We start from the raw sequence: 57,671 nt of genomic DNA on the forward strand, positions 1-57,671 counted from the left end.
AGCAGTTTTGAACGAGATGTTTATCGTTCAGGCAAAACAACAAAACAGCGGTCATACTTGACGTATGGCCGCTGTTTTTTGTGAAGCATGGGCGGGAAACAGCCGTTCAAAACCCGACTTATCCCTAATTTGCGCGCCCTTTCGGCGGGGCTGTCCTTTATTTTGTACCCCGGCGGCAAAATGAACATAAACGGGCGCAAAATATTGAATCAATTTTACATATCGGTTAGTTGACAAGTACGCGGTCGTAATGTATAATAATATCATAATGACGGGATGTTTTTCCGAAGGGGTGGTGTCGTTGAGAACTGTTCCGGTCTGCGTGTCAAAAGTATTCTGCGGAGCGGGCACGACTGCACCCGTAACGCCCGGGCACAAGTCCCTCCTTAAAGGGCAGGGGTGCCCCCATAATCAAACAGGTCTGTAAAGGCGAGCACGGATAAGTGCACGCCTTTTTATATTTCATTTTTGAGCTGAAAGCGAGGAACAGATATGTTGAAGGTCGGTATCATCATGGGCAGCGCCGGAGACCTCGAGAAGGTCGCGCCGGCGGCGAAAACGCTGAAGGAGTTCGGCGTCCCGTACGAAGCGAAGGTGCTCTCCGCGCACCGCACTCCCGACGAAGCCGCCGCGTTCGCGGCCTCCGCGCGCGAAAACGGCTTCGGGGCGCTCATCTGCGCCGCGGGCAAAGCCGCTCATCTCGCCGGCGCCGTCGCCGCGAGAACGACGCTTCCGGTCATCGGCATACCGGTCAAGACGTCCGCGCTCGAGGGTATGGACGCGCTGCTTTCCACCGTGCAGATGCCGGCTGGAATGCCAGTCGCCACCGTCGCCATCGACGGCGCGGTCAACGCCGCGCTGCTCGCCGTCCAGATCCTCGCCGTCACCGACGCAGGCCTCGCCGCAAAGCTCGAGGCGAAGCGCGCCGCCGACCGCGAAAAGATCCTCGCGGCCGAACTCGATATATAAAAGAATGATATAAAGGAGAAACAACTATGAAAAAGCTTCAGCAGCTCTATGAAGGCAAGGCCAAAAAGGTCTTCACCACCGAGAACCCCGACCTGCTCATCGTCAGCTACAAGGACGACGCCACCGCCTTCAACGGCGAGAAAAAGGGCACCATCGTCGGCAAGGGCGTGGTCAACAACCGCGTTACCAACCGCCTGATGAAATACCTTGAGGCCAACGGCATCCCCACTCACTTCGTGGAGGAGCTGAACGACCGCGAAACTCTCGTCAAGCGCGTTAAGATCGTTCCGCTCGAGGTCATCGTGCGCAACATCGCCGCCGGCTCGCTCGCGAAGCGCCTCGGGCTCGAGGAGGGAACTCCGATGAAGCGCACCGTGCTCGAATACTGCTACAAGGACGACGCGCTCGGCGACCCGATGGTAAACGAGTATCACATTCTCGCGATGGAATACGCCACCGAGGAGGAGCTGAAGCTCATCGCCGGCTACTCGCTGCGCATCAACGAGCTGCTCGGCAGCTTCTTCGAGAAGCTCGGCGTGCGGCTGATAGACTTCAAGCTCGAATACGGCCGCACCTCCGACGGTAGCATCGTGCTCGCGGACGAGATCTCGCCCGACACCTGCCGCTTCTGGGATATCGCCACCGGCATGAAGCTCGATAAAGACCGTTTCCGCAGAGATCTCGGCGGCGTCGAGGACGCTTATAACGAGATACTGAAGCGCGTTTTCTCGGAGTAATTATCCGTCTGTTCAGGTCAAAAAGTGAGGTTACCTATGTTTGACAAAATCCATGAAGAATGCGGAGTATTCGGCGTCTACGCCGACAAAAAGACCGACGTCGCGGGGCTTTGCTACTACGGCCTTTTCGCTCTGCAGCACAGAGGGCAGGAGAGCTGCGGCATCTACGTCAACGACGACGGCGTGATAAACGGCTACAAGGCCGCCGGCATCGTCAACGACGTCTTCACGCGTCCGGTGCTCGAATCGCTCGGGCAGGGGAGCATGGCGCTCGCCCACGTCCGCTACGGCACTGCCGGCAGCAGCGGCAGCAAGAACGCCCAGCCCGTGCAGATAAACCACATCAAGGGCAGCATGGCGCTCGCCTATAACGGCAACATCGCCAACGCGATGAGCCTGCGCGAGAAGCTCGAAAGCACCGGTTCCATCTTCCACACCACCGGCGACGCCGAGGTCATCGCCTACGTCGTCACCCGCGAGAGGATGAACGCGCCCTCCATCGAAGCGGCAGTCTCCGCCACGATGAAGCAGCTTGTCGGCGCGTATTCCATAGTGCTCATGTCCCCGCGCAAGCTCGTCGCCGCGCGCGATCCTATGGGCTTCCATCCGCTCTGCATCGGTCAGAAGGACGGAATGTACGTCGTCGCCTCCGAGACCTGCGCGCTCGACTCCGTCGGCGCGAAGTTCCTCCGCGACGTCGAGCCGGGCGAGATCGTGATAATCGATGAAGACGGCGTCCGCTCCGACAAGAGCAACTGCATAGAAGGCAAAAAATCGCTCTGCGTTTTCGAGTTCGTATACTTCGCGCGTCCCGACTCGGTCGTCGACGGCAGCTCGGTGCATATCGCGCGCCGCCGCGCGGGCGCTATGCTCGCCCTGCGCCATCCCGTCAACGCCGACGTCGTCATCGGCACGCCGGACAGCGGCATAGACGCCGCGATTGGCTACGCGAACGAATCCGGTATTCCCTACGCCGTCGGGCTCATCAAGAACAAGTACATCGGCAGGACGTTTATAGACATCGGCCAGGACTACCGTATGGACCGCGTCAAGATCAAGCTTAACGCCGTCTCCGCGGTCGTGAAGGACAAGCGCGTCATCCTCGTCGACGACAGCATCGTGCGCGGCACCACCAGCGCCCGCATCGTCAAGATGCTGAAGGACGCGGGCGCGAAAGAGGTGCATCTGCGCATCTCCTCGCCGCCGTTCCTCTATCCCTGCTACTTCGGCACGGATATCGACTCGCAGGACGTGCTGATCGCCTGCAAGCATCCGGTCGAGGAGATCGCGAAGATCGTCGGCGCCGACTCGCTCGGCTACCTCGCGATAGAGGATATGCCCAAGCTCGCGTATAACACCAAGCTCGAGATATGCGACGCCTGCTTCACCGGCGAATACCCGATAGACGTCCCGAAGGAGCAGAAGAGCTTCCGTTTCGAGAAAAAGATTTCGGAGTGATAATATGGAAAAGAGCTACAGCGAGAGCTATAAAAACGCGGGAGTCGACATAACCGCGGGCTACGAGGCCGTCCGGCTTATGAAGGACAGCATCGCGCGCACGGTAACTCCGGGCGTGCTTTCCGGACTCGGCGGCTTCGGCGGCCTGTTTCAGCCCGACCTTTCGGGTATTAAGCGCCCCGTGCTCGTTTCCGGCACCGACGGAGTAGGCACGAAGCTGAAGCTGGCGTTCCTGCTGGATAAGCACGACACCGTCGGCATCGACTGCGTCGCGATGTGCGTCAACGACGTCATCTGCTGCGGGGCGAAGCCGCTGTTCTTCCTCGACTATATCGCGCTCGGCAAAAACGTGCCGCAGCGCGTCGCGGATATCGTCGCCGGCGTCGCGGAGGGCTGCGTGCAGTCCGGCGCCGCGCTCATCGGAGGCGAGACCGCCGAAATGCCCGGCTTTTACCCCGAGGACGAATACGACCTCGCGGGCTTCTGCGTCGGAGTCGCGGACGCGGATAGGATAATCGACAAAGAGCGCGTCGAAACCGGCGACGTTATCATCGCGCTGCCGTCTTCGGGCGTCCACTCGAACGGCTTTTCGCTCGTTCGCAAGGTCTTCGACGTCGAGCGCGCCGACCTCCGCGCCTACGCCGACCGCCTCGGCAAGCCGCTCGGCGAATGCCTGCTGACGCCTACGAAGATATACGTCAAGCCGATGCTTGCGCTGTTCGGCTCCGTCGACGTAAAGGGGGTTTCCCACATCACCGGCGGAGGCTTCTACGAGAATATCCCGCGCGCGCTGCCTGAGGGCAAATGCGCGAGGATAGACCGCGCTTCGCTGCGCGTTCCGCCCATATTCGGCCTCATCGCCGAGAAGGGCGGTATCCCCGAGCGCGATATGTTCAACACCTACAATATGGGCGTCGGCATGAGCGTCATCGTTCCCGCCGCCCAGGCGGACGAGGCGCTGCGCGTGCTGAAAAACGCGGGCGAGGACGCGTACGTCATCGGCGAGGTCGCCGAGGGCGACGGCGTCGTTATCGAATAAGGAGAAACTGCTATGATTGACGGAAGAGTCGCGGTGCTCGTCTCCGGAGGCGGCACGAACCTGCAGGCGCTGATAGACGCGCAGAAAAAGGGGATAATCAGGAGCGGCCGCATCGTGCTCGTCGTTTCCAGCAACCCCGACGCATACGCGCTTACGCGCGCGAAGAAGGCGGATATCCCGACCTTCGTCGCGGAGAAGGGCGCAAATTTCGAGAAGAGCATCATCGCCGCGATAGAGGAGGCGAAGGCGGATTTCATCGTCCTCGCCGGTTTCATGAAGATACTCAGCGCGGATTTCGTCCGGCGCTATGAGAGAAGGATAATCAACGTCCATCCGGCGCTCATCCCCTCCTTCTGCGGCGAGGGATTTTACGGCCTTAAGGTGCATCAGGCGGCGCTGGACTACGGCGTGAAGGTCACCGGCGCGACGGTGCATTTCGTCAACGAGATACCCGACGGCGGCGAAATAATCGCGCAGAAGGCGGTCGCGATCCGCGAGGACGATACCGCCGAAACTTTGCAAAAACGTGTTATGCGGCTTGCGGAGCACAAGATACTTCCGCTCGCGCTTGAAAAATGCCTGAGTGAAGCCCGTCGCTGACGGGGGAGAAAGGAGCAAAACAATGGTTGAACTGAAAGAGTATTTATCGTCAAACGTCTATCCCGGCAGAGGGATAATCATCGGCAGAACTTCCGACGGCAGCGCCGCTGTCGCGTACTTCATCATGGGGCGCAGCGTCAACAGCCGCAACCGCGTCTTCGTCGCGGACGGCGACGGCATACGCACCGAGGCGAAGGATCCCTCCAAGCTTGTCGATCCGTCGCTCATCATATACTCGCCGGTCAGAGTCATCGGCGACAAGCTGATAGTTACGAACGGCGACCAGACCGATACGATCTATGATTTCATAGCGGACGGCAAGACATTCGAGCAGGCGCTCGACACCCGCTGCTACGAGCCGGACGAGCCGAATTTCACCCCGCGCATCAGCGGCATGCTCGACGAAAGCGACGGCTCCTATAAGCTCAGCATCCTGCGCTGCAAAAAGGGTGAATGCGAGCGCGTTTACCGCGATTACGCGCCCGTTCCGGGCGCCGGACACATAATCCACACCTACGATTCGGACGGCTCGCCGATCCCCTCCTTCTCGGGAGATCCCGTCGAGGTTCGTATCCCCGACAGCATCGAGGAGTTCACCTCGATCCTCTGGGAGAATCTCAACGAAGACAACAAGGTCTCGCTTTTCGTCAGATACGTCAGTTCCAAAAACGGCATCGGCGAAACGAAGATCATCAACAAGTATTGATAAACGGAGGAAGCGAAAATGAAAGAGTTCACCCTGAAATACGGCTGCAATCCCAACCAGTCGCCCGCGCGTATATTCGTCGAGAACGGCGAGCTGCCCGTTGAAGTCCTCAACGGCAGACCCGGCTATATCAATTTCCTCGACGCGTTCAACTCCTGGCAGCTCGTCAAGGAGCTGAAGGCGGCGCTCGGGCTTCCCGCCGCGGCGTCCTTCAAGCACGTCAGCCCCGCCGGAGCGGCGGTCGGACTTCCGCTTTCCGACGTGCTGCGTCAGATATACTTCACCGGCGACGGCGGGCTTTCGCCGCTTGCCTGCGCCTACGCCAGAGCGCGCGGCGCGGACAGAATGTCCTCCTTCGGCGACTGGATCGCGCTTTCCGACGTCTGCGACCTTTCCACCGCGAAGCTTATTCAGCACGAAGTATCCGACGGCGTGATCGCCCCCGGCTACGACGACGACGCGCTCGAGGTGCTGAAATCCAAGCGCAAGGGCAACTACAATATCGTGAAGATCGACCCCGAATACGTTCCTCCGAAAACGGAGGTCAAGCAGGTCTTCGGCGTTTCCTTCGAGCAGGGGAGAAACGACCTCGAGATAAGCGAAAAGCTGCTCGAAAACGTAGTCACCGCCAACAAAGAGTTCCCCGAGAGCGCGAAGCGCGACCTAATCCTCGCGCTCATCACGCTGAAATATACCCAGTCAAACTCCGTCTGCTACGCGAAGGACGGTCAGGCGATCGGCGTAGGCGCCGGTCAGCAGTCGCGCATCCACTGCACCCGTCTCGCCGGCACGAAGGCGGATAACTGGCATCTGCGCCAGCATCCGAAGGTGCTCGCTCTGCCGTTCCGCGAGGATATAGCCCGCCCGAACAGGGACAACGCCATCGACGTTTACATCTCCGAGTTTTACGAAGACGTCATCGGCGACGGGGTCTGGCAGGAGTGCTTCACCCGCAAGCCCGAGCCGCTTACCCCCGCGGAGAAGCGCGAGTTTCTCGACGGCGTGAAGGGCGTTTCGCTCGGCAGCGACGCGTTCTTCCCCTTCGGCGACAACATCGAGCGCGCCGTCAAGAGCGGCGTGCAGTACATCTCCGAGCCCGGCGGCTCGATCCGCGACGAACAGGTCATCGAGACCTGCGACCGCTTCGGCGTGACGATGGCGTTCAGCGGCGTCCGCCTGTTCCACCACTGATAAACCAACCAAAGGAGAGCCTGCGATGAAGGTGCTCGTTGTCGGAAGCGGCGGCAGAGAACACGCCGTGATAAAGAAGCTGCGCGAAAGCGCGCTTGTCGATAAGATATACGCGCTGCCCGGAAACGGCGGCATCGCGCAGGACGCCGAATGCGTCCCGATAGGCGCGATGGAGCTGGAGAAGATCCGCGACTTCGCGGTCGAAAAGGGGATAGGCCTCGCCGTCGTGACGCCGGACGACCCGCTTGTCGCCGGCGCCGTCGACCTGCTCGAGGCCGCGGGAGTGCCCGCCTTCGGGCCCTGCAAAGCCGCCGCCGCGATAGAGGGCAGCAAGGCGTTCGCCAAGGAGCTGATGAAGAAATACGGCATCCCGACGGCGCGCTACGAGGTGTTCACCGATTGCGAAAAGGCGCTCGAATACGCCGCCTCCGCGCCAATGCCCTTCGTCGTCAAGGCGGACGGGCTCGCGCTCGGCAAGGGCGTCGTGATCCCCGCGACGAGGGAAGAGGCGCTCGCCGCCGTCCGCTCGATGATGTCGGGCGAGGCGTTCGGCGACAGCGGCAGAACGGTCGTCATCGAGGAGTTCCTCGAGGGGCCGGAGGTCTCCGTTCTCGCCTTCACCGACGGCAAAACGATCGTGCCGATGGTGTCCTCGATGGATCACAAACGCGCCCTCGACGGCGACAAGGGCCTGAACACCGGCGGTATGGGCACGGTCGCGCCCAACCCCTACTACACCGACGCCGTCGCGAAGGAGTGCATGGAACGCATATTCCTGCCCACCGTCGCGGCGATGAACGCCGAAGGCCGCCCATTCAAGGGCTGCCTCTATTTCGGGCTCATGATAACCGAAAACGGCCCGAAGGTCATCGAATACAACTGCCGCTTCGGCGATCCCGAAACGCAGGTCGTGCTCCCGCTGCTGGAGGGCGACCTTGCGCGGATAATGCTCGCCGTCCGTAACGGCACGCTCGCGGATGAAAGAGTATCCTTTTCGGATAAGCGCGCCGCCTGCGTGATCCTCGCCTCCGGCGGCTACCCGAAGGCGTACAAAAAGGGCTGCCCGATCACGATAGGCGACGTCGGCGATGCCGTCGTCTACCACGCCGGCACGAAGCTGACGGAGGACGGACTCGTTACCTCCGGCGGCAGAGTCATGGGCGTGACTGCCGTCGGCGAAACGCTGCGGCAGGCGCTCGACAGGGCTTACGCCGCCGCGGATAATATCAGCTTTGAAAATATGTATAAGCGGAGCGACATAGGCGCGAGAGCGCTTAAGGCCGCCGAATAACGGGAGAAGATTATGGTATTTCGTGTTTTCACCGAGAGAAAGCGCGGCTTCGCCGCGGAGGCGGCGCGGACGCTTTCGGATATAAGAGAACTGCTCGGCGTGACCTCCGTCACGGGTGTGCGCCTGCTCAACCGCTACGACGCGGAGGGTATGAGCGAAGCGGATTTCCGCGCCTGCCTGACGACCGTCTTTTCCGAGCCGCAGATGGACGATATCCTGTTCGAAGTGCCGCAGGGGAACTACACGGCGTTCGCCGTCGAATACCTGCCGGGGCAGTTCGATCAGCGCGCCGATTCCTGCGCGCAGTGCATCCAGCTCGCCTGCGGAGGCGAGCGCCCGGCCGTGCGAAGCGGCAAGGTCTACCTGCTCGAAGGCGACGTCACCCCCGCTCAGCTCGAAGCGGTGAAAAAGTACATCATCAATCCCGTCGAGAGCCGCGAGGCGTCCTTCGACAAGCCGGAAACGCTGCGTATGGACGCCGACGCGCCCGCGGACGTCGCGGTTCTGGACGGCTTCACGCGGCTTGACGACGCGGGGCTCGACAAGGTCATCGCGGACTACCGCCTCGCGATGGATCACGCGGATATCGCCTTCTGCCGCGACTACTTCCGCGGAGAAGGGCGCGATCCGTCGCTTACCGAGCTGCGTATGCTCGATACCTACTGGTCCGACCACTGCCGCCACACCACCTTCGGCACGGTTATCGAGAGCGTCGAGCTTGCCGATCCCGCCGTCGCGGCGGCTTACGCGCGCTTTGAGGATATGCGCCGCGAGCTCGGCAGGACGAAGCCCGTCACGCTTATGGAACTCGCGACTATCGGCGCGAAATATCTGAAAGCGAAGGGACTGCTGACCGACCTCGACGAATCCGAGGAGATCAACGCCTGCACAGTGAAGATAAAAGCCGTCGTCGACGGCGAGGCGCAGGACTGGCTGCTGCTCTTCAAAAACGAAACGCACAACCACCCGACCGAGATCGAGCCCTTCGGCGGAGCCGCCACCTGCATCGGCGGCGCGATTCGCGATCCGCTCTCCGGCAGGGCTTACGTATACCAGGCGATGCGCGTGACCGGCGCGTCCGACCCGACCGTTCCGATATCGGAAACGCTATCCGGCAAGCTGCCGCAGCGCAAGATAGTTACCGAAGCGGCGGCGGGATATTCATCTTACGGCAACCAGATCGGGCTCGCGACCGGGCTCGTTGACGAAATATACCATCCCGGCTACGCCGCGAAGCGCATGGAGATCGGCGCGGTCGTCGGCGCGGCTCCCGCGCGCAACGTGCGGCGCGAAGTTCCCGCCCCGGGCGACGTCGTGATCCTGCTCGGCGGCAGAACCGGACGCGACGGCTGCGGCGGCGCGACCGGATCGTCTAAATCCCACTCCGTCGCCTCGCTCGAGCAGTGCGGCGCGGAGGTGCAGAAGGGCAACGCGCCCGAGGAGCGCAAGCTCCAGCGCCTCTTCCGAAACAGCGAGGCCGCGCGGCTGATAAAGCGCTGCAACGACTTCGGCGCTGGCGGCGTATCCGTCGCCATCGGCGAGCTCGCTGACGGCATGGAGATCAACCTCGACCTCGTTCCGAAGAAGTACGACGGGCTCGACGGCACCGAGCTCGCGATAAGCGAATCGCAGGAGCGTATGGCGGTCGTGCTCGCGGCCGCGGACAAGGCGCGCTTCCTCGAGCTCGCCGCGGGCGAGAACCTCGAGGCCGTGCAGGTCGCGGAGATAACCGCCGAACCCCGCCTCGTCATGAAATGGCGCGGCAAAACCATAGTCGATATCTCGCGCGAGTTCCTCAATTCCAGCGGCGCGCCGAAATACACCTCCGTCAGGGTGGACGCTCCCGCGCCCGAAGCGGAAGCGCCCGTCGAAGGCGGCTTTGCGGAGCGCGTCAAGGCGCTCGCCTCGGACCTCAACGTCTGCTCCAAGCGCGGACTTTCCGAGCGCTTCGACTCGACCATAGGCGCGGCGACGCTGCTTTCGCCCTTCGGCGGAAAGCGCAGACGCACTCCCGCGCAGGCGATGGCGGCGCTGCTTCCCGCGGACGGCGAGACCGACGCCTGCTCGATAATGGCGTACGGCTTCGAGCCGTACCGCACCGAACGCGATCCCTACGCCGGCTCGTATACCGCCGTCGCGCAGTCTGTGGCGAAGGTCATCGCCGCGGGCGGCAAACGCGCGAATACGCATCTTACTTTCCAGGAATACTTTCAGCGGCTCGGCTCGGCGCCGGAAAACTGGGGCAAGCCGTTCGCCGCGCTGCTCGGCGCGCTCGACGCGCAGATAGACCTCTCCCTCGCCGCGATCGGCGGCAAGGACTCGATGAGCGGCAGCTTTGAGAAGTTCCATGTTCCGCCTACGCTCGTTTCTTTCGCCGTCGCGTCCGGCGTTCAGTCCGACGTCATCGCGCCGGAGTTCAAACGCGCCGGAGCGCGCGTCTTCCTGCTCCGTCCGGACGAAGAGGGCGGCAGACCAACCGCCGCGGGACTGACCACCGCGTTCGATTATGCGGAAAAACTCATCGCGGATAAGAAGGCGGTTTCCGCCTACGTCGTCGGCGGCAAGGGCGCCGCCGAGGGCGTGATGAAGTGCTGCTTCGGCAACGGGCTCGGCTTCGCCTTCGCGGACGGCGCGGATCCCTTCGCGCCGCACGCCTGCTCCTTCATTCTTGAGGCCGCCGACGGCTTCGAGCCGCGGGCCGCAGAGGGCTTTGAAATCTCGCTGCTCGGCGTTGTTACAGGCGAATACACGATCGCGTTCGGAAACGAAAAGGCCGATTTAAGCGAAATCGAAGCGCTCTACGAGGGCCGCCTCGAATCCGTCTTCCACAGCTTTGCCGCGCCGGCGGAAAAACCGCCCGTGCTCGCGTATGAAGGCAAAAGCGCCGCCGCTCCGGCGGTGCTGACCGCGAAGCCGCGCGTTTTCATACCCGTCTTCCCGGGCACGAACTGCGAATACGACACCGCCCGCGCCTTTGAGAAGGCCGGCGCGGAGCCGGACGTCTTCGTTCTCCGCAACCTCACCGCCGCGGATATCGCCGCCTCCGCTTCGGAAGCGGCGCGCCGCATAGCGCGGTCGCAGATCATATTCATCCCCGGCGGATTTTCCGGCGGCGACGAGCCGGACGGAAGCGGCAAGTTCATCACCGCGTTCTTCCGCAGTCCCGCCGTCAGCGAAGCGACGGGCGAGCTGCTCGACGTCCGCAAAGGACTTATGGGCGGCATCTGCAACGGCTTCCAGGCGCTCGTAAAGCTCGGGCTGCTGCCTTACGGCCGCATCAGAGAAGCGACCTCCGACTCCCCGACGCTGACCTACAACGTCATCGGCAGACACCAGTCGCGTATGGTGCTGACCCGCGTCGCGTCCGCGCTCTCGCCCTGGCTTTCCGCCTGCGAGGTCGGCGACGTCCATCTCGTTCCCGTATCCCACGGCGAAGGCCGCTTCGTCGCGCCGGAGCCGCTGCTGCGCGAGCTCGCGGATAACGGGCAGATCGCGACTCAGTACTGCGACGCGGATGGAACGCCCTCCGGCGATATCGAATACAACCCCAACGGTTCCTACTGGGCGGTGGAGGGCATAACCTCCGCCGACGGCCGCATCTTCGGCAAGATGGGGCACAGCGAACGCGTTTACGGCAAGCTTTACAAAAACATACCCCACACGCGCGAGAACGGAATGTTCGCCTCGGCGGTGAGGTATTTCAAGGGTTGATATGGACGTAAAGGTGATACGCAGCGACCGCCGCACCGCGTCGGTCGAAATATCGCGGGACCTGACCGTCACCGTCCGCGTGCCGCGGCGCTTTTCGGACGAGCGGGTGCAGGCGTTCGTCGAACGCAACTCCGGCTGGATAGAGAAGCACCTCAAGGCGCAGCGCGAGCGCAACGCGTGGCTCCGCTTTCCCGTCGACGCCGATCCCGCGTTACTTCGCGCGGAGGCGGAAAAAGAACTGCCGCCGCTGCTTGAGAAGTATATCGCGCTTACCGGTCTGAAGCCGAAGGCGGTGAAGGTAAACTCGGCGAAAAAGCGGCTCGGAAGCTGTTCGCCGGACGGCACGATACACTTTTCATACACGCTGATGCTTTACCCGCCCGAAGCGGTCGAATACGTCGTGCTGCACGAGCTGGCGCACCTGAAGGAACGCAACCATCAGCGCGGCTTTTACGCGCTGATAGAACGCTATATGCCGGACTGGCGCTCCCGCAGGGCGCTGCTGAAATAGAGCCGCGGCAAACGGCGGCATAACAAAAGGTCTCATCTGCCGGATGAGACCTTTGCTTTTTACTGATCACTATTACTTATATCTTGCCCAGATCTTGTCTGTTACGTACTGCTTGCCGAAGAGGGCGTCGTACTGGAACATATGCTGACGCTCCAGTTCGGCATTTTCCTCTTCGGTGACGGAGCCGCTTTCCGCGATGCTTCCGTCGCCGCGCAGGTAGTAGTCGCCTCCGGTGCCCTTGACGTATCCGCTCTGCTGCAGCAGATATTTGAAATACATCGGCTGCGGCAGGGAATAGGTCTGCGTCATATAAGGGATGAGATAGTAGGTGCTCAGCGCCGTGTCGGGGCTTGCGGAAACGTCCGTGTAGTTGTCCCAGATGACGAAAGGCGGGGTGTGCAGGTCGTAGAAGCCCTCGGGAGTATCAGTGCTGTTCTTCGTGTAGCCGGAGGCGAAATACGATGCCTCCTTGTTGCCGAAGGAGCCGAGGTGGTCGCCGAAAAACATAACTATCGTCGGTTCGCCGCAGGTCGAGAAGTAGTCGGTCAGTTGCCTGAGCATATCGTCGGCAAAGCAGATGCTCGTCGCGTAGCTGCGTATCGCGCCGAAAACGCCTTTTCTGAGGTCCATACTGCCGTCGGTCGCGTTTATCATCGTGCCTTCGTCATAGTCGTTGCCGCTGTAACTGCCGTGGTTCTGCATCGTTACGGTGAAGTTGAAGAACGGCTTGCCGGTGGCGCGATTCTCTTCATACTGCTTTATGATCATATCCGCGGTCGATTCGTCGCTGACGTAGGTGCGCATCCGGAGCGGAAGCGCAAAATCGGGTTCGGAGACGAACTTCTCGAAACCGATGAGCGGATAGACGTTGTCGCGGTTCCAGAAGTGCGGGCCGTACGAGTGGATCGCCGTCGTAGAGTAGCCAAGCTCGTCGCGCAGGAAGCTGACGTAACTCGGCGTCGTTTTTTTGACGTGCTGCTGGTAGGGGGTGGAACTTGCCGGCAGGTAGCGCAGGCTGTAACCCGTCAGCAGCTCGAATTCCACGTTCGCCGTGCCGCCGCCGAACTGCGGTGTGAAGTGGGCGCCGCCGGTCTTCGTCTGCGCGATCTCGTGCAGCGTCGGAGTCGTGGAGCGCTCGAAGTTGATGTATGAGAACTTATCCGCGTCGGTGAAGGATTCGTTCATTACTATTATAATATTGGGCTTCTCGACCGCGCCGGCATCTTCGCCGTCGTCCGTGTAAGCGGCGTTCAGTTCGGTGAGCACCTCGCCGTAGGTCGCTTCGGCCGATTCCTTGCCGTAGCCGGAGGGCTTTTCGGGCAGGACGTAGGGTATGTTAGCCAGGAAGTTTACCAAAAACCCGTTGTTGTTGCGGGTGTTGAGCTGCTTCCACTGGTAGGCGGTCAGCCCCGTGGCGTTAAGAAAAGAGGGGTTTAAGAAAGTCGCGAAGAAGCCGCCGACGAATACGGCGAGCGTTACCGCGGCTATTATCGCGCCGTTGCGGAGGCGTATGACGAGTCCGTTTTTCTTTATCACGAGCTTGTCGAAGAAGAAAAGCCCCAGAGTGATCGCCGCAATCATCACGACCGCCGTTATGAGCCCGAGAGTGATCTCGAATTCGAGCATACCCGTTGTCTCCGCGGCTTCGGTCAGTATCGTGAAGTCGCAGGGGAGTATCGTTTCGCCGCGGATGCTCACCTTCAGATAATCGAAGTAATTGAAGGCGCAGAACAACACGGAAAACGGCAGGAACGCGATCCACGTTTTCCTCACCAAAAAGAACAGCACGAGCATCGGCATATAAACGAAGAGGGTATTCATAACGAACGCCCAGCCGCTCGGCATAAGGAACGCGCGAAGGAAGGTGCCTTCGCTGACGATGCACATCAGCACGGTCAGCAGATTCGCGGCGATGAGAAGCACCGCGACCGGTGCCGCGTATTTTTCAAATGTCTCTTTTTTGAACTTTTGCAGGATGCGCATTGGAAAAGCTCCTTTTGGTCTGAAAACAGAGTGATTTGCGCCGGAAATGGCGCTTGCCGTGCTTGAAAAAGGCGGGAACGGCAGGCTGATGGATTTTTAGCGGTCGGGAAAAACTGAACGCCTCTGAAGCAGCGTTTTTTCTTAATATTCGACCGGTATCAAGCAATATGAATAGTATTCATATGAGTTCGATTCATATAATAGCGAGGCGTGATGGGTGTTGATGGTTGACAAACCCGTATTATACAGGGGCGGTAAAGGGTAAACGTGTTGTTTTCGCGCGCGGGATCGCCGAACGCTCCGAAAAACGGCAGGAAAAAGGAGAGAGCGGCGGCAATGGAAGCTCGCGTTTTTCGGTCATTCCGATGCTATTTTACGGAAAAGCTCCGAGATGTGTTCGTACTTTTCGAGGTATTCGGGATTTTCCTCCGCGTCGTCCGGCGCGGTGCGCATATACATGCGCAGGTCGGAGTGTTCGGGAGTGGGCGGTTCCATATCGCCGCAGAGTTTCTTATACTCCGAGCGCACCTTTTGCGCGAAGGGGCTGCCGGAGAGCTTGAAATAGGTGTTTTCGGCGTATCCGCCGGGGAGGAGACCGCTCACGTCGGCAACGCCGCCGGCGTTGGAGAGCAGAGTGTACTTGCCCTCGTCGGTGATGAAAAGCAGCACCTCGCCGGTCATTATCTCAGCCTGGAAGCGCTGGTTGTAGGAATAGTTGAGCTGTGCGTTGCCGGCGTCTGTGGAAAGCCCCATGACCTGCACGTTGACCTTACCGTCGCCGTTCCAGTCGTCGATATATTCCTTAAAAACGTTCTCGTAGGCGTAAATCTCGGCGTCGTAGATGAAGAAATCGCCGGAGAGTATGACCGTCAGGTCGTAGTTTGTTTTGGACAGGCAGCTGACAAGTCCGATCGTCAGCAGCGCGGCGGCGATGATCAGAGTTATGAATACGTATTTGTAGTAATATCCGTATTGTTTGAACCAGTTGACGAGCTTTTTCATCGGATCCCTTTCGTACGGAGTGTTTCGCAGAAACGGTGAACCGCGGCCCGCGCTCGGCGGACCGCGGTGTCAGAGCTTAGTCCTGCTGGAGCTCGAACTCCTCCTTGCCGGCTCCGCAGAGCGGGCAGGTCCAGTCGTCGGGAAGGTCCGCGAACTTGACGCCCTCGGCTTCCTCGTCGTAAACGTAACCGCATAAGACGCATACGTATTTCATGATAATTACCTCCTTCTGCTGTATGGGCGTTTCCGCCGACGATGGGATTATTATAAATCATTCGACCAAAAAACGCAATACCTGAATCAAAAAAGCCGCTGCGAGAGCGGCTTTTTTACCGGTTAAAGTTAATAATATCAGTTGTTGCCGGACGCCAGCATCGAGGCGTAGTAGGAGTTGTAATAGGCTATCTGCTGAGAGACGTTGGAGGCGACGTTGTTGTCCTCGTAAATGTCGGAGGGGCTGTAGCGGCGAACTGCGGAGCTGCTTCTGTTGACGGTCGCTTCCTCGATCCACTTGTTCTCGACTTCTTCATACTTTTCGTGCTCATACTCGTGAACGAAATCGGCGAGGGTATCTTCCATATATTCGGGTTTCTCGTACTTGTCGTAAGCCTTGATTATGTGCCAGCCGTAGGTGGATTCGCAGGAGCTGATTTCGCCGACGGCGAGATCCCACGCGGCTTCCTCGAACTCGCTGACCATATCGCCCTTCTTGAAGATATAGCCCTTGTCCTTGTCCATTCCGTCTTCGCTGTATTCCTCAATGAGCGCCTCGAAGTCTTCGCCGGCCTGAGCTCTGGCGAGCACGTCCTTGTAGGTGGCTTCGATCTCGGCCTTCTTCTCGTCGGCGGACTTGGTGACGTTGCCGTCTTCGTCCTTATCGTCGGTCAGGCCCTGAGTCTTGAAGAGGATGTGCTTGACGCGGCGGTAGTTCTCGTCATATTCGGCCTTCTTGGCGTCTTCGCTGATGGCGTTGTCGCTGTCCTCGCCGTAAAGCAGCTCGGTGAGATGCTCCTGGATGAGTCCGGCCTTGACGATGCGCTCGTAGGTGTCAAGAGAAACGCCCATCTTGTTGAGGCTGCTCTCGAGCTCGGCCTTGCCGCCGTTCTGAGCGTAGTTGGATTCCAGAGAAGCCTTGTCTTCATCGGTCAGCTCGATCTTGTATTCGGCCGCCTTCTTTTCCATAATGATGACCCACGCGCAGTTCTCATACGCCTTGTCGATGACGTAATCCTTCGCGGTCTTGTTCTCGACGATCGCGTCCCAGAGGGTAGCGGGCTTATTGTCTTCGCTCGACTCGCTCGATGAATCGGTGGAGGAGGACTCGGTGGAAGCCTCTTCGGAAGAAGCGGGCTCGGAGGAGTCGGGAGCGGAGGACTCAGGCAGGGACGACTCCGCGGAGGATTCATCGCTGCTGTCGGAATACTCGCTGGAGAGCTGTCCGTACTGATACTGCTGCTCGAGGGAGAAGATAGCGGAATGCAGGAAGTAGATGTACATTCCGGCGGGGATATCCTCGCCGTCGACGGTGCCGGCGGTTCGGGTAGCGAGTCCGCAGCCGCTGAAGGCGACCGCCATGCCGCTGAGCAGGCAGGCGATAACGATGAGGGATACGAGTTTCTTTACGGTTTTCATTTAGTCTGACAGTCCTTTCTTATTCGGAAGGCTCTCCGGAGCGGTCGTTTTTAAGCTCTTCGGGTACATATTGAGCCATTCTGTATTTATCTAACACTTCTTCAATTATACTCAAAGTTTGCCGCTTGTCAACATTTTTTATATAAAGATAAGGTTTTGCCCCGATTTTTACCGAAGCGTCTCTGCCGATAATGAGCGCGGCGCGGCCGAGGACAGATTCGTCCGGATCGGTCGGGATGACGCATAGACCGCCGCCGCGGAAGGAGATCTCATCGAGCTCCAGACGGTTGCCTTCGGAGCGGAGGAGCGCGATCTTTATCAGGTCTGAAACGCAGGAGGGCGGTTCGCCGAAGCGGTCGGAAAGCTCGGCGGCGACGGAGTCCGCGTCCTCGCGTGATGCGACGGCGGCGATTGCGCGGTAAAGCTCGATGCGCGTCAGCTCGGAGGCGACGTAGCTCTCGGGGATGTAGGCGGAGACGGGCAGGTTGACGAAGCAGTCGGCGTCGCGTGTTTCGGGAGCCTCGCCCTTCGCGGCGCGTACGGCCTCGGCGAGCATCTTCATATACAGGTCGTATCCGACCGCGTCCATATGGCCGCTCTGCTGGGAGCCGATGAGGTTGCCCGCGCCGCGTATTTCGAGGTCGCGCATCGCGATCCTTATGCCGCTGCCGAACTCGGTGAACTCGCGCAGCGCGGCGAGGCGCTTTTCGGAGACCTCGCTGAGCGCCTTATCCTTGCGGAAGGTGAAATAGGCGTAGGCGCGGCGTGAGCTCCTGCCGACTCTGCCGCGCAGCTGATGGAGCTGCGAAAGCCCCATAAGGTCGGCGTTCTCGACGATGAGCGTGTTGACGTTCGGCACGTCGATACCGGTCTCTATGATGGTGGTGCAGACGAGTATCTGTATGTCTCCGGCGACGACCGCGGACCATATGTCCGACAGCTCGTCCTCGTCCATCCGGCCGTGCGCGACGGCGACGGCGGCGTTCGGGAAGCGTTCGGCTATTCGTGCGGCGACGCGCTCGATGCCTTCGACGCGGTTGTAGAGGTAATAGACCTGCCCGCCGCGGGAAAGCTCGCGCTCGATCGCGCCGAATATGAGCTTCGGCGAGTACTCCGCGACGAAGGTCAGCACCGGCTGGCGGTCGACGGGAGGCTCCTCGAGCATCGACAGGTCGCGGATGCCGGATAGCGCCATATTCAGCGTGCGCGGTATCGGAGTTGCGGAGAGCATCAGCGTGTCGACTCCCTTGCAGAGCTGGCGGAGCTTCTCCTTGCTCGCGACGCCGAAACGCTGTTCCTCGTCGATGACGAGCAGACCGAGATTCTTAAAGCGAATGTCTTTTGAAAGTATGCGGTGGGTGCCGACGATGAGGTCGCATCTGCCGTCGGCGAGGCGTTTGAGTATTTCGTTCTGCTCCTTCTTCGTCTTGAAGCGGGAGAGGAACTCGATCTCGACCGGCATCCGCTCGAAGCGGCGCACGGCGGTGTTGTAATGCTGGAGCGCGAGCAGCGTGGTAGGCACGAGTATCGCCGCCTGCATACCGTCAGAGATGCACTTGAAGCATGCGCGGAGCGCGACCTCCGTCTTGCCGTAGCCGACGTCGCCGCAGAGTATGCGGTCCATCGGGACGGCGCTTTCCATATCCGCCTTGACCTCCTCGGCGCAGCGGAGCTGGTCGTCCGTTTCTTCAAACGGGAACGCGGCCTCGAATTCGCGCTGCCACTCTCCGTCCGGGGAGAAGGCGTGGCCGGGGCGGCTGGTGCGCTCGGCGTAGAGCTTGATAAGCTCTTTTGCGAGGTCCTTCGCGGCGGCCTTCGCGCGCTTCGTGGCGTTTTTCCACGCGGCGCCGCCCATTTTGGAAAGCTGCACCGCGCCCTCGGCGTGCCCGCCGATGTATTTTGAGACGAGGTCGAGCTGGTTGACCGGCACGAAGAGCGAGTCCGTTCCGGCGTACTTTATCTTGATATATTCCTTCGTAACGCCCTCGAACGTCAACTGCTCGACGCCTTCGTAGCGCCCGATTCCGTAGTAGGAATGGACGACGAGGTCGCCTTCGCGCAGGTCGGCGAGAGAGTTGACGGGGCTGCCTTTTTTGTGGAGCTTCGCGCGTTTTTTGCGGGCGTAGGGGAGTTCGCCGCAGGTGACTATCGCGGCGTTCGCGCTTTCGTATTCGACGCCGGATGAGAAGAAGCCGTCGGTGACGGTTATCACACCTGCGTCGACTGAGTCCGGCTCGTGCAGAAAGCGGGCGTTGAAACCGTTTTCGCGCAGATATCCGGCGACGTATTCGGCGTTCTTTTCGCTGCCGGCGAAGAGAAGCACGCGGCTGCCCTTGCGTTTGTAGGACGCCATCAGCTCGTCGAGCTGAGCAAGGCCGCCCTGCCACGCGCCCGTTGCGCGGACGGGCACGCGCTCCTCGAAGTCGCGTTTGAATTCGCCGGAGGTGCGGCGCAGGTCCTCGAGCAGGAAGGAGGCCTTGCCGTTATAAACGGATACGAACTCCGCGTATTTCAGCCGCAGTCCGTTCTCGCCGCCTCCGAGCGAGCCGCTCTCGATGAGCGCGGTCTGCTCCTCGCGCCAGGCGGTCGCGGATTCGCGCGCGCGTTCGGCGCAGGCGTGCGGCTCGGCGATGAAGACGAGCGCGTCTTCGCAGTAATCCGCGAGCGTAGCGGCTTCCGGCATTATGAGCTTCTGGTATTTGTCCGCCGACGGCAGCCGCCCGAACGCGCGGAGACGTTCGAGGTCGGAGGCGGCGGAGGCGTCCTTTTTCGCGAGCGCGGCAAGGGCGGCTTCGAAGGCGTCCGCGTCGTCCGGCGCGCATTCGGCGCAGGGAGTTATCGCGCATTCGATCAGCTTCTCTCCGCGCCGCTGGGTGTAGACGTCGAAGCGGTTGACGCTCTCGAGCGTGTCGTCGAAAAAGTCGAGGCGCAGGGGACTGTCGGACGGCGGGTAGAAATCGATGATGTCGCCGCGCAGCGCGAACTGCCCGACGCCCTCGACGGTGTCGACGCGGGTGTAGCCGCCGCCGGAGAGCGCTGAAACGACGGAGTCCGGCGGATAATTACCGCCGGCTTTCAGCGTCATGATGCGCCCCGCGAGCGTTTCGGGCGGCAGGGTGGTGTCCATACACGCGGCGGCGGGCGCGACGACCGCGGCCGCTCTGCCTTCGAGCAGCGCGGAAAGCGCCGCGAGGCGCGCGTGCGCGCTGTCGCGGCTGAAGCCCTCGACGCTGTCGAAAACGAAGTCGCGCTGCGGGAAAACGCACACTCCGCCGCCGAAGAGCGTTTCGAGGTCGTGTTTCATCGAAACGGCGTCTTTCTCATCGGGAACGACCACGACGGCGGGCTTTCCGGCGTCCGCGGACAGCGCGAAAATAAGCTGCGCTTTTGCCGCCGCGGAAAGTCCGCATAGGTAGGCGCAGCTCTCTTTCTTTATTGCTTTTTCGAGTCGCGGGCGGCATTCGAGTTCGCTCACGAGCTTTCTCAAAGCGTCAATCATTTGATACCCATTTTCTTTTTAAGTCTGATATCGGTCCCGCAGAAAAAGACCGGAGTGTAGTCGCCGGTCAGGCGGGAATATATCGCGTCGCCGTAGCGCTCGTTCAGCTCCGTGAGCGAAAGGTTGGTGCTGATTATCGTCGGGAGCGCGGACATGATGCGCGAATTGACTATCGTATAGAGCGATTCGCGGGCGGAAACGGTGGAGAACTCGGCTCCGAGATCGTCGAGCACGAGAAGGTCGCAGGAGCAGACGGCGTCCGTCAGTCCGTCGTTGCCTCTGCCGAAGCGCTCGTTGTCGAGCTTCGTCATCAGCGCGGGAACGCTGTCGTAGAGAACGCCGAGCCCCGCGTCGATAGCCTCCTTCGCGACGGCGAGGGAGAGGTGAGTCTTGCCGAGTCCGGTGCCGCCGGTGAAAAGCATACTGTCGGTGCGCGAACCTATTCCGGCGGCGTAGCGTTTGACGTAGGCGAGTACGTCCGACATGCGCTCTCTCGGAGATTCTCCGGTTTCGTCCGGCTCGTCGGAGTAATAGCCGAGGTCGAAATCAGCGAATGAGGTCGGCTTCAGACGGGAAGAAGCGTTCAGCTTCTCGTAGGCGGTCGTGCGCAGTTCGCGTTTCAGGCATTCGCACATCTTTCCGTCGATATAGTATTCGTCTTTGCACTTGTCGCAGGAGTATATATCGTCGAGGTAATGCGCGTCAAGCCCCGCGTCGGTCAGCAGCTTCTCCCGTTCCGCGCGGAGCGCCTTGTTCTTATTCATTATCGCGTCGAAAGCGTCGCCGCCGCTGTTGGAACGGATCGCGGCGAAAAGCGCGGATGCGGTGCCGCGAAGCTCGTCGTCGATCTCGCCGAAGCGCGGATTCGCCTCGCGGAGCAGCGTGCGTCTTTCTTCGGTTATCATAGCGCAGAGGTCGTGCTTTTGCTTCAGCCGCGCAAGCGCTTCCTCGTATACTTCTCTGCCGTAGCTCATTCGGAGGCCTCCTTCAGTTTCTTGCGTCCCCATTCCTCATACGCCTTGACGTCGGCTTCGGAGAAGGAGCGGGCGGCGCCTTTCTTACCGGGAGCCGCGTTCTCTTTTTCGAGGTCTTTCTTCTTTTTGATGCCCTGCTCGCGCCACTTTCTGAGGATGCCGTTCATATAGGCGAAGGACGCCTTGCCGGTCTTTTCGGCGGTGCGCTCGAAGGCTACTGTGATGAGATCCCAGCCCATGCCCCATTCGTTGATCCAGCGCTGCAAATGCGCCTTTTCGGAAGTGGTGAGGTTGCGCTCCTCGATGCCGATGATCGACTTGATTCTGAGTTCGGCCTTGTCGGCGGCCATCATCTCAGCTACCTTCTTCTCTGCGGCTTCGTAACTGTCTACGCCGGCGTCCTGCCAGGAGTACGCGAGCTTCTCGACGTAACGCATATTCGGCTTGCCTATCGAAACGCAGTACTGCACCATCAGCAGAAATGCGTCGGCGGGGATGCCCGCCCAGCTGTAAACGGAGAAAAGCGCTTCCGTTTCGGAGCGGGTGAGGGTATGCCCGATGAGCTCCTGCGCGCGCTTGAGCAGGAAGGAGAGGGTTTCGTCCGTCTCCGCCGCCTTCGCGACCTCGACGGCGTCGATCTTGCCGCGCTTGGGCGCGGGAGCCTCCTTCGGCTCCGCGGGCGCGCCGAGCACGCCGCTGTCCTTCCAGTATTCGACTATCAGTTCGACGGCGGAGACGCTCGCGCCGCTGGCGCGGCAAAGCTCCTCCACAGTGACCGCGCGGGGTGCGTGGCGGAGGATATAGAGCAGTATCTTCAGCTTTTTCTCATCGGCGTCCTTCATGAATTCGTCCACCAGCGCGGACGGAACTCCGAAGTAGGGCGACGGCGTGAAGTCGATCTTGGGCATCGTTACCTCTGTAAGTTCATCGGCTGACCGCGGTCAGCGCGGTTTTGTAAATAAGATTAATACGCCTTGCCGAAATAGACGAGATTCTTCGCTTTCTTTCCGCAGACGATGCAGGTATCCGCTATCGGCTCGCCGTCGAAGGGGATGCAGCGCGACGTCACGCCGGCGACCTCTTTGAGCTTGTCTTCGCATTCGTGGTCGTGGTTTTCGCAGAGCATCGCCTTGATGAATCCGGGCTTGTTCTCGGCGATATCCTTGAAGGTCTCGAGGTCGGTCGCCTCGTAGATGTGGCTGTTGAGGTTATCGAGCGCGGCGGCGTAAAGCTCGCTCTGCACGTCGTCGAGCACCTTCTTCACGCTGTCGGCGAGGGAATCGTCGTTGGCTATGGTGAACTTGTCGCCGCCGGTGCGCTTGGCGGCCATGCAGACGCCGTTTTCGATGTCGCGCGGTCCGATCTCGATGCGGAGCGGTACGCCGCGCATCTCGTGTTCGGCGAACTTCCAGCCGGGAGTTGCTTCGCGCTCGTCGACGGTGACGCGGATACCCTCGGCCTTCAGCTTCGCGGCGAGGGCGCGGGCGGCGTCGAGCACGCCTTCCTTATGCGCCGCGACGGGCACGACCGCGACCTGAACGGGCGCGATCATCGGAGGCAGCACGAGTCCTCTGTCGTCGCCGTGGACCATTATTATCGCGCCGATGATGCGCGTGGACATACCCCATGAGGTCTGGTGCGGATAGGCGAGCTTGTTGTTCCTGTCGGCGAAGGTGACGTCGAAAGCGCGGGAGAAGCCGTCGCCGAAGTAGTGCGTCGTGCCGCTCTGGAGCGCCTTGCCGTCGTGCATCATCGCCTCGATGGTGAAGGTGCTTTCCGCGCCGGCGAACTTTTCCTTATCGGTCTTCTGACCCTTGAGCACGGGGATGGCGAGGTATTTGCGGCAGAAATCGGCGTAGACGTCGAGCATACGCAGCGTTTCCTCCATCGCCTCCTCGGGCGTTTCGTGTATCGTGTGGCCCTCCTGCCAGAAGAACTCGGTTGTGCGCAGGAAGGGGCGGGTGGTCTTTTCCCAGCGGACGACGCTGCACCACTGGTTATACAGCTTCGGCAGGTCGCGGTATGACTGCACCGTGCGGGAGTAGTGGTCGCAGAAGAGCGTTTCGGAGGTGGGGCGCACGCATATCGGCTCCTGCAGCTCCTCGGAGCCGCCCTTCGTCACCCACGCGACCTCGGGCGCGAAGCCCTCGACGTGATCCTTTTCTTTGTTGAGCAGGCTCTCGGGAATGAACATCGGCATCATGACGTTCTCGTGCCCGAGCTCCTTGAAGCGGGCGTCGAGCGCGTTGCGGATATTCTCCCAGAGGGCGCAGCCGTAGGGGCGCACGACCATGCAGCCTTTTATGCCGGAATAGTCGGCGAGCTCCGCCTTCTTGACGATGTCGGTGTACCACTGGGCGAAATCGACGTCGCGGGGGGTTATTTCCTCAAGCAGGCGGTTGTCTTTTTTGTCAGCCATATAAGTAATCTCCTGTACGTATAGTGATTGTTGTTTGAAATCAGACCTGAAGCCCGTTGTATTCGGACATCAGCGCCTCGAACGAAGCGCCGCCGGCGAGCTTTTCTACCGCGTCGGCGACGTGCGGGAGCACCTTTTCGAGCGTCTTTTCCTCCTCCGCGTCGAATGCGCCGAGTACGTAGGACGCCATATCGTAATCCTGCATATCGGGACGCGCGATGCCGATCTTGATGCGCGGAACGGCGTCGGTGCCGAGGTGCAGTATGATGCTCCTCAGTCCCTTCTGACCGCCGTCGCTGCCGCCGGTACGTACGCGCAGCTTGCCGAGCGGGAGCGCGGCGTCGTCGGAAATGATCAGCACGCGCTCCGTCGGGAGCTTATAAAAGCGCTTCGCGGCGGAAACGGCTTCGCCGCTGCCGTTCATGAAGGTCAGCGGCTTGAGCAGCACGACCTTCGCGCCGCCGAGCCTGCATTCGCAGGTCAGCGCCGAGAACTTCTTGCGGAAGTTCGGCGCTTCGGGCAGCCGCGAAGCGATGAAGTCCACCGCGCGGTAGCCGCAGTTGTGGCGGGTGCGGCGGTACATATCGCCGGGGTTTCCGAGGCCGACTATGAGATAGTCGACGGACGGGGAGCCCTTGAACTTACCGAAAAGACTCATATCAGACGAAAAGCGGGGAAACGGGCTTGTCCTCGTAGATGCGCTCGATCGCTTCCGCGAAGGTCGGGGCGACGGGGAGCATCTTTATCTTGGGCAGCATTTTTTCCTCGGGGATCGGCACGGTGTCGAGCAGCACGAGCTCCTCGATGGGGCTGGCTTCGATGCGCTCCATTGCGGGGCCGGAGAGGACGCCGTGGGTGGCGCAGGCGTAAACGTGGGTCGCGCCGTTTTCCTTTATCGCCTTGGCGGCGTTGCAGATGGTGCCGGCGGTGTCGATCATATCGTCAACCAGCACGCAGCTCTTGCCTTCGACGTTGCCCATGATGTGCATGACCTCGGAGACGTTGGCCTTAGCGCGGCGCTTGTCGATGATCGCGATCGGCACGTCGAGGCGGGTGCCGAAGTTTCTGGCGCGCTTCGCGCTGCCGGCGTCGGGGGAGACGATGACGAACTCCTCACCGGTCTGCTTCGCCTTCTCGCGGAAGTAGGGCGCGAGAAGCGGAACGCCGAGCAGGTGGTCGACGGGGATGTTGAAGAATCCCTGTATCTGGGGAGCGTGGAGATCCATGGTAAGGATGCGGTTGGCGCCTGCGGTGACGATCAGGTCGGCTACGAGTTTCGCGGAGATCGGGTCGCGGGCGCGGGCTTTTCTGTCCTGACGGGCGTAGCCGAAGTAGGGAATGACCGCGGTGATACGCGCGGCGCTCGCGCGTTTGAACGCGTCGATCATGATGAGCAGCTCCATGAGGTTGTCGTTGACCGGAGCGCAGGTCGACTGGATGACGTAAACGTCGCTTCCGCGGACGCTCTCGAGGATGGAGACCGCGATCTCGCCGTCGGAGAAGCGGCCGACTTCGCATTTGCCCTCCGGCAGTCCGAGGTGAGTCGCTATCTGCGAGGCGACCTCTTTGTTGGAGTTGGCTGCGAAGATCTTGATGTCCTTACCGTGAAAATACATGTGCAAATCCCCTTTTTCGTTATTCGGTATGCGCCGCAATTCCGGCGCATAATCATACACCTTGATTATACAACGGTTGAAAATGATATGCAAGCAAAAATTGCCTCTTGTGCGAAAAAAGTTAAAAAACCCCTCGAAACGGTACCGCGCCGCGCTTTCCGGCGCGTCCGCGGACGGAAAAACAGATACAGGTTCCGTCGAGAAGCTTCGAAAATAAAAAAAATTAAAAAAATTGAAAAAAAGGATGGATTTTACTCTACATATTTGTTATAATATTTCGGTTATACAGACGACGAATGTAATTCGTTTGACAACAAACAAAAAATATGGAGGTCAAAACATGAGCAAAAAGTATGTCTATCTGTTCTCCGAGGGCAACAGCGGTATGCGCGAGCTGCTCGGCGGAAAGGGCGCCAACCTGGCGGAAATGACCAACCTCGGCCTTCCCGTGCCGCAGGGGTTCACCATTTCCACCGAGGCCTGCACGCAGTACTACGAGGACGGCCGCAGGATCAACGAAGAGATCCAGGCGCAGATAATGGAGTACATCGAGAAGATGGAGCAGATCACCGGCAAGAAGTTCGGCGATCTCGAGAATCCGCTCCTCGTTTCCGTCCGTTCCGGCGCGCGCGCTTCGATGCCCGGCATGATGGATACGATATTGAACCTCGGCCTCAACGAAGAGGTCGTCAACGTCATCGCGAAGAAGTCGAACAATCCCCGCTGGGCGTGGGACTGCTACAGACGCTTCATCCAGATGTTCTCCGACGTCGTCATGGAGGTCGGCAAGAAGTACTTCGAGCAGCTCATCGACGCGATGAAGGAAGCCAAGGGCGTCAAGTACGACACCGAGCTTACCGCGGACGATTTGCACGAGCTCGCCGATCAGTTCAAGGGCGAGTATAAGAAGCAGCTCGGCAAGGATTTCCCCGACGACCCGAAGGAGCAGCTCTTCGAGGCGATCAAGGCCGTTTTCCGTTCCTGGGACAACCCCAGAGCGAACGTCTACCGCATGGACCACGACATCCCGTATTCCTGGGGCACCGCGGTCAACGTTCAGATGATGGCGTTCGGCAATATGGGCGATACGTCCGGCACCGGCGTCGCCTTCACGCGTAACCCCGCCACCGGCGAGAAGGGACTCATGGGCGAGTTCCTCGTCAACGCGCAGGGCGAAGACGTCGTCGCGGGTATCCGCACCCCGATGCCCATCGCTCAGATGGCGGAAGTTTTCCCCGAAGTCTTCAAGCAGTTCAACGAGGTCTGCTCGATCCTCGAGAACCACTACCACGATATGCAGGATATGGAGTTCACGATCGAAGACCGCAAGCTCTATATGCTCCAGACCAGAAACGGCAAGCGCACCGCCGCCGCCGCGATAAAGATCGCCTGCGACCTGATCGACGAAGGTCAGATCACCGAGGAAGAAGCCGTCATGCAGATCGACGCCAAGAGCCTCGATATGCTGCTGCACCCGACCTTCGATCCCGAGGACCTGAAGGCCGCCGATAAGGCCAACGTCATCGGCAAGGGCATCGCCGCTTCGCCCGGCGCCGCCACCGGCACCGTCGTATTCACCGCCGAGGACGCCGTCGAGCACGGCAAGGCCGGCGAAAAGGTCATCCTCGTCCGCCTCGAGACCTCCCCCGAGGACATCGAAGGCATGAAGTACTCCCAGGGCATTCTGACCGTCCGCGGAGGCCAGACCTCCCACGCGGCGGTCGTCGCCCGCGGAATGGGCACCTGCTGCGTCTCCGGCTGCGGAGATATCGCAATGAACGAGGAGAAGAAGGAATTCACCCTCGCGGGCAAGACCTTCAGAGAAGGCGACGCGCTTTCGCTTGACGGCTCCACCGGCAAGATATACGACCGCGCGATAAAGACCGTTCCCGCCGATCCGAGCAGCGGTTACTTCGGCAGGATCATGGAGCTCGCCGACAAGTTCAAGAAGCTGGGCGTCCGCACGAACGCCGACACGCCTTACGACGCCGCCCAGGCGGTCAAGTTCGGCGCCGAGGGCATCGGACTGTGCCGCACCGAGCATATGTTCTTCGAGGCCGACAGGATCACCGCGTTCCGCGAGATGATCGTCTCCAAGACGCTCGAGCAGCGCAAGGCCGCGCTCGATAAGATAATGCCCTTCCAGCAGAGCGACTTCGAGGGTATGTACGAGGCCATGGAAGGCAGACCGGTAACGATCCGCTTCCTCGATCCTCCGCTCCACGAGTTTGTTCCCACCGCCGAGGTGGAGATCGAAGAGCTCGCCAACCGTCTGAACATCACCGTCGAGGAGATCCACAACGTCATCACCTCGCTGCACGAGTTCAACCCGATGATGGGCCACCGCGGATGCCGTCTCGCCGTCACCTATCCGGAGATCGCCGAGATGCAGACGACCGCAGTCATCAGAGCCGCCATCAACGTTCAGAAGAAGCATCCCGACTGGAAGATCGTTCCCGAGATCATGATCCCGCTGGTCGGCGAGGTCAAGGAGCTGGCCTTCGTCAAGAAGGTCGTCACGACGACCGCCGACAAGGAGATCGCCGCCGCCGGCATCGAAATGCACTACAAGGTCGGCACCATGATCGAGATCCCGAGAGCCGTGCTCACCGCGGACGAGATCGCGAAGGAAGCGGAGTTCTTCTCCTTCGGCACCAACGACCTTACGCAGATGACATTCGGCTTCTCCCGTGACGACGCGGGCAAGTTCCTGAAGTCCTACTACGAGAACAAGATCTACGAGAGCGATCCCTTCGCCCGCCTCGACCAGAACGGCGTCGGCAAGCTCGTGAAGATGGCCGCCGAGCTGGGCAAAAAGACCCGCCCCGACATCAAGCTCGGAATCTGCGGCGAACACGGCGGAGACCCCTCCAGCGTCGAGTTCTGCCACAAGGTCGGTCTGAACTACGTTTCCTGCTCGCCTTACCGCGTGCCGATCGCGAGACTGGCCGCCGCCCAGGCGAATATCAAGAACAAATAAGAGAATACGCATACCGCGGCGTTCCCATTTGCGGGAACGCCGCGGCATACGGAGAAAGGAAGGCCGCGGGGAAGCGTCCCCGCGGAACACGCCTATGATGAAGGAAAAACTCCTCAAGCTTCAGGCTGAGGCGATGGCGAAGATAACCTCCGCCTCCCAGCCCGAATCGCTCGAAGCCGCCCGCCTTGAATATCTCGGTAAAAAGGGCGAGCTGACGCAGGTGCTGCGCGGAATGGGCGAAGTCGCGCCCGATGAGCGTCCCGCGATGGGGCAGCTCGTCAACTCCGTGCGCGAAACCGTCGAAGCGGCGATAGACCTTCGCCGCCGCGAACTTTCGTCAAAAATAATGGAAGCCCGTCTGGCGCAGGAAAAGGTCGACGTGACCATGCCGGGCGAGCCGGTCGTAACAGGCAGAAGACATCCGCTGAGCACCGTGCTCGGCGAGATGATAGACATATTCACCAAGATGGGCTTCGACATCGCCGAAGGCCCCGAGGTGGAGTACGATTATTACAACTTCGAGGCGCTGAACATCCCGAAGAACCACCCCGCGCGCGACACGCAGGACACCTTCTACTTCACGGATAACGTCCTGCTGCGCACTCAGACTTCGTCCGTTCAGATACGCGTCATGGAGAAGCAGAAGCCGCCTATCCGCATCGTTGCCCCGGGACGCGTTTACCGTTCCGACGCCGTCGACGCGACCCATTCGCCGCTGTTTCACCAGATGGAAGGCCTCGTCGTCGACAAGGGGATCACGATGGCGGATCTGAAGGGCACGCTCGAGAACCTCGCCAAGATGATGTACGGCGAGGACGCGGTTTGCCGCTTCCGTCCGCATCACTTCCCGTTCACCGAGCCGTCCGCGGAGATGGATGTGCAGTGCTTCGCCTGCAAGGGCGAGGGTTGCCGCCTCTGCAAGGGCGAGGGCTGGATCGAGGTCCTCGGCGCGGGCATGGTGCATCCGAAGGTGCTTCGCACCTGCGGCATCGATCCGGACGTCTACTCCGGCTTCGCGTTCGGCATCGGGCTTGAGCGCGTTACGATGCGCCGCTACAACATCGACGACCTGCGCCTGCTTTATGAAAACGATCTTCGTTTTCTCGGCCAGTTTTAAGGAGGGACGAAGATGAAGCTTTCAAAGAAATGGCTCAACGATTACGTTGAGATAGACGTGCCCGAGAGGGAATACGCCGAAAGGATGACCATGAGCGGCTCCAAGGTCGAGGGTTGGGAAGAAACCTGCGGAGAGCTCAGCCGCGTCGTAGTCGGCAGAGTGCTCTCCGTCGACAGGCACCCGGACGCCGACAAGCTCGTCGTCTGCAAGGTCGACGCCGGCGAAGCGGAGCCGATACAGATCGTCACCGCCGCCACGAACGTGTTCCCCGGCGCCGCCGTTCCGGTCGCGCTGCACAAGTCAACGCTTCACGGCGGCAAGACCATCGAACGCGGCAAGCTGCGCGGAGTCGTCAGCGACGGAATGTTCTGCTCCGTCGCGGAGCTGGGCGTGACCGTACACGATTTCCCGACCGCGATCGAAGACGGCATACTTATTATTGATGAAGACGAATACGACGCCGTCCCCGGAACGGATATCAGAGAAGCGCTCGGTCTTGACGATACCGTCGTCGAGTTCGAGATAACCTCCAACCGTCCCGACTGCCTGTCGGTCATCGGCCTCGCGCGCGAGACCGCCGCGACCTTCGGCCTTGACATCACCTATCCTTACGTCGACGCGGGCGAATACGCCGGCAACGACGTGAATAAGTATATCTCTGTCGAAGTCCGCGACGCCGACCTCTGCCCGCGCTACTCCGCGGCGGTGGTCAGGGACATAAAGATCGCGCCCTCGCCGCGCTGGATGCGCGAACGCCTCCGCGCGAGCGGCGTGCGCCCGATAAACAACATAGTCGACATAACGAACTTCGTCATGCTCGAATACGGCCAGCCGATGCACGCCTTCGACCGCTCCACGCTGAAGGAAGGCCGCATCGTCGTCCGCCGCGCCGCCGACGGCGAAAGCATCACAACGCTCGACGGCGGCGAACACCCGCTCGACCGCGACACCCTCGTGATCGCGGACGGCGAACGCCCCGTCGCGCTCGCCGGAGTCATGGGCGGCGAAAACACCGAGATCCGCGACACGACCGAAACGGTCGTCTTCGAGTCCGCGAACTTCGACGGCGCCGCCGTCCGCATCGCGGCGAAGAAGGCGGGGCTGCGCACAGACTCCTCCGCCCGCTTCGAGAAGGGGCTTGACAGCCGCAACACGCTGCCCGCGCTCGTCCGCGCGCTCCAGCTCGTCGAAACGCTCGGCGCAGGCACCGTCGTGGGCGGCATAATCGACGTCGATAACGCGAACTACGCGCCGCGCAGGCTGAAGCTTGACGCCGGCTGGATCAACGGCTTCCTCGGCACCGATATCCCCGTCGACCGTATGCGCGACATACTCTCGGATATCGACTTCGATATCGACGGCGACGAGATAATCGTCCCGTCCTTCCGCGCCGACGTGGAATGCGAAGCCGACGTCGCCGAGGAGATCGCGAGATTTTTCGGTTACAATAATATAGGCGACACCATGATGAAGGGCGAGGCGTCCTCCCACGGCTATACCGACGCGGAGATTTTCCGCAAGCGCCTGAATACGTCCGCCGTATCGCTGGGGCTCTTCGAGATAATGACCTACTCCTTCATCAGCCCCAAGTATTACGATAAGATCAGACTGCCGATAGACAGCCCGCTGAGAAACTGCATGAAGATCAGCAACCCGCTGGGCGAAGACACCTCCGTCATGCGCACGACGATGATACCCTCCGCGCTGGAGGTCGTCGCCCGCAACTGCTCGCGCGGAGTCGTCGAGGGCAGGCTTTACGAAGAGGGCACGGTCTACATCCCCACCGAAGAGGGCAAGCTCCCGCTGGAGCAGAAGCGCTTCACCGTCACCGTCTTCGGCGAGAACGCGGAGTTCTTCGCCGTCAAGGGCATGCTGGAAGCGCTCTTCGCCGATATCGGCGTGGGCGAGGTGAAGTTCGCCGCGAAGTCGGACGATCCGACTTTCCATCCCGGCCGCTGCGCCGTGATAACGAAGGGCGGGAACGTCCTCGGCGTTATGGGGCAGATACACCCCGTCACCGCGCAGAACTGGGAGATCGCCGTCCCCGTCTTCGTCGCGGATCTTGACGAGGAGCTTATGCGCGCTCTGCGCAAGCCGATAACCGACTATAAGCGCCTGCCGAAATACCCGGCGATTACCCGCGACCTCGCGCTCGTCTGCGACGAGAGCGTCGCCGCCGGAGACCTTTCGGATATCATTGCCGCCGCCGGCGGAAGCATCGTCGAGAGCGTACGCCTCTTCGACGTCTACCGCGGCAAGGGAGTGGCGGGCGGCAAGAAGAGCATGGCTTACAGCGTCGTGCTCCGCGCCGCCGATCACACGCTGACCGACGCCGAGGCGGAAGCCGCCGTCGCGAGGATACTCAAAAAGCTCGAAGCCGCGGGCGCGACTCTGCGCTCGTAGCGCAAACGTGAAACAGGGAACAGGAGGAGAAAACCATGAACGACCCTACCATTCAATTCAGGATCAGATCGAACGATTCCGACGAGATGAAAAAGCTGCTCAAGCAGATCTACGCCGCGCTTGAGTCGAAGGGGTATAACCCGATCAATCAGCTCGTGGGGTACATTCTCTCCGAGGACCCCACCTACATCACCACCCACGACAACGCTCGCAGTCTTATCCGCAGGATAGACCGCGACGAGCTCCTTCAGGAAATGCTGAAGGTGTATCTCGAGCTGAAATGACCTTGTTTGAGGTGTGAGAAAGGAAGAGAATATGGACCTTTTGATGTATAAGGGCAAGCCGCTCGTCCGGCAGGACAACACGATCTACTACGGCAACATGAACGAGAAGTACGTCGCCATGATCCAGATCGCCGACTATACCGAGAAGAACGGCATGAAGCTGCCCTCCAAGCTGCTCGTGCAGCTCGCGCTGACCGATCCGGAGATCCGTATGCGCGACAAGATCGTCAAGAAGACGGAAAAGACCACCCTTTACGACGCAATCGAGATCGCGGCGATCTGGCTCGAGCGCTCGCTCAAGCAGTAATAGTTATTGTAAAAAAACAGCCGACGCCGTCGGCTGTTTTTTGTCATCCTGATCGGCGGCAAAGCCGTATTTGTACGGGCGATCTGATCGCCCGTCATTCCGAGCGTATGTGAGGAATCCCCCAAGTGCCGCAGCACGTTTGTCATCCTGAGCGAGCGAAGCGAGTCGAAGGATCCTGAAGGTAACGGTACTGAAAAAGAAAAAGTGTGTATTCGGAACAGGAACCTCCGTCCAAACCCGTTTTTTCCGAATATACACTTTTTATTATTTATGTTATAATGAAGAAAACCCGTGACCGACGGCGCGAAAATGCGTCTATTGGTATGAAAGGCCTTTTTACAAAGGGGAATGGAGTGCGGCGTGAACGACGAAAGAATAGTCGCATTGTTCTGGAACAGGGACGAAAGCGCGCTTGCCGAAACGGAAAAGCGCTACGGCGACTACTGCCTTTATATCGCCGAAAACGTGCTCCGCAACGCGCGCGACGCGGAGGAGTGCGTCAACGACGCGCTGCTCGCCGCCTGGAACTCCATCCCGCCGAACAGACCGGATAACTTCAGAGTCTATCTCGGCGCGCTCGTGCGCAACGCCGCGCTCGACGTCTGGCGGCGCGGGAACGCAAAAAAGCGCAAAGCCGCGTCCGTCGCTTCGCTCGAAGAGCTCGGCGAGCTTGCCTCCGCCTTCGACGTGGAAGACGCCGTCGGCGCCAAAGAGCTCTCGCGCCTGATCTCCGATTACCTGACGACGCTTGACGAAACGGAGCGAAAAGTCTTCGTCCGCCGCTATTGGTGCTATGAGCCGATCGAGGCGATATGCGCGCGTTACGGCTTCGGCAAAAGCAAGGTCAAAATGATGCTCAAACGCACGAGGGACGGCCTCGCCGCGTATCTGAAAAAGGAAGGTCACTATGAATATTGATATATTGAATGAAGCTATCGGAGGGATCGACGCTTACATCGTCGAAGAGGCGCTCGCCGACGGAGAAAAGAAGCCGAAGGTGACCGCCTTCGCGCAGCGTCCGTGGATGAAATGGGCGGCTGCGGCGGTCGCGATAGTCGTCATCGCCGCCGGAACGCCGCTCGCGCTGAAAGCGATCGGCTCCTTCCGCAACGAAAACTTCGTCGCCCCGAACGGCAGCGGGAACGGCAACCCCGGCGCGGTTGCTCCCGTCGACAGCGGCGAGCCGGAAAGCAGCAGCGAGCCGGATAGCAGCTCCGCGCCGGAAAGTGAAAACAACGCCTCGTCTGAACAAAGCGGCGAAAGCCGCTCCCGCGGCAGCGAGCAGCAAACCCCGCCCGCCTCGGATCCGCCCGAAACGAGCTCGCCCGAGCCAGACTCCTCCTCATTTGATATCGAAGTCGGCTCCGGCAGCATCGGCGGCCCGCTGAGCATCGGCGGCAGCCATTTCGGCGGCAACTTTCACAAAAAGAATATGCCCGCGGTCACGTATCGGATAAACGGCGAATCACAATCCTTCGATTATGACCACTCGGCATGGATAATGATCGACGCGGAATCCGACCTTGACGGCAACGAGGGCGTATATATCATAGATTATTACTCCGGCAAAGACGGCAGCAGCGCAGTCGCGTATGACGGTTCCGAAGAGCTGATGGAATACACCGGCCGCTATAACGACTACGGCTCCGGCGATGAGATCTCCGAAGTAGCAGCCACGGAAGCTGCAAAAAACGTGCTGCTTAACACCGATCTCCCGTTCGCTGCGCTCGAAAACCTGCAGATCTCGAAATCGGAATCCGGCAAAAACTATCACAGGATCGTGGCTTCCTTCACCGGCGGCGAAGTCGAGATTCTTCTCAACAAAGACGGCAGCCTGAAGCACTTCATCGTCAACAGAGACGCCTCCGTCTGGCTGACGCCGGAGAGGATAGCGGCGGGCAGGGAAAAGCTCGACGCGAAGATTGACGCGTTGAGCGCCGAGCGGCCGAACGAGCGCTTCGTCGCTACCGGCGTCGAGGTATATCAAAAGCTCGCGAATAAGATATACGCGATCTACGAAGTGATCCAGTATCCGTATCAAGGCTCGGATTTCCAAAAACGGTTAAGATTCTACTGCGTCGTATAACGCCGCTTTTCGGATAACGCTTGACAAATCAGAGGGGGAGGAAATAATAACAATGAAAAACCTCACGAAAAAACTGCTCGCGGCGCTTCTGACGCTGCTGATGGTCGCTGCACTGATGCCGGTGACGGCTTCGGCGGATCAGAACGCGATCATCATCGTCGAGCTGAACGAGCCGTATTACGGTGAAAACCTCAACGAGATACTTCCCGAGATCAAAATGGAGGTGTCGTATCCCTTCATCGACGGCTACGCGTTCGTCGTCTATTACGCCCACACCTCGGATGAGGACGCCTACGCCGCCGCTGAGGCTTTGGCGACGAACTCTCGCGTCAAGAGCGCGACCTACTGCCCCGGTAACCCGACCGAAAACACCTCCCGCGTCAGGTTCCATATCACGATCTCGGAGGATTATTTCGGCGAGGATTATTACACGCCGATAACTTCGGTCGAGCTGGGGAAGCTTTTCCCGAACAGGGTTATCAAGCGTGCCCGCAAATGGGGTTTCCGCAATTTCGATATTTTCTTCGATATCGGCTCGTCGGAAGACTGGTACGAAATCTATGACGAGTTAAAATCCAACCCGTTCATTCTGTCGTTCCACACCTTCGACATGGGCGGTTCCGGCAAAGCCGTTACGATCGGCACTCTCGCGGTGACGACGAAGGCGGAGCATACCGAAAATGAGATCATCGGCCTGTATGCGGACTTGGGAGCATATGAAGTTGTCGAATCATACTCCGCGCATTATTTCAAGTTCAACATTCGTGACAGATCGCTCAGAGGAACGCTCGAGGCGGTCAAAGCGCTGAAGAACGATCCCGACGTCGCAAACGTCGTATGGACAGATACGATTGGCTTTCCGACCGTAATGCCGAAGGAGCTTGAAGAAGCCGACTTCCTTGCGCCGGAACGCCCGGAGGCGACGGTGGAGACCGCCCTCGGCGCGTTAAGGATAGCCGCGAAGCTCGGTGAAGCGAAAAACGGCGTTTACGATTACAAGCTCGCCGACGCGATCTGGCAGTTCGACTGCGACGGCGACAAGGCGATCACCGTTTCCGACGCGCTTATCCTCCTTCGCAAAGCCGCGAAGCTTGCGTAATACTCCATACCTTAATCCACGGTAATTCAGATTATCAATACCCGATTAACAATAAGGAGGAACTATTATGAAAAAACTTACCAAAATCATTTCCGCAATGCTGACGGCGGTAATGCTGTTCAGTCTGTTCGCGGTGCCTGCCGCCGCGTACGCGGACGGCGGCGTCTGCGGCGAAAATCTCACGTGGACGCTTGAAAACGGCGTCCTCACCATCAGCGGCGCGGGTCCTATGGAGAACTACCTGAAGTACAACGCGCATGACACGTACTCCGTAGAGCGCCCCGATCTGGACCGCCTTGCGCCGTGGGGAACGGATATCAAAAACGTCATTATCGAGGACGGCGTAACGACTATCGGCGACTTTGCGTTCTATAACTGCAAGCAGATAGAGAGCATAGAGATCCCCGCGAGCGTCAAGGTCATAGGCAAGAGCGCGTTTGCGGACGCGGTCCTGCAGACGCTCGTACTGCCGGAAGGCGTTGAAGAAGTGAAAGAATACGCGTTTTTCGACTGTGATCTCAAGAGCAACGATTTCCGTATGCCCGACAGTCTCAGGATAATAGGCGAAAAAGCTTTTCAGTGCTATATGGGTATGATTGAGATCGGCGAGGGCGTTGTGGATATAGGCAAGGAAGCTTTCGGCAACAACGTGGTAATGAATATCCCTGAGAGCGTACAGCATATCGGCAAAGACGCGTTCAAGATAACTTCTTTCTACAAAGACGAGAGCAACTGGAGAATGGACGCGCTCTATATCGGCAAGTGGCTGATAAAGGTCAAGGAGAATACCAAACTCGAGTTCTTCGTCGTCAAACGCGGCACGGAGCACATCGCGGATTATGCTTTTGAAAATTGCAAGTCGCTGAAAGACGACATAATACTTCCGAAGAGCTTGAAGTCCATAGGAAGAAGCGCGTTCCAGGCCTGCAACAATCTCGAAGCGCTCGACATACCGGAAGGAGTGACGGATATCGGCCCCGGCGCGTTTTCCGGCTGCAAGGGCCTGACCGAGCTCAAACTTCCTGAGTCGATAACCGAGATAGGCGATCAAATGTTATCCGGCTTGAGCTTTGAGCAATTCGAGATTTCGGATAACGTGGAACGTATAGGCGAAGGCGCTTTCCTGAGTTGTATGCAGCTTAAATCGATCACGATCCCGTCAGGCGTGAAAAGAATAGAGCCGTGGACGTTTATGAGCTGCACGTCGCTCGAGGAAGTGAACCTCCCCGAAGGCCTTGAAAGCATCGGCGATTTCGCTTTCCTGGCCTGTGCCTCTCTGCGCAGGATCGTTATTCCCAGAAGCGTGACGAGCATCGGCATCGGTCTTTTCTATTTCAACGTGCCGACGCCCACGGATATAGTTATGGCGGTATACGAGGGCTCGTATGCGCAGACCTACGCCGAAGAAAACGGCATAGCTTATGAGATAATCGGCGAAGAAAAACCGATAGACGAGAATAACGGGGAACTTGTCGGCGATATGGACGGCGACGGTGAGATCACCGTTTCCGACGCGCTACGCGCGCTGCGTATCGCCGCGAAGCTTGAGGCCCCCGTTGCGGCGAAGGGCACGAGAAGCGCGCTCCTCGGCGACGTTGACGGCGACGGAGCCGTTACGGTCGCGGACGCACTTGCGATCCTCCGCAAAGCCGCGAAGCTTGCGTAACAATCCATATGTTTGAATTGAACAGGGAGGGGCAAAGGAGGAGTTACAATGAAAAGAGTTGGCAAAACTATTGCGCTATTTTTGGTGTTGGCCATTTTAGCAGGGGCGGTATCTTTCGTAAGTTTTGCGCAGAAGGACTCAGACGATGTGTATTATCCTGATGATTATCCGTGGCTTACGCTCGGGGAAGTATCAAAAACCGCAACTGACGTTATTCGTCTTCGTGTCGGTGAAACGTGTGAAATAGCAATAATAAACCTTGAAGCCGGCATAATGGATTTCGGTGGGACGACTTTAGCGCAGTATTGGCTTGGAGAAAAAACAGACGGAAACAGGATCAATATGTTTACTCTATGGAGAGTGAAGGATTCTTCTATTATCGATTTTACAGAAGAATACAAATCGGCGCATCCGTCGGAATATGAAACCCTTCCTATGCTGGAGCAAGATGCGCGATATCTCGAGCGATATGATATGTGTGCTGGCTTTATACCATATCTCAAGTACGCCTTTACGGAATCGGATATAGATGAATCTGGTTATGAATATGGCGATATTGAGAATGGTAACTGGGGACAGCGCAGAGCCGTTATAGTCGGCAAAAAAGCAGGAACAACGACTATTGAAGTTGCGAAAGGCGGATGGGGAATAACATGTCCGGCAAGAGGGACGCTTACGGTGATTTGCTATGATGAAACTGTTGGCGACGTTGACGGCGATGGGGAAGTCACTGTAGCAGACGCGCTTTCCGTGTTGCGCGTAGCAGCGAAGCTTGCGCCGCAGACGAAGAGCACCGGTTCAGTTTTCGATTTCGACGGCGACGGAGCCGTCACAGTCGCGGACGCGCTTGCGATACTGCGCGTCGCCGCGAAGCTTGCGTAAGTGAGTTCGGTTTCCTCTTAATAACGCAGAAGTAATGCGGAAGCCGCCGCGTCGGAAGACGCGGCGGCTTCATATATTCCGTTTTTATATCACGCGTTGACTCTTCCGCGCCTCTCGCGGTACTGCTTCGGGGTCACGCCGACGGCCTTGTGAAACACCTTCGTGAAATAGCTCTGGTCGTCGAAGCCGCACGCGCCCGCGATATCCACTATGCGAACGGTATTGTCGAGCAGCAGCTGTTTGCTTCGCTCGATCCGCACCTCGCGCACGTAGTCGGTCAAACTCATGCCGATCTCCTCCTTAAAGACGGTGGAGATATACGACCGCGAGAGGAAGACCTTTTTCGCCACGTCGTCCAGCGATATTTTTTTCGCGTAGTTGGCGTTGACGTATTCCGTTATTTTATAAACGGCGGTCGAGTGCCTTATCCGCGGCAGGTCGAAGGAGTAGTCGATGAACCTGTGCAGCACCCCCGTGACCCACTCGTTCATATCCTCGAAGGAGGTGAAGCGGTCTATGTCGCCGAGATACTTCGTGTTCAGCGCCATGACCTCGCGCATGTCCGCGCCGGAGTCTATGACCGCGCGGGAGAGCACGACCACCAGCTCTATCATCCGCGCCCTTATCTCCGCGAGGTCGAAGTCGTTGGAAAAGTATATGTGTCCGATCAGCTCGTTCAGCGCGTTCTGCGCGCCGAGCTTGTCGTGAGTGAGTATCATCGAGCGCAGCGCCTTTTCCTTTTCGATGGGGTAGTCGACGGCGTATCCGCCGCCGGCGTGCGGAGCTTCACGCATTTTTCCGCCTCCTCTCGTGATTTTTGTAATTATATCAGATTTTTTGGAAAATTTCAAGGTGCGGGAGGTAAAAAGGCGTTCGTCGGATATTTCATATAATATGATATATTTATGTTGCAAACGGCCGCGGCGTATGTTATAATCGGCTTGTATAATCGCCGTTGCGGCGTGGAGGAACGCTATGGAAAAATCACTGAGAATAAAAATAATATCGCTGCTTGCCGCGCTGACGCTGCTCATAGCGGCTGTGTGCGTGCCGTCCGCGGGCGCGGAGCGCTATGAAGCTCCCGCGGCCGTGAAAGAAACGGCGTCCGGACATCCTGAACGAAGCGAAGGATCCCCCGGATATTCCGACCTTTTGCGTGAGGAAGGGGATTCCTCGCCCGTCGGGCTCGGAATGACAGACCTCGCCCCGACCGAAGACAGCGCTTTCATAGGCGAGGCGACCGTGCCCGTGTTTGAAACGGCGGTGCGCGGCGAATCCGACGTCTCGGGCGCGACGCCGTGGCAGTATAACTACACCGACGAAAGCTGGACGGCTTACGAAGCCGCGCTCGCCTCCGCGCAGACCGCGGATGAACGCGCCGCCGCGTTCGACCTGCTTGCGCCTCGCAACACCGAGGCCGTCACCGCCGGCTTTTTCAGCGGCTGGAACACATCCGACGTCAACGCCGTCGTAACCGCGAACAGCGGCCGCCTCTGCGACTCCATCGGCGACAGTCTGAACACCAACGGCGTATGGAACAACGGCGATTTCTCCCGCAACACGGTCTTTGATGCGGGCGACGGCTGGTTCTCCATGACCGCGGCTGCCGACTTCGCGGGCAAGGCGATGGGCTGGAAGAATATGGACCGCAGCGCGACGCTGAATCCCAACAAGCAGAGCGCCGGCGCGGCGTACCCCGAGATGGACGTCTCCGGCCTTTCCTACGCCGAGGGCATACGCTTCAAGCTTGAGGTCTACGGTCCCGAATACGCCGTGCTCGGAACCGACGCCGTCGAGCGCATACTGATCGGTCTTTCCAACTGCGACACCATGGTGCGCGAACAGTACGCGCTGAACGTCAAACCCTCGCAGGTCGGCTCCGACGGATATATCAACATCCCGTTCAGCTGCTTTGTCAACGCGTGGTGGTGCCGCGCTTTCTCGCAGTCCGAGCTCGAGGACGTCATCGTCTTCATAATCGAAGCCTACGGCGAAGCCGAGGGCACGACCGTGAAGGTTTCAGACCTGCACGGTTATATAACCGTCGCTCCCGTTATCCCGCCGGAGCCGCGCGAGCCGGGCTTCGCGGAGCCGAGGGCGAGCGAATACGTCGGTTCGACCTTCCGCGCCACCGACTTCCGCATTATAAAATTCGACGAGATGTTCCCCGAGGGCTTCGCCGGCGACACGAGCTGGGATCCGATGGGCATCGACGATAACGGCATAATATACTTCGGCTACACCGGACGCCGTACCGACCTGATCCCCGACGAGGTGATAGAGGATTTCGCCGTCTTCTCGTATGATCCGGAGACTGACGTCGTCAAGTTCCTCGGCACCCTCATTGAGGCGAGCAAGGCGTGCGGCAACTACGTTTACGGCGAGGAAATCCCGAAGGGACACACGAAGTTCTACTGTATTGATAACAAGATGTATCTTGCGAGCCAGAGCTTCCACGACTACAAGGACAAGATCGACGGCGCGGACGGCTATATGACCAAGCGCGGCGCCCATCTGTATATGTACGACATCGAGAAGGAAGCGCTCATCGACCTTTCCGCGTCCTTCCCGGGCGGCGTATGGTGCGAGCACCAGGGAGTCGTCGCGCTGAACTATATGCCGGAACTCGGCAAGCTCGTCGGCTTCACGCATCCGCTTGCGGACCTCGTCTTCTACGATCTCGCGACCGGCACGGTAGACCGTTACGTCAACGGCATCCCGTGGTCGCTCGGCAATCCGCTGAGCCGCGAGATAATCGTCAGCGGCGACAGAGTGTATCTCTACCGCGGCGTTGAGGATCCCGGGCAGCGCGCCGAGATCCAGTGGCCGGTCTACTGCTATGACTACGGCGAAAACCGCCTCTATCAGACGGGAGACACGATGAAGGGCGGCTTCTGGAACGGTCAGGCGACGACCTCGGACGGCAAAACGACCTACATCAGCGGCTGCTGCGGATACCTTTACAAGATGGATATGGAGACCGGCAGAGTGACCTTCCTGCGCGATATGGACCTCGACGGCGAGAACGTCATCGGTTATACCTATTCGATATCGATGTCGCCGGACGAAACGAAGCTGTTCTATATCCCGACGGCGCGAAAGCCCGGCCGCATTTACGAATACGATATCGCGACGAACACACTCGCAGTTGTCGCGGACGTTCAGCAGAGCGTCTACTGCGGCAGCAATATCGTGACGAAGGATAACTGGTACTACTTCACCCGCTTCGGCGAGAACGGCACGTGGGAGGGCGCTCCGAGCGTCGTCGCCTACAAGCTCGAGCCGTGGGAATGAAGCAACGAAGCCGCTTTTTGCTTTAGTAAGAGCATAATAAAAACCGCCTCGTCAGAGGCGGTTTTTGATGTTAGATACGTTATTCTTCCATTCTCGAAAACGCGGAAATTATCCCGAGCTTGCCGCTTTCGTAGGTGATCCCGCCCTGGAGGTAGGCGGTATACGGCGGGCGCAGCGGACCGTCGCAGGATAGCTCGATCGAAGCGCCCTGAGTGAAGGCGCCCGCCGCCATCACGACGTCGCAGTCGTAGCCGGGCATCGCCCATCCGACCGGCGTGACGAAGGAGTCTATCGGCGACGCCGCCTGCACTCCTGCGCAGAAGGCGAGCAGCTTGTCCTCCGCGCCGAAGCGGAGCTCCTGCACTATATCGGTGCGCGGAACGTCGGAGGCGGGGAAGGCGTCGTAACCGAGCCGCTGCGCGAGCGCGGCGGCGAAAACGGCGGTCTTCACAGCCTGCGCGACGACGTGCGGCGCGACGAAAACCCCCTGCAGTATCTCGCGGTTGAAGCCGAAGGTGGCTCCGCATTCAAGTCCGATGCCGGGCGCGGTGAGGCGGTCGGCGCAGAGCTCGATCTGCTTCGCGCCGCCGGCGATATATCCGCCGCCGCGCGCGATCCCGCCGCCGGGGTTCTTTATCAGCGAGCCCGCCGCGACGTCGGCTCCGACGGCGGTCGGCTCGAGCGTTTCGCAGAATTCGCCGTAGCAGTTGTCGACGATTATCGTGACGTCGGGGGAGAGCCCCTTGACGAATTCACAGAGCGCCTTTATGTCCGCTATTGACAGCGATTTGCGCGAGGTGTAGCCCTTCGAGCGCTGGATGAAGACGGCGGAAGCGCCGCCGATATTCGCCTTTATCGCGTCGAGGTCGGGACTGCCGTCGGGCAGAAGTTCGACCTGCCGGTACTCGGCTCCGGCGGACTTCAGCGAGCCGGGGTGGTCGCCGGCGACGGCTTCGCGGAGCGTATCGTAAGGCGCGCCGGTGACGGAGAGCAGCGTGTCGCCGCGGTGCAGCAGCCCGAAAAGCGCGGTCGCGATCGCGTGGGTGCCGTTGACGAAGGTGTGGCGCACCAGCGCCGCCTCGGTGCCGAAAAGCTTCGCGAAGACGCGGTCGATGACCTCGCGCCCCGCGTCGTCGTAGCCATAACCGGTAGTTCCCGCGAAGTGGCTGTCGCTGACGCGGCACTCGGAGAAGGCGTCCAGCACGCGCCTGCTGTTCTCAAGCGCGGCGGCGTCGATGCGCGCGAACTGTTCCGCGCAGGCGGCTTCCGCGGCCGCGGCTTCTCTTATGACTTTTTCGTTTGTATAAACGCTCATGATCGCGCCTCCTCGGGCGAATGGTAATATTTTTCGACTAATGCAAATAAGATATTGATATTTCGGGGCGAAGATGTTATAATCTGTTTCGTTCCCGAAGGGAGATGAACGCCGTGCCCATCATGATAAACAACAATCTGCCCGCGGCGGGTACGCTGACGAGCGAAAATATATTCTGGATGGATAACGAACGCGCCATGTCGCAGGATATCCGTCCGCTTCACATCGCCATTCTCAACCTGATGCCGACGAAGGTGACGACCGAAACGCAGCTTCTGCGTCTGCTCTCGAACACGCCGCTTCAGATCGAGATAACCCTGCTTACCGCCGCTTCGCACAAGACGAAGAATACGTCGGCGGAGCATATGCTTGAGTTCTACAAGACCTTCGCGGACGTTAAGGATAAGAAGTTCGACGGCCTTATCATCACCGGAGCGCCCGTCGAACGTCTCGAGTTCGAGCAGGTGGACTACTGGGACGAGCTGTGCGCCATCATCGACTGGAGCAAGACGAACGTTCAGTCCACTCTGTATATCTGCTGGGGCGCGCAGGCGGGACTCTATCACAGCTACGGCATAAGGAAGTCCGAACTGAGCGAAAAGGCGTTCGGCGTCTTCAAGCACTACGTCACCGACAGGCTCTGTCCGCTCGTTCGCGGCTTCGACGACGTCTTTTTCGCGCCGCATTCGCGCTATACCGGAGTGCTGGACGAGGATATCGCGAAGCATCCGGAAATAACCGTCCTCGCGAGGTCGAAGGACCCGACCGTCGGCGTCTACATCGCGATCGCCAACGGGGGCAGGGAGGTCTACGTCACCGGCCATTCGGAGTACGACCGCGAAACGCTGCTGCTCGAATACGAGCGCGACCGTAAGCAGGGACTCGGAACCGCGATGCCGGAGAACTATTTCAAGCACGACGACAGCAACCAGGGCATTATGATGAACTGGCGCTCCCACGCGCACCTGCTCTATTCAAACTGGCTGAATTACTACGTTTATCAGGCGACGCCTTACGACCTCAACGAAATTAAATAGAAACGGTTTTCATACGCCGCTTCGTCCTCGCGACGGGGCGGCGTTCGTTTATCTGTTATGAAATATGTTACCACTGTTCGCGCAGGTTGTCAAGGTGCGTGTTTTTTGCTAAAAGGCGCAAAAATACTGTTTACAAAAGTTGTTATATATGGTAGAATAATGCTAATATCAGGAGAGTGCGATTTTTCGCGCGAACACTCTGACGGAGGGCAACGATATGGCAATGCTTGACGATATAAAAGCCGCTGAGGCGAAGGCCGCCGAAATGAAGGAGACCGCCGCCGCGGAGGCGAAGGAATACGCCGCCGCCGCGGAGGCGAACGTCGCCGCCGCGAGAGAAGTGTTGCTCGAGTCCGCGCGCGGCGAAGCCGCCGCCATGGCCGAGACCGCTTCCGAGGACGCCGCCGCCGCGAGCGAAACGCTGCTCGCCGCCGGAAGCGACGCGGATAAGCGTATGGCAGAATCCGCGGAAAAGAATATTCCCGCCGCCGTAGACGCCGTCTTCGCGCAGCTTGCGAAGTGAAGCGCGCAGCGGGTTTTTCGCAATCACATACTTGTTTTTTCAGGAGATAACGCATGCTCGTACCGATGAAAAAAGCGTATATCGCGTGCCTCAGGGATGACCGTGAGGCTTTGATTGACGCGCTCTTTTCCCTCGGCGAGGTCATGCCGATAGAACGCGACGACAAGGCGCTGAGCGACGCCTCCGCGGAGCTGAAGCTGAGAAACGCCGAGGCGCTGCTGAAGGATATCCGCCCGTACGCGCCGAAGAAGGGGATGTTCACCCCGCGTCCCGAGGTTGACGAGGAGCGTTTCGCCCGCGTCGACGCGGAAACGGTCGAAACGCAGGAGCGTCTGCGCGAGCTCGTCGGCGAGCGCGACGCGCTGAAGGAGGCCGCCGAGGCCGCGAAGAAAGCTGCCGCCGATATCGAGCTCTGGCGCGGGCTGGGCGCGGACGCGCTCGACGTATGCGCCTCCGAATACACCGTGCGCCGCGTCGGTACCGTTCCGACGTCGAAGGCGGACGCGCTTGCGGAAAAACTCGCGCCGTTCGCGGAGTTTGAAACGGTCGGTGAAAAGTCCGGCAAACGCGCCGTTCTGGTCGTCTGCGCCGCGGAGGACGCCTCCGAAACGGAAGCGCTGCTGCGCGAATACGAATTCGAGGAATCCCGCCTGCCGTTTGCCGCCGGCAAAGCGGAGGAGGAATACAACAGACAGCTCGCCGCGAAAGCGGACGCCGAAGCCGCCCTCGCCGGGAAGGAGAAGGAGCTCGCCGAGCTTTCACAAAAGGCGAACGACGTGACGCTGCTCGCGGAGCAGTACCGCGCCGAACGCGACAAGGACGAAGCGCCGCTGGTGCTGACCGACGACGCGGTATATATCGAGGGCTGGGTACGCGCCGACCGCACCGAGAAGGTGACGAAAGCGCTGAAAAAAGTCACCGACTGCGTCGCGGTCGAATTCACAGACCCGGCGGAAGATGAAAAACCGCCCACCGCGGCGGAAAACAGCAGGTTCGTAAAGCCGTTTGAGAGCATAACGAATATGTTCTCCGCGCCCGACCCCTACGAGATAGATCCGAACCCCGTCATGGCGCCGTGGTACTGGATAATCTTCGGTATGATGATGGCGGACGTCGGCTACGGATTCCTGATGATGCTCGGCGCGTGGCTCTTCAAGAAGTTCATGAAGCCGCGCGGAGAGATGGCGAAGCTGGTCAGCGTCATCGGCTTCTCCGGACTGCCCACGGTCGTCTTCGGAGTCGTCTTCGGCAGCTATTTCGGCGCTGAATGGTTCCCGCCGTTGATAGGATTCTCGCTGCTCGACGGAATACTGCCGGTGCTGCTGATCGCCTGCGGAGTCGGAGTGCTCCACATTTTCACCGGTATGATCGTCAAGGCGGTCGCCGCGTTCAAGGCGGGCGACTGGCAGACGGCGGTCTTCGATAACTTCGCGTGGATGGCGCTGATAAGCGGACTTATCGTCATGGCGCTCAACGTGAAGATCGGCGCGATCATCGCCGGAGCCGCCGCGCTCGTGGTGCTCTTCACCGCGGGGCGGAAGAAACCGAACGTCGTCGGCAAGCTGACCGGCGGACTCGGCAGTCTCTACGGCATAACGAGCTACCTGAGCGACATCCTCTCGTATTCGCGTATCCTCGCGCTCTGCATCTCCACCGCCGTCATCGGTTACGTTATGAATATCCTCGCGGGGCTCGTTATGGGCATACCGATAGTCGGATACGTTTTCGCGGGGCTGGTCTATATCGTCGGCCACCTCTTCAACCTCGCGATGGGACTGCTTTCGGCTTACGTTCACGACAGCCGCCTGCAGTATATTGAGTTCTTCACCCGCTTCTATGAAGGCGGCGGCACGGTCTTCAAGCCGTTCAGGCTCGAAACGAAGAACGTGGACGTTGTCCGCGGGAGCGGCAAAGATAGTAAAGAATAATTAAAAAGATATTCAATTCGGAGGTAACACAATGTTTAGCAACGGAACAGTCATCACCATCTTCGGCGCCGCGGTCGCCGCGTTCCTTTCGGGAATGGGCTCCGCGATAGGCGTACGCTCCGGCGGCGTTGCCGCGGCGGGAGTGACCGCGGAAAAGCCCGAGCTTTTCGGTAAGCTGCTGGTTCTCCAGGCGCTGCCCGGAACGCAGGGAATATACGGCTTCCTTACCGCCGTTCTCATCCTCGTCCAGAGCGGACTTATGGGCGGCAACGCGAATATCAGCACCGCGCAGGGCTGGGCGTTCTTCTTCGCCGGCCTGCCGATCGGCATACTCGGCCTGATCTCCGCCATCTATCAGGGCAAGGTCGCGGTCGCCGCGATCCACATGACCGCCAAGCAGCCGGAGTCCTCCGGTAAGGGCATCACCATGGCGGTCCTCGTCGAGACCTACGCCATACTCGGACTGCTCGTATCCCTGCTGCTCGTCCTCTTCGCGACGAAGGGACTTTGATTCTGATTCGGGAGAAGCAAGATGGGAGCAGAAGCCGTAATCGAAAAAATACTGGCGAGAGCTTCAGCCGAAGCGGACAAGATAAAGTCCGCGGGCAAAGCCGACGCGGATAAGCGCTCCGCCGAAGCGGAGGCCGCCGCGGAAGCCGAGAAAGAAGCGATCCTCACGCGCGGCAGGGCCGAAGCGGACGCGATAAGATACCGCGAGAAGCTGAAGGCCGAGCTTGACGTGCGCAAAAACACGCTCGCCGAAAAACGCGCCCTGCTCGACAGGGTGTATTCCGGCGTACGCGAAAAGCTCGCGTCGCTGCCGGACGGCGAAAAAGCGGAGCTTTACGCGAAGCTCGCCGCGTCCTTCGGTATGACCGAAAACGTCAAGGTCTACGCCTCCGCCGATATGAAGGCGTTTGCCGAGGCGAACGCCGCCCGCTGGGGCGGCGCCTACGCCGGCGAGATAAAGGGGAGCGGCGGCGTGCTGCTTTCCGGCGAACGCTGCGACGCGGATCTTTCGCTCGACGCGATCGTCGCCGACCTGCGCGAGCGCACCGAGAGCGACGCCGCGCGCATACTCTTCGGAGAATAACTGATTTCAACTGCCGCCGAGGCGGCGGAACGGGAGAAAAATGGCTGATAACTTCGGTATAAAAAGCGGCTACCCGTACGCGGTAGGACGCGTCAGAGCGATGGAGGATTCCGTCTTTTCCCGCGAGCAGTATTCACGGCTGATCGCGGCGGAGAAGGACGGACGCCTTCGCGTACTCGCCGAAACCGGCTACGGAGCGGGAGCGGAAAAGCAGGAGCTCGAGCCGATGATCGACGCGGAGCTTCGCGGCGTTCACGAACTGATGAACGAGATCGCGCCCGAGCCGGAGCTGACCGACCTTTTCTTTCACGAATACGACGCGCACAATCTGAAAGCGCTGCTCAAAGCGCGCATCGTCGGCGCGGACGCGGACGGCATACTGCTCTCCTGCGGCGTCTTCGACGTCGAGGTGCTGAAGGTATGCGTTTCCGCGGATGAATACTCCATGCTCGGCGCGGCGTTCGAGCCGCTCGAGAAGCTCGAGGGCGTGACAGATCCCGGCGAGATAAGCCGCGCGGTCGACTCCGCCGTATACGCGCATATCTTCGCGACGCTGAAGAAGCGCAAGGCGCCCGCGCTCGAGGAGTTCTTCAAGCTGAAGGCGGGCTTCACAAACGCGCTGACGCGCATGCGCGGCAGGGCGCTCGGCCTTTCGGAAGAGGCCGTCGCGAAGCTGCTCATCGCCGGCGGCTTCGAGGAGCCGGCGGCGGAAGGCGGCGCACGCGAGTTCGAGCGCGCCTGCTCGCAGAAGCTCAACGCCTGTCTGCGCGATTCCCGCTCCGATCCGTTCGGGCCGGCCGCGCTCGGCAGCTATGTCAACGACAAACAGAACGAAGCGCGCAATATCAGGATTATCTTCGCCGGAGGCGGCGAGGACGATATCGACTTTTAACGGGAGGTAAGCGATGGACGCCGAAAGAACGAAAATTGCCGCTGTTGGCGACCTTGCCTCCGTGCTGCTTTTCAACGCGCTCGGCATAACCGCCGTCGGCGCGGATACTCCGCAGGACGCGGAGCGCGAGATAACGCGGCTCGTTTCCGAGGGGTATTCCGTCATATTCGTGACGGAAAAGACCGCCGCGGGCGTGCCCGAGCTTATCAGTAAGTATAAATCGCAAACCTTCCCCGCGATCATCCCGATCCCCGACAAGGACGGCAGCGACGGCAGCGGCCTTCGCGCCATTCAGGCGAACGTGGAGAAAGCGGTCGGAAAGAACATATTTTGAGGTGGCAGGATGAACGAACTTGAACACGGCACCATAATCAAAGTAGCGGGCCCGCTTATCGTAGCGTCCGGCATGAGAAACTGCCAGATGTACGACGTCGTGCGCGTCAGCGAAAAGAAGCTCATCGGCGAAATAATCGAGCTGCGCGGCGACCGCGCCTCGATACAGGTATACGAGGAGACCGCGGGGCTCGGCCCCGGCGAGCCCGTGTACTTCACCGGCGAGCCGCTTTCCGTCGAGCTCGCGCCCGGACTCATCGAGGGCATCTACGACGGCATCCAGCGTCCGCTCGAGGTCATATATAAGCTCACCGGCGACAGGATTCAGCGCGGCACGAGCGTCGACGTTCTCGACCGCGAGCGCAGGTGGAACTTTGTTCCCGCCGCTAAGGTCGGCGAAACGCTGACCGGCGGCGACGTGCTCGGCACGGTCGTCGAGACCGCGGCGGTCACGCAGAAGATAATGGTCCCGCCGAACGTCAGCGGCGAACTGACCTGGCTCCGCGAAGCGGGCGAAGCGACCGTCACCGACGTCGTAGCGAAGATACGCACCGCCGACGGCGAAGAGAAGGAGCTTACGATGCTCCAGCGCTGGCCCGTCCGCGTGCGCCGTCCCTACGCGAGCAAGCTGACGCCCAACGAGCCTATGGTGACCGGACAGCGCGTCATCGACACCCTCTTCCCGATAGCGAAGGGCGGCATCGCGGCGATCCCCGGCCCCTTCGGCTCCGGCAAGACCGTCGTCCAGCACCAGCTCGCGAAGTGGGCGGACGCCGACATCATCGTCTACATCGGCTGCGGCGAACGCGGCAACGAAATGACCGACGTTCTCAAGGAGTTCCCCGAGCTGAACGACCCGCGCACGGGGCTGCCGATAATGAAGCGCACGGTGCTTATCGCCAACACCTCCGATATGCCCGTCGCGGCGCGCGAAGCGTCGATCTACACCGGAATAACGATCGCGGAATACTTCCGCGACATGGGATATAAAGTAGCCATAATGGCGGATTCCACCTCGCGCTGGGCGGAAGCGCTGCGCGAGATGTCCGGCCGTCTTGAAGAAATGCCCGGCGAAGAGGGCTACCCCGCGTACCTCTCCTCGCGCCTTGCGGAGTTCTACGAACGCGCCGGATTCGTCCGCTGCATCGGCAAAGAAGAACGCTACGGAGCGATAAGCGCGATCGGCGCGGTTTCGCCTCCCGGCGGCGACATTTCCGAGCCTGTCTCGCAGGCGACTCTGCGTATAGTCAAGGTCTTCTGGTGCCTGAGCGCGCAGCTCGCTTACAAGCGCCATTTCCCCGCGATAGACTGGCTGCGCAGCTACTCGCTCTATAACGACAACGTCCACGCCTACTTCGACAAGGCGGTAGCGCAGGACTGGTCGAAGAACGTGGCGCAGGCCGTCTCGCTGCTTCAGCAGGAGTCCGAGCTGGACGAGGTCGTCCGCCTCGTCGGCGTCGACGCGCTGGGCGAGAAGGACCGCCTGACGCTCGAATGCGCGCGCTCCATCCGCGAGGACTTTCTGCATCAGAACGCCTTCCACGAGGTCGACACCTTCACCTCGCCGAAGAAGCAGCACGATATCCTCGCGATGATCCTGCTCTGGTACGAGCTGGGGCTTCGCGCGCTTGAGAACGGAGTATCCTTTGCCCGTATAACGTCCATGGCGTGCCTGGACGACATCGGCAGGATGAAGTACGTGCGCGAAAGCGAATGGGAACAGACCGCCGCGGAGGCCGAGAAGGGGCTTCGCCGCGAATTCGCGGAATTGAGATAGCGCGGAACGGAGGAAGTTATGCAGAAGGAATACAAGACCATAACCGAGGTCGTCGGGCCGATAATGGTCGTTGAGGGCGTCGAAGGCGTCAAATACGACGAGCTCGTCCACATCAAGCAGGCGGACGGGAATATCCGCGTCGGCAAGGTGCTTGAAATCGACGGCGACAGAGCGATGGTGCAGCTTTTCGAGAGCTCGCAGGGGCTCCGCGTCGCGGAGAGCAAGGCGAAGTTCCTCGGCCACGGCACGACGCTTTCCGTCAGCCGCGATATGCTCGGCAGAGTTTTCGACGGCATGGGGCGCTCCATCGACGACGGCCCCGAGATAATCCCCGAGAAGAAACTCGACATAAACGGCTCGCCCATGAACCCCGCGGCTCGCGACTATCCGGCGGAGTTCATACAGACCGGCATCTCCGCGATCGACGGGCTGAACACCCTCGTCCGCGGGCAGAAACTGCCCATCTTCAGCGGAAGCGGCCTGCCTCACGCGAAGATCGCGGCGCAGATCGCCCGTCAGGGCAAGGTGCTCGGCAGCAACGAGAAGTTCGCCGTCGTCTTCGCCGCCATCGGCATCACGTTCGAGGAGGCGCAGTTCTTCATCGACGACTTCCGCCGCACCGGTTCTATCGAGCGCTCGGTGCTCTTCATGAACCTCGCCAACGACCCGGCGGTCGAGCGTATCGCGACTCCGCGAATGGCGATAACCTGCGCGGAATACCTCGCCTACGAGCTCGGTATGCACGTGCTCGTCATAATGACCGACATAACCAACTACGCGGAAGCGCTCCGCGAGGTTTCCGCCGCGCGCAAGGAAGTTCCCGGCCGCCGCGGCTACCCCGGCTATCTCTACACCGACCTCGCGTCGATGTACGAAAGAGCTGGCAGGATCAACGGCAACAAGGGCTCGATCACCCAGATCCCGATCCTGACAATGCCGGAGGACGACAAGACCCACCCGATCCCCGATCTTACGGGCTACATCACGGAGGGGCAGATCATCCTCTCGCGCGAGCTTTACTACAACGGCGTTACGCCGCCCATCGACGTCCTGCCTTCCCTCAGCCGACTCAAAGACAAGGGCATCGGCAAGGGCAAGACCCGCGAGGACCACGCGGACACGATGAATCAGCTCTTCTCCGCCTACGCCCGCGGCAAGGACGCGAAGGAGCTGGCGGTCATCCTCGGCGAATCCGCGCTTTCCGAAATGGATAAGCTTTACGCGAAGTTCGCCGTCGAGTTCGAGAAGCGCTACGTTTCGCAGGGCTACGAAACCGACCGCAGCATAGAAGAAACGCTGGATATCGGCTGGGAGCTGCTCGGCATCCTGCCGCGCACCGAGCTGAAGCGTATCCGCACCGAATACCTCGATAAATACTATCACGAAGCGAAAAACTGATTAACGGAGACCTGAAATGGCGAAGCTGATAAATCCCACGCGGATGGAGCTGAACAAGTACAAAAGGCGTGTCAAGACCGCTGTCAGGGGGCATAAGCTCCTGAAAGACAAGCAGGACGAAATGGCGCGTCAGTTCATGCTGCACATAAAGCGGAATATGGAGCTTCGCCGCAAGGTCGAGGAAAAACTCGCGAAGGTCATGGCGGAGTCCTCCTCCGCGGCGGCCCGCATGGGCAGCAGCGCGGTGCGCGAGGCGCTGCTCGTGCCGGCGCGTTCAGCGAAGGTGTCGCTGACCGTCAAGAACATAATGAGCGTCAACGTCCCGTCCCTCCGCTACGAGGGCGGCGACGAGGAAACGCAGCTGCCTTACGGCTTCGCGTTCTCCTCCGGCGCGCTGGACGGCGCGGTCATGACGCTCGCGGACCTGCTTCCGGACCTCATCGAGCTTGCGGGCGTGGAAAAGACCTGCGATATGCTCGCCGAGGAGATGGAGAAGACCCGCCGCCGCGTCAACGCGCTCGAGTTCGTCATGATCCCCGAAATGAACGAAGCCATCAAGTATATCTCCATGAAGCTCGAAGACAACGAGCGCAGCAACATCACCCGCCTGATGAAGATCAAAGACCAGAAGCTCAAAAAAGAATCGGCAGGGAAATAAGGAGAGAAGAGATAGAGTGAAAAGAATAACTGCAATCATAATGTGCGTTGTATTTTTGATGTCGGTCGGTGTCTTGAATGTGAGCGCATCATATATTGATGAGCGTTGGCAATGGTCAAATGACGTTCAACAGGAACGTTGTACATATCGTGTTTGGCATGAGGCGTACGAAAGACTTGGTATAAGCTTACCGGACACGTGGGGGAATGCTGCTACTTGGTATGATAATGCGCCATATGACGGATATCCAGTTGATAATAACCCATCTGCAAATTCTATTGCTTGCTGGGATGATGGGGGTTGGGGACATGTCGCATATGTAACAAGCGTTGATTCGGAGTGGGTTTATTATAGACATGCGGGGTTTGACCCCAGTGATAGGTATACTGGCTATTGGTACAATGACGATAAAAGAAGAATAGACAATATGGGATGGGATTTCGAGGGATATATTCACCTCACCTCTTTAGATCTCGGCTCTGATTTCTACGCGTTCATAATCAAGCAGGATTCGTGGAAGCACCTTGCGGCCGAAAACGGCAATGTTCAGTTACCGTCGACCGGAAATAACAGCTCCGATCCAAAGCAGATATGGCACTTTATCAGGATGTCTGACGGCTCTTACAAAATCGTCAACGAGTTTTACGATATGTGTATGGATGCGGCGAATTTCGGCACAAGCAACGGTACCAACGTCGGATTGTGTACGAGCAACGATTCTACCGCGCAAAGATGGTTCATTTCAACTATGGGCAACGGATACGCGCTTTCGCCGGCATATACGAGTATGGTTATAGACGTCACCGGCGGCGTGAACGATCCCGGTACCAATGTGCAGCTTTGGCAGTCCGGAAACACGTCGGCTCAGGCTTTTTCGATATACAAACTCACGGAGGACGGCGTTACCTATTCCAAGCCCGCGAAGCCGTCCGCGGTGACGGTGAACGCTTCGGTTTCCGCCAATAAGGTTTTGAGTATCTCGTGGAGTCAGTCGCCTCTGAAGGGATCGTTTGACGCGCGCGCATACGACGTTTATATCTATAAAGACAGCGCGAGCAGCACGCCGATCCATACAAAAATGAGTTTGAGCGCCACTTCATATACATACAGCCTCCCTTCTGAAGGAACGTATTACGTTAAGGTTGCCGCCGTCAACACGAAGTATTACGGTTGGTATACGTTCTCCTCGACGGTAAAGGTGGAAACGAAGAGCGACTTGCTAGGAGATATGGACGGCGACGCTTCTATAACCGTTTCGGACGCGCTCGCCGCGCTGAGGATTGCCGCAAGGCTTGCGAGCGCCACGAGCAGCGTGAAGAAGATAGCCGACGTGGATTTCGACGGAACGATAACGGTTTCCGACGCGCTTGCGATACTGCGCGTCGCCGCGAGGCTTGCCGGTACGAAGACGCTCACCGTACAGTCGCTGAGCAGCTGTACGCTGTATCCCGAATGCTATAAGAACTATGCCGTTTCTTCCAACTATACGGACGCCCGCGTCGAGTGGTTGAGCAGCGACGCGTCCGTCGCAACCGTCGGCAGCAACGGCAAGGTAACGGCTAAAAGCGCCGGAACGGCGACGATAACCGCAAAGGTTTCCGTTATCGGTCAGCAGAAATCCGTTTCGTATACCGTCACGGTCAAGAACCCGAGCGTTGTTTTGGCGCCTGCTTCTCAGAGCACGTCTTATGACGCGTATTCTAACAACAGAGTCATTATCAGCGGTCATATCGCTTACAAGTGCCCGCTTCCTTCCGTGACGACGGACGTCAACGAGGCATATTGCGGCGACAGCCGCGTGAGCACTTCAAGTATTACAAAGGAGATAACGTCCGGTGATGGTAAGTTCAGCGGCGAATACTTCTATTCGTATCAGCCCGGCACGATAAAGATCAAGTATTCATTCTCCGTCGCCGGCAAGACTTACAGCAGCACTTATACCTGCAACCTCACGCTGACGCGCACCAATCCGGATATGGGGCAGTATATAAGAAGCTCGACTTCGACGTCTTCGACGAATCTGGGTATGGTACCCGCGAATACGACTTATGTGATAACGCAGGTCGCGGTCACCGGAACGGTAGGAGAGTCGGGATGCCAGGTCTGGGGATACACGACCTATGGCGGCGTATCCGGATGGACTTTGATCGAGTATTGGCAGTAAGTGATACCGAATAGTTTAACAACAAACGCCTCCCGAGCGGGAGGCGTTTTTATATATCGAGATGCGTTTCTATGTGCCGCAGGGGATCGGCGAAGGCGGGCGGGATATACTCGCTCTTCTTGCGCAGCAGCAGCGAAGCCGGCGTTATCGCGCCCTTGCCGAAGCGGCTGCGGACGCCGTCCGCGGCGCGCTCGAGCGTCTCGGCGCGTTCGTGCCGTCGGAAGCCGCCGCCGAAGTCGAGCTGCGCGGGGAACTTCTCGTCGCAGAGGTTTATCGCCGTCAGCGTCACCGCGCGTACGGGGCAGCGCCAGTCGTACCGCTCGCGGAAGAGGCGGAAGCCCGCCTCCGCGAGTTCGCAGGCGCAGGAGGTCGGGTAGCGCGTCGCGGTTTGGTACTGCTCAAAGGCGAGCATGCTGTCCCGCACGCGCACGGAAACTCCGCGCGCCGCGAGCCCGTTCTGCCGCAGCCGCCTGCCGACGTCCTGCGCCAGATGCAGCAGCATAAGCCGGACCTCCGCGTTATCCTTCATATCCGCCGGCGGCGTCTGCCCGTGCCCGACGCTCTTTATCGGGCTGACGTACCCGATCGGCATGACGGGGGAGAGGTCGAGTCCGTTGGCGTACTGCCAGAGCGTCAGCCCCGCCTTGCCGAAGGCGCGCTGAAGGAAGTCGGGGTTCGTCCGCGCGAGGTCGCCTATCGTGTGGATGCAGTAGCGTTCGAGCTGCGCGCGGCTGCTGCGCCCGACGCCGAACAGATCCGCCGCGGGAAGCGGCCATATCTTTTCGCGGAAGTCGCGCCCGATCTCCGTCGTCGCGTCAGGCTTCTTCATATCCGAGCCGAGCTTCGCGAAGATCTTGTTGAAGCTGACGCCGACGGAGATGGTCAGCCCGACCTCCTCGCGCATACGCCGCCGCAGCTCGTCCGCGATGGCGCGTCCGTCGCCGAAAAGCAGTCTGCTCGCGCTGACGTCGAGCCAGCATTCGTCCATGCCGAAGGGCTCGACGAGGTCGGTGTATTCGGCGTAAAGCTCCCGCGCCGCGCGCGAGAAGCGCGCGTATTCGCCGTAGTGAGGCGAAACGATGACGAGCTGCGGGCATTTCTTCTGCGCCTGCCATATCGCCTCCGCCGTCGCCACGCCGAAGCGCTTTGCCTCCTCCGATTTTGCCAACACGATCCCGTGGCGGTCCTCCTTCGAGCCGCAGACGGCGATCGGCAGCCCTTTCAGCGACGGGTCGAGCACCGCCTCGATAGAGGCGAAGCAGTTGTTTATGTCGCAGTGCAGTATCGTCCTGTCCACGCGCAGCCCTCCTTTCCGCGAAAACGCGTCCGCTTTCCGCCGCCGCTTCCGCAAAAACGGCGTCAGCAAACAAGCCTTCGCCGTCTGTCCGGAAATTCGTGAAGTTTTTTCAAAAACCCCTTGACAAATGGTGAAAGTCATTGTAATATAATGGTGAAACTTGTTTCACCAACGCTCTGTACCTATTATTTTAGGTGAAACTAAGTTCATTGTCAAGTGAAAGATGATGAAATTACTTTCATATTTTTGCCGTTTTTATACGGGGGAGGAAACGAAATGCTTTTCGGAGAGAAACTCAGGGAGCTGCGCAAAAAGGAAGGGCTGACGCAGGAGGCGCTCGCCGCCGAGATCGACGTTACCAAGCGCACGCTCATCAACTACGAGAGCGGCCGCTGCTACCCGAAGCAGGCGGAGATTGTCATGCGTCTTGCGAAGCGCTTTTCCGTCAGCGCGGACTATCTCATGAGCGAGGCAGACGAGTTCGTCGCGCAGGCGCACGCCCGCGGCGGCGCGCGCGGCATGGCGCAGGCGAAGGAGCTTGTCGCGGAGGTCAGCGGACTTTTCGCGGGCGGGGAGCTCGCGGACGAGGACAAGGACGCTGTCCTGCGCGCGATAATCGACGCCTACTGGGACGCGAAAAACGATAACAGGAAATACGCGAGGTCGTGATCCACAATGAGCTATATCGAGTTGGAAGCGGAGGCGCTTGCGGCGAAATACGGCACGCGCGATCCCTTCGAGATAGCGCGTCAGGAGGGGATAGCGGTCTATTTCCGCAATGACTTCACCAAGCTCAAGGGTATGTATAAAGTTATCCTTCGCCGCCGCTGCGTCTTCATCAACGCCGGACTGCCGCAGGAGGAGATGCGCTATATCTGCGCGCACGAGCTGGGGCACGACAAGCTCCACCGCGCCGCGACCGCGAAAGCGGGACTCTGCGACTTCGTGATGTTCGACGTGAAAAACAAGCTGGAGTACGAGGCGAATCTTTTCGCCGCGCACCTGCTCATAGACGACCGGCAGGTCTCCCACGCCGCCGTGAACGGCATGACGGCGCAGGAACTGGCGGCCGCGCTCGGCGTACCCGAAACGCTCGTCACGATAAAGGCGGCGAACTACGAGAAACGCCGTCAGCATCACGCGCCGCGCGAGCTGAAAAATCCGCTGTATTGACGGCGTTATTGTGAGGAGCGCAGTCTTTCTTGGCTCCCTCTGAGGAGGGAGCTGTCGAGGGCGGCGGTAAGCCGTCCGAGACTGAGGGAGAGATAACGTCGATTTGCGATTTGCCGGGAGTCTGTTCCGAAGACGGCGAATTATCTTATGTGTACTTATCCCTCATCTCCGTCGCGGCGCTTATACATAAGGAGGGCTGTCGTTATCTCTCCCTCCGTCTTGCCTCGGCTTAAGCCTCGGCAATCCACCTCCCTCCTCAGAGGGAGGCAAGAACATACTTCTGAACTCTACACTCAAAAACGGAAGGAACGCGTTCCTTCCGTTTTTCGTTCTAATCCGGACTTGCCCTCAATAGAATGTAGCACAAGCTGTTGAAAGGGTGAGAACCGTGAAAAAGAGCATATTATCGCATATCGGCGTCGGCACGGTGCGCGTCGCCGCCGCGGCGCTGATAACGGCCGTGCTGCTCGCGCTGCGGCTCGTCGGCGCGGATACGTCGCCGGTGAAACGCGAGATCGCCTCCGGCGGAAGCGCGATGGGGGTGGTGAGGTACGTTGTCGGCAAGTATAACGAGTTCACGGCGTAGCGCGCTGCGCTTCGACGTCGGCGTGCCGTTCCTGCTTTCGC

49 protein-coding genes (1 of these 49 running past the window's edge) are annotated in these 57,671 nt (G+C 59.6%); 36 read left to right on the forward strand and 13 right to left on the reverse strand.

The window, feature by feature from the left end; translation table 11 throughout:
- The first annotated feature begins 492 nt into the window (after nt 1-492).
- The 10 genes from purE to J5441_07695 are packed head-to-tail and all read left to right on the forward strand — an operon-like array spanning nt 493 to nt 12,213.
- Nucleotides 493-969 carry a 5-(carboxyamino)imidazole ribonucleotide mutase gene (purE, locus tag J5441_07650; protein MBO4935018.1) on the forward strand — a complete coding sequence of 159 codons (477 nt, stop codon included), beginning with the start codon at nt 493-495 and terminating at the stop codon, nt 967-969.
- Nucleotides 970-995: 26 nt separating this feature from the next.
- Nucleotides 996-1,706, forward strand: coding sequence for a phosphoribosylaminoimidazolesuccinocarboxamide synthase (locus J5441_07655; GenBank protein ID MBO4935019.1), 711 nt, complete (start codon nt 996-998; stop codon nt 1,704-1,706).
- 36 nt (nt 1,707-1,742) lie between these two features.
- A complete protein-coding gene (locus J5441_07660; GenBank protein ID MBO4935020.1) occupies nt 1,743-3,164 on the forward strand; it encodes an amidophosphoribosyltransferase in 1,422 nt (473 codons plus the stop codon).
- Nucleotides 3,165-3,168: 4 nt separating this feature from the next.
- On the forward strand, nt 3,169-4,203 hold the full coding sequence (locus J5441_07665) for a phosphoribosylformylglycinamidine cyclo-ligase (protein ID MBO4935021.1): 1,035 nt from the start codon (nt 3,169-3,171) through the stop codon (nt 4,201-4,203).
- A gap of 12 nt (nt 4,204-4,215) precedes the next feature.
- Nucleotides 4,216-4,803, forward strand: coding sequence for a phosphoribosylglycinamide formyltransferase (locus J5441_07670; protein MBO4935022.1), 588 nt, complete (start codon nt 4,216-4,218; stop codon nt 4,801-4,803).
- 22 nt (nt 4,804-4,825) lie between these two features.
- Entirely contained in the window at nt 4,826-5,509 is a 684-nt protein-coding gene (locus J5441_07675) for an IMP cyclohydrolase (protein MBO4935023.1), read from the forward strand.
- An 18-nt stretch (nt 5,510-5,527) separates the two neighbouring features.
- Nucleotides 5,528-6,700, forward strand: a complete 1,173-nt coding sequence (locus tag J5441_07680) for a phosphoribosylaminoimidazolecarboxamide formyltransferase (protein ID MBO4935024.1) — start codon at nt 5,528-5,530, stop codon at nt 6,698-6,700.
- 25 nt (nt 6,701-6,725) lie between these two features.
- Nucleotides 6,726-7,991 (forward strand): phosphoribosylamine--glycine ligase, encoded by a 1,266-nt coding sequence (gene purD, locus J5441_07685; GenBank protein MBO4935025.1) that lies wholly within the window; start codon nt 6,726-6,728, stop codon nt 7,989-7,991.
- Between the two features lie 12 nt (nt 7,992-8,003).
- A complete protein-coding gene (locus tag J5441_07690; GenBank protein MBO4935026.1) occupies nt 8,004-11,702 on the forward strand; it encodes a phosphoribosylformylglycinamidine synthase in 3,699 nt (1,232 codons plus the stop codon).
- A gap of 1 nt (nt 11,703) precedes the next feature.
- On the forward strand, nt 11,704-12,213 hold the full coding sequence (locus J5441_07695) for a M48 family metallopeptidase (GenBank protein MBO4935027.1): 510 nt from the start codon (nt 11,704-11,706) through the stop codon (nt 12,211-12,213).
- 72 nt (nt 12,214-12,285) lie between these two features.
- Here J5441_07695 and J5441_07700 read toward each other — a convergent pair whose 3' ends face one another.
- The 10 genes from J5441_07700 to J5441_07745 all read right to left on the reverse strand — a co-directional run bounded on the left by J5441_07700 (nt 12,286) and on the right by J5441_07745 (nt 25,338).
- Nucleotides 12,286-14,196 (reverse strand): sulfatase-like hydrolase/transferase, encoded by a 1,911-nt coding sequence (locus tag J5441_07700; GenBank protein ID MBO4935028.1) that lies wholly within the window; start codon nt 14,194-14,196, stop codon nt 12,286-12,288.
- Between the two features lie 357 nt (nt 14,197-14,553).
- The gene (locus J5441_07705) at nt 14,554-15,198 is read right to left on the reverse strand and encodes a hypothetical protein (protein ID MBO4935029.1); all 645 of its coding nucleotides are present in this window, start codon (nt 15,196-15,198) and stop codon (nt 14,554-14,556) included.
- 76 nt (nt 15,199-15,274) lie between these two features.
- Nucleotides 15,275-15,415, reverse strand: a complete 141-nt coding sequence (locus J5441_07710; GenBank protein MBO4935030.1) for a rubredoxin — start codon at nt 15,413-15,415, stop codon at nt 15,275-15,277.
- 134 nt (nt 15,416-15,549) lie between these two features.
- Nucleotides 15,550-16,830 (reverse strand): peptidylprolyl isomerase, encoded by a 1,281-nt coding sequence (locus J5441_07715; protein ID MBO4935031.1) that lies wholly within the window; start codon nt 16,828-16,830, stop codon nt 15,550-15,552.
- Nucleotides 16,831-16,849: 19 nt separating this feature from the next.
- A complete protein-coding gene (gene mfd, locus J5441_07720) occupies nt 16,850-20,329 on the reverse strand; it encodes a transcription-repair coupling factor (protein MBO4935032.1) in 3,480 nt (1,159 codons plus the stop codon).
- Nucleotides 20,326-21,303 (reverse strand): ATP-binding protein, encoded by a 978-nt coding sequence (locus J5441_07725; protein MBO4935033.1) that lies wholly within the window; start codon nt 21,301-21,303, stop codon nt 20,326-20,328. Before J5441_07725 ends, mfd begins: the two co-directional genes overlap by 4 nt.
- Complete coding sequence (locus J5441_07730) at nt 21,300-22,211, reverse strand: DnaD domain protein (GenBank protein MBO4935034.1); 912 nt, start codon at nt 22,209-22,211, stop codon at nt 21,300-21,302. Before J5441_07730 ends, J5441_07725 begins: the two co-directional genes overlap by 4 nt.
- Before the next feature lie 56 nt (nt 22,212-22,267).
- Nucleotides 22,268-23,722: a proline--tRNA ligase gene (locus J5441_07735; GenBank protein MBO4935035.1), complete on the reverse strand. Its 1,455-nt coding sequence runs from the start codon at nt 23,720-23,722 to the stop codon at nt 22,268-22,270.
- A gap of 40 nt (nt 23,723-23,762) precedes the next feature.
- Nucleotides 23,763-24,380 carry an aminoacyl-tRNA hydrolase gene (locus J5441_07740; GenBank protein MBO4935036.1) on the reverse strand — a complete coding sequence of 206 codons (618 nt, stop codon included), beginning with the start codon at nt 24,378-24,380 and terminating at the stop codon, nt 23,763-23,765.
- Between the two features lies 1 nt (nt 24,381).
- The gene (locus J5441_07745) at nt 24,382-25,338 is read right to left on the reverse strand and encodes a ribose-phosphate diphosphokinase (protein ID MBO4935037.1); all 957 of its coding nucleotides are present in this window, start codon (nt 25,336-25,338) and stop codon (nt 24,382-24,384) included.
- Between the two features lie 340 nt (nt 25,339-25,678).
- Here J5441_07745 and J5441_07750 point away from each other — a divergent pair, with 340 nt between their 5' ends.
- From J5441_07750 to J5441_07795, 10 genes are all read left to right on the forward strand, one after another.
- On the forward strand, nt 25,679-28,318 hold the full coding sequence (locus J5441_07750) for a pyruvate, phosphate dikinase (protein ID MBO4935038.1): 2,640 nt from the start codon (nt 25,679-25,681) through the stop codon (nt 28,316-28,318).
- Nucleotides 28,319-28,415: 97 nt separating this feature from the next.
- Complete coding sequence (gene pheS, locus J5441_07755; protein MBO4935039.1) at nt 28,416-29,435, forward strand: phenylalanine--tRNA ligase subunit alpha; 1,020 nt, start codon at nt 28,416-28,418, stop codon at nt 29,433-29,435.
- A 12-nt stretch (nt 29,436-29,447) separates the two neighbouring features.
- Nucleotides 29,448-31,838: a phenylalanine--tRNA ligase subunit beta gene (locus J5441_07760; GenBank protein MBO4935040.1), complete on the forward strand. Its 2,391-nt coding sequence runs from the start codon at nt 29,448-29,450 to the stop codon at nt 31,836-31,838.
- Between the two features lie 35 nt (nt 31,839-31,873).
- The gene (locus tag J5441_07765) at nt 31,874-32,122 is read left to right on the forward strand and encodes an IreB family regulatory phosphoprotein (protein MBO4935041.1); all 249 of its coding nucleotides are present in this window, start codon (nt 31,874-31,876) and stop codon (nt 32,120-32,122) included.
- Nucleotides 32,123-32,153: 31 nt separating this feature from the next.
- A complete protein-coding gene (locus J5441_07770) occupies nt 32,154-32,429 on the forward strand; it encodes a hypothetical protein (GenBank protein ID MBO4935042.1) in 276 nt (91 codons plus the stop codon).
- 360 nt (nt 32,430-32,789) lie between these two features.
- Entirely contained in the window at nt 32,790-33,347 is a 558-nt protein-coding gene (locus J5441_07775; protein ID MBO4935043.1) for a sigma-70 family RNA polymerase sigma factor, read from the forward strand.
- Nucleotides 33,337-34,515, forward strand: coding sequence for a hypothetical protein (locus tag J5441_07780; GenBank protein MBO4935044.1), 1,179 nt, complete (start codon nt 33,337-33,339; stop codon nt 34,513-34,515). The genes J5441_07775 and J5441_07780 overlap by 11 nt, the downstream gene beginning before the upstream one ends.
- A 52-nt stretch (nt 34,516-34,567) precedes the next feature.
- On the forward strand, nt 34,568-35,614 hold the full coding sequence (locus J5441_07785; protein ID MBO4935045.1) for a hypothetical protein: 1,047 nt from the start codon (nt 34,568-34,570) through the stop codon (nt 35,612-35,614).
- 67 nt (nt 35,615-35,681) lie between these two features.
- A complete protein-coding gene (locus tag J5441_07790) occupies nt 35,682-37,280 on the forward strand; it encodes a leucine-rich repeat protein (GenBank protein ID MBO4935046.1) in 1,599 nt (532 codons plus the stop codon).
- Between the two features lie 48 nt (nt 37,281-37,328).
- The gene (locus J5441_07795; GenBank protein ID MBO4935047.1) at nt 37,329-38,162 is read left to right on the forward strand and encodes a dockerin type I repeat-containing protein; all 834 of its coding nucleotides are present in this window, start codon (nt 37,329-37,331) and stop codon (nt 38,160-38,162) included.
- Between the two features lie 89 nt (nt 38,163-38,251).
- Here J5441_07795 and J5441_07800 read toward each other — a convergent pair whose 3' ends face one another.
- Nucleotides 38,252-38,956 (reverse strand): helix-turn-helix transcriptional regulator, encoded by a 705-nt coding sequence (locus J5441_07800; GenBank protein MBO4935048.1) that lies wholly within the window; start codon nt 38,954-38,956, stop codon nt 38,252-38,254.
- Nucleotides 38,957-39,137: 181 nt separating this feature from the next.
- Here J5441_07800 and J5441_07805 point away from each other — a divergent pair, with 181 nt between their 5' ends.
- Nucleotides 39,138-41,456, forward strand: a complete 2,319-nt coding sequence (locus J5441_07805; protein MBO4935049.1) for a hypothetical protein — start codon at nt 39,138-39,140, stop codon at nt 41,454-41,456.
- 79 nt (nt 41,457-41,535) lie between these two features.
- Here the strand turns inward: J5441_07805 and J5441_07810 are convergent, their stop codons facing one another.
- Nucleotides 41,536-42,771: a methionine gamma-lyase family protein gene (locus J5441_07810; GenBank protein MBO4935050.1), complete on the reverse strand. Its 1,236-nt coding sequence runs from the start codon at nt 42,769-42,771 to the stop codon at nt 41,536-41,538.
- A 113-nt stretch (nt 42,772-42,884) separates the two neighbouring features.
- On the opposite strand from J5441_07810, the gene metA reads away from it, so the two are divergent.
- The 11 genes from metA (at nt 42,885) to J5441_07865 (ending at nt 54,574) form a co-directional block, all read left to right on the forward strand.
- The gene (metA, locus tag J5441_07815; GenBank protein MBO4935051.1) at nt 42,885-43,808 is read left to right on the forward strand and encodes a homoserine O-succinyltransferase; all 924 of its coding nucleotides are present in this window, start codon (nt 42,885-42,887) and stop codon (nt 43,806-43,808) included.
- Between the two features lie 217 nt (nt 43,809-44,025).
- Entirely contained in the window at nt 44,026-44,331 is a 306-nt protein-coding gene (locus tag J5441_07820) for a hypothetical protein (protein MBO4935052.1), read from the forward strand.
- Between the two features lie 53 nt (nt 44,332-44,384).
- A complete protein-coding gene (locus tag J5441_07825; protein ID MBO4935053.1) occupies nt 44,385-46,259 on the forward strand; it encodes a V-type ATP synthase subunit I in 1,875 nt (624 codons plus the stop codon).
- A 31-nt stretch (nt 46,260-46,290) separates the two neighbouring features.
- A complete protein-coding gene (locus tag J5441_07830; GenBank protein MBO4935054.1) occupies nt 46,291-46,770 on the forward strand; it encodes a V-type ATP synthase subunit K in 480 nt (159 codons plus the stop codon).
- Nucleotides 46,771-46,791: 21 nt separating this feature from the next.
- Nucleotides 46,792-47,352: a hypothetical protein gene (locus J5441_07835; protein MBO4935055.1), complete on the forward strand. Its 561-nt coding sequence runs from the start codon at nt 46,792-46,794 to the stop codon at nt 47,350-47,352.
- A gap of 40 nt (nt 47,353-47,392) precedes the next feature.
- A complete protein-coding gene (locus J5441_07840) occupies nt 47,393-48,244 on the forward strand; it encodes a V-type ATPase subunit (GenBank protein MBO4935056.1) in 852 nt (283 codons plus the stop codon).
- Nucleotides 48,245-48,257: 13 nt separating this feature from the next.
- Nucleotides 48,258-48,578 (forward strand): V-type ATP synthase subunit F, encoded by a 321-nt coding sequence (locus J5441_07845; GenBank protein MBO4935057.1) that lies wholly within the window; start codon nt 48,258-48,260, stop codon nt 48,576-48,578.
- Between the two features lie 9 nt (nt 48,579-48,587).
- Nucleotides 48,588-50,354 (forward strand): V-type ATP synthase subunit A, encoded by a 1,767-nt coding sequence (locus J5441_07850; protein MBO4935058.1) that lies wholly within the window; start codon nt 48,588-48,590, stop codon nt 50,352-50,354.
- An 18-nt stretch (nt 50,355-50,372) separates the two neighbouring features.
- Nucleotides 50,373-51,752, forward strand: a complete 1,380-nt coding sequence (locus J5441_07855) for a V-type ATP synthase subunit B (GenBank protein MBO4935059.1) — start codon at nt 50,373-50,375, stop codon at nt 51,750-51,752.
- 16 nt (nt 51,753-51,768) lie between these two features.
- A complete protein-coding gene (locus J5441_07860; protein MBO4935060.1) occupies nt 51,769-52,410 on the forward strand; it encodes a V-type ATP synthase subunit D in 642 nt (213 codons plus the stop codon).
- Nucleotides 52,411-52,489: 79 nt separating this feature from the next.
- On the forward strand, nt 52,490-54,574 hold the full coding sequence (locus tag J5441_07865; GenBank protein ID MBO4935061.1) for an RICIN domain-containing protein: 2,085 nt from the start codon (nt 52,490-52,492) through the stop codon (nt 54,572-54,574).
- Between the two features lie 49 nt (nt 54,575-54,623).
- On the opposite strand, the gene J5441_07870 is transcribed toward J5441_07865, so the two are convergent.
- Nucleotides 54,624-55,871: a DNA polymerase IV gene (locus J5441_07870; protein ID MBO4935062.1), complete on the reverse strand. Its 1,248-nt coding sequence runs from the start codon at nt 55,869-55,871 to the stop codon at nt 54,624-54,626.
- A gap of 276 nt (nt 55,872-56,147) precedes the next feature.
- On the opposite strand from J5441_07870, the gene J5441_07875 reads away from it, so the two are divergent.
- The 4 genes from J5441_07875 to J5441_07890 all read left to right on the forward strand — a co-directional run.
- Complete coding sequence (locus J5441_07875; GenBank protein ID MBO4935063.1) at nt 56,148-56,540, forward strand: helix-turn-helix transcriptional regulator; 393 nt, start codon at nt 56,148-56,150, stop codon at nt 56,538-56,540.
- Nucleotides 56,541-56,546: 6 nt separating this feature from the next.
- Nucleotides 56,547-57,044 (forward strand): ImmA/IrrE family metallo-endopeptidase, encoded by a 498-nt coding sequence (locus tag J5441_07880; GenBank protein ID MBO4935064.1) that lies wholly within the window; start codon nt 56,547-56,549, stop codon nt 57,042-57,044.
- Nucleotides 57,045-57,432: 388 nt separating this feature from the next.
- Nucleotides 57,433-57,630 carry a hypothetical protein gene (locus J5441_07885; protein ID MBO4935065.1) on the forward strand — a complete coding sequence of 66 codons (198 nt, stop codon included), beginning with the start codon at nt 57,433-57,435 and terminating at the stop codon, nt 57,628-57,630.
- Nucleotides 57,599-57,671 carry the 5' end (the start) of a hypothetical protein gene (locus J5441_07890; protein MBO4935066.1) on the forward strand. The gene runs 530 nt beyond the window's last position, so only the first 73 of its 603 coding nucleotides appear in the window; the start codon lies at nt 57,599-57,601; its stop codon lies beyond the right edge, outside the window. Before J5441_07885 ends, J5441_07890 begins: the two co-directional genes overlap by 32 nt.

The sequence above is a fragment of the Clostridia bacterium genome, from assembly GCA_017620395.1.
Lineage (GTDB): Bacteria > Bacillota > Clostridia > Oscillospirales > RGIG8002 > RGIG8002.

Bases quoted from the DNA above. Each gene is read 5' to 3' on its own strand.
- purE (MBO4935018.1), top strand. From the start codon at position 493: ATGTTGAAGGTCGGTATCATCATGGGCAGCGCCGGAGACCTCGAGAAG.
- J5441_07655 (MBO4935019.1), top strand. From the start codon at position 996: ATGAAAAAGCTTCAGCAGCTCTATGAAGGCAAGGCCAAAAAGGTCTTC.
- J5441_07660 (MBO4935020.1), top strand. From the start codon at position 1,743: ATGTTTGACAAAATCCATGAAGAATGCGGAGTATTCGGCGTCTACGCC.
- J5441_07665 (MBO4935021.1), top strand. From the start codon at position 3,169: ATGGAAAAGAGCTACAGCGAGAGCTATAAAAACGCGGGAGTCGACATA.
- J5441_07670 (MBO4935022.1), top strand. From the start codon at position 4,216: ATGATTGACGGAAGAGTCGCGGTGCTCGTCTCCGGAGGCGGCACGAAC.
- J5441_07675 (MBO4935023.1), top strand. From the start codon at position 4,826: ATGGTTGAACTGAAAGAGTATTTATCGTCAAACGTCTATCCCGGCAGA.
- J5441_07680 (MBO4935024.1), top strand. From the start codon at position 5,528: ATGAAAGAGTTCACCCTGAAATACGGCTGCAATCCCAACCAGTCGCCC.
- purD (MBO4935025.1), top strand. From the start codon at position 6,726: ATGAAGGTGCTCGTTGTCGGAAGCGGCGGCAGAGAACACGCCGTGATA.
- J5441_07690 (MBO4935026.1), top strand. From the start codon at position 8,004: ATGGTATTTCGTGTTTTCACCGAGAGAAAGCGCGGCTTCGCCGCGGAG.
- J5441_07695 (MBO4935027.1), top strand. From the start codon at position 11,704: ATGGACGTAAAGGTGATACGCAGCGACCGCCGCACCGCGTCGGTCGAA.
- J5441_07700 (MBO4935028.1), bottom strand. From the start codon at position 14,196: ATGCGCATCCTGCAAAAGTTCAAAAAAGAGACATTTGAAAAATACGCG.
- J5441_07705 (MBO4935029.1), bottom strand. From the start codon at position 15,198: ATGAAAAAGCTCGTCAACTGGTTCAAACAATACGGATATTACTACAAA.
- J5441_07715 (MBO4935031.1), bottom strand. From the start codon at position 16,830: ATGAAAACCGTAAAGAAACTCGTATCCCTCATCGTTATCGCCTGCCTG.
- mfd (MBO4935032.1), bottom strand. From the start codon at position 20,329: ATGATTGACGCTTTGAGAAAGCTCGTGAGCGAACTCGAATGCCGCCCG.
- J5441_07725 (MBO4935033.1), bottom strand. From the start codon at position 21,303: ATGAGCTACGGCAGAGAAGTATACGAGGAAGCGCTTGCGCGGCTGAAG.
- J5441_07730 (MBO4935034.1), bottom strand. From the start codon at position 22,211: ATGCCCAAGATCGACTTCACGCCGTCGCCCTACTTCGGAGTTCCGTCC.
- J5441_07735 (MBO4935035.1), bottom strand. From the start codon at position 23,722: ATGGCTGACAAAAAAGACAACCGCCTGCTTGAGGAAATAACCCCCCGC.
- J5441_07740 (MBO4935036.1), bottom strand. From the start codon at position 24,380: ATGAGTCTTTTCGGTAAGTTCAAGGGCTCCCCGTCCGTCGACTATCTC.
- J5441_07745 (MBO4935037.1), bottom strand. From the start codon at position 25,338: ATGTATTTTCACGGTAAGGACATCAAGATCTTCGCAGCCAACTCCAAC.
- J5441_07750 (MBO4935038.1), top strand. From the start codon at position 25,679: ATGAGCAAAAAGTATGTCTATCTGTTCTCCGAGGGCAACAGCGGTATG.
- pheS (MBO4935039.1), top strand. From the start codon at position 28,416: ATGAAGGAAAAACTCCTCAAGCTTCAGGCTGAGGCGATGGCGAAGATA.
- J5441_07760 (MBO4935040.1), top strand. From the start codon at position 29,448: ATGAAGCTTTCAAAGAAATGGCTCAACGATTACGTTGAGATAGACGTG.
- J5441_07765 (MBO4935041.1), top strand. From the start codon at position 31,874: ATGAACGACCCTACCATTCAATTCAGGATCAGATCGAACGATTCCGAC.
- J5441_07770 (MBO4935042.1), top strand. From the start codon at position 32,154: ATGGACCTTTTGATGTATAAGGGCAAGCCGCTCGTCCGGCAGGACAAC.
- J5441_07780 (MBO4935044.1), top strand. From the start codon at position 33,337: ATGAATATTGATATATTGAATGAAGCTATCGGAGGGATCGACGCTTAC.
- J5441_07785 (MBO4935045.1), top strand. From the start codon at position 34,568: ATGAAAAACCTCACGAAAAAACTGCTCGCGGCGCTTCTGACGCTGCTG.
- J5441_07790 (MBO4935046.1), top strand. From the start codon at position 35,682: ATGAAAAAACTTACCAAAATCATTTCCGCAATGCTGACGGCGGTAATG.
- J5441_07795 (MBO4935047.1), top strand. From the start codon at position 37,329: ATGAAAAGAGTTGGCAAAACTATTGCGCTATTTTTGGTGTTGGCCATT.
- J5441_07800 (MBO4935048.1), bottom strand. From the start codon at position 38,956: ATGCGTGAAGCTCCGCACGCCGGCGGCGGATACGCCGTCGACTACCCC.
- J5441_07805 (MBO4935049.1), top strand. From the start codon at position 39,138: ATGGAAAAATCACTGAGAATAAAAATAATATCGCTGCTTGCCGCGCTG.
- J5441_07810 (MBO4935050.1), bottom strand. From the start codon at position 42,771: ATGAGCGTTTATACAAACGAAAAAGTCATAAGAGAAGCCGCGGCCGCG.
- J5441_07820 (MBO4935052.1), top strand. From the start codon at position 44,026: ATGGCAATGCTTGACGATATAAAAGCCGCTGAGGCGAAGGCCGCCGAA.
- J5441_07825 (MBO4935053.1), top strand. From the start codon at position 44,385: ATGCTCGTACCGATGAAAAAAGCGTATATCGCGTGCCTCAGGGATGAC.
- J5441_07830 (MBO4935054.1), top strand. From the start codon at position 46,291: ATGTTTAGCAACGGAACAGTCATCACCATCTTCGGCGCCGCGGTCGCC.
- J5441_07835 (MBO4935055.1), top strand. From the start codon at position 46,792: ATGGGAGCAGAAGCCGTAATCGAAAAAATACTGGCGAGAGCTTCAGCC.
- J5441_07840 (MBO4935056.1), top strand. From the start codon at position 47,393: ATGGCTGATAACTTCGGTATAAAAAGCGGCTACCCGTACGCGGTAGGA.
- J5441_07845 (MBO4935057.1), top strand. From the start codon at position 48,258: ATGGACGCCGAAAGAACGAAAATTGCCGCTGTTGGCGACCTTGCCTCC.
- J5441_07850 (MBO4935058.1), top strand. From the start codon at position 48,588: ATGAACGAACTTGAACACGGCACCATAATCAAAGTAGCGGGCCCGCTT.
- J5441_07855 (MBO4935059.1), top strand. From the start codon at position 50,373: ATGCAGAAGGAATACAAGACCATAACCGAGGTCGTCGGGCCGATAATG.
- J5441_07860 (MBO4935060.1), top strand. From the start codon at position 51,769: ATGGCGAAGCTGATAAATCCCACGCGGATGGAGCTGAACAAGTACAAA.
- J5441_07875 (MBO4935063.1), top strand. From the start codon at position 56,148: ATGCTTTTCGGAGAGAAACTCAGGGAGCTGCGCAAAAAGGAAGGGCTG.
- J5441_07880 (MBO4935064.1), top strand. From the start codon at position 56,547: ATGAGCTATATCGAGTTGGAAGCGGAGGCGCTTGCGGCGAAATACGGC.